General features: G+C 43.6%; 61 protein-coding genes. 21 read left to right on the top strand and 40 right to left on the bottom strand.

From position 1 onward, the window contains the following. Positions 1-70 precede the first annotated feature (70 nt). Positions 71-1315: a diphosphate--fructose-6-phosphate 1-phosphotransferase gene (gene pfp, locus OEV42_07660; protein MDH3974140.1), complete on the bottom strand. Its 1245-nt coding sequence runs from the start codon at positions 1313-1315 to the stop codon at positions 71-73. 158 nt (positions 1316-1473) lie between these two features. Here pfp and lipA point away from each other — a divergent pair, with 158 nt between their 5' ends. Beyond that, entirely contained in the window at positions 1474-2352 is an 879-nt protein-coding gene (gene lipA, locus OEV42_07655) for a lipoyl synthase (GenBank protein MDH3974139.1), read from the top strand. A 271-nt stretch (positions 2353-2623) separates the two neighbouring features. Next, a complete protein-coding gene (alaC, locus tag OEV42_07650) occupies positions 2624-3790 on the top strand; it encodes an alanine transaminase (GenBank protein MDH3974138.1) in 1167 nt (388 codons plus the stop codon). Between the two features lie 44 nt (positions 3791-3834). On the opposite strand, the gene OEV42_07645 is transcribed toward alaC, so the two are convergent. From OEV42_07645 to OEV42_07615, 7 genes are all read right to left on the bottom strand, one after another. Continuing rightward, positions 3835-4047, bottom strand: a complete 213-nt coding sequence (locus OEV42_07645) for a hypothetical protein (GenBank protein MDH3974137.1) — start codon at positions 4045-4047, stop codon at positions 3835-3837. Positions 4048-4288: 241 nt separating this feature from the next. Beyond that, positions 4289-4837 (bottom strand): DUF924 domain-containing protein, encoded by a 549-nt coding sequence (locus tag OEV42_07640; protein ID MDH3974136.1) that lies wholly within the window; start codon positions 4835-4837, stop codon positions 4289-4291. A gap of 12 nt (positions 4838-4849) precedes the next feature. Then, positions 4850-6127 carry a M48 family metalloprotease gene (locus tag OEV42_07635; GenBank protein ID MDH3974135.1) on the bottom strand — a complete coding sequence of 426 codons (1278 nt, stop codon included), beginning with the start codon at positions 6125-6127 and terminating at the stop codon, positions 4850-4852. 525 nt (positions 6128-6652) lie between these two features. Then, positions 6653-7021, bottom strand: a complete 369-nt coding sequence (locus OEV42_07630; protein ID MDH3974134.1) for a DUF423 domain-containing protein — start codon at positions 7019-7021, stop codon at positions 6653-6655. 45 nt (positions 7022-7066) lie between these two features. After that, the gene (locus OEV42_07625) at positions 7067-7561 is read right to left on the bottom strand and encodes a hypothetical protein (protein MDH3974133.1); all 495 of its coding nucleotides are present in this window, start codon (positions 7559-7561) and stop codon (positions 7067-7069) included. Between the two features lie 11 nt (positions 7562-7572). Then, positions 7573-8394 carry an alpha/beta hydrolase gene (locus tag OEV42_07620; protein ID MDH3974132.1) on the bottom strand — a complete coding sequence of 274 codons (822 nt, stop codon included), beginning with the start codon at positions 8392-8394 and terminating at the stop codon, positions 7573-7575. A 14-nt stretch (positions 8395-8408) separates the two neighbouring features. Beyond that, the gene (locus OEV42_07615) at positions 8409-9230 is read right to left on the bottom strand and encodes a hypothetical protein (protein ID MDH3974131.1); all 822 of its coding nucleotides are present in this window, start codon (positions 9228-9230) and stop codon (positions 8409-8411) included. 447 nt (positions 9231-9677) lie between these two features. On the opposite strand from OEV42_07615, the gene OEV42_07610 reads away from it, so the two are divergent. Beyond that, entirely contained in the window at positions 9678-12890 is a 3213-nt protein-coding gene (locus OEV42_07610) for a PAS domain S-box protein (protein ID MDH3974130.1), read from the top strand. A gap of 146 nt (positions 12891-13036) precedes the next feature. On the opposite strand, the gene OEV42_07605 is transcribed toward OEV42_07610, so the two are convergent. From OEV42_07605 to OEV42_07560, 10 genes are all read right to left on the bottom strand, one after another. Beyond that, positions 13037-13618: a DUF4178 domain-containing protein gene (locus OEV42_07605; GenBank protein MDH3974129.1), complete on the bottom strand. Its 582-nt coding sequence runs from the start codon at positions 13616-13618 to the stop codon at positions 13037-13039. Positions 13619-13647: 29 nt separating this feature from the next. Beyond that, complete coding sequence (locus tag OEV42_07600) at positions 13648-14355, bottom strand: PspA/IM30 family protein (protein ID MDH3974128.1); 708 nt, start codon at positions 14353-14355, stop codon at positions 13648-13650. A 1-nt stretch (position 14356) separates the two neighbouring features. Continuing rightward, complete coding sequence (locus tag OEV42_07595; protein ID MDH3974127.1) at positions 14357-14749, bottom strand: YbjN domain-containing protein; 393 nt, start codon at positions 14747-14749, stop codon at positions 14357-14359. A 57-nt stretch (positions 14750-14806) separates the two neighbouring features. Then, positions 14807-15919: an ion channel gene (locus OEV42_07590; GenBank protein MDH3974126.1), complete on the bottom strand. Its 1113-nt coding sequence runs from the start codon at positions 15917-15919 to the stop codon at positions 14807-14809. Next, positions 15920-16294 carry a hypothetical protein gene (locus OEV42_07585; GenBank protein MDH3974125.1) on the bottom strand — a complete coding sequence of 125 codons (375 nt, stop codon included), beginning with the start codon at positions 16292-16294 and terminating at the stop codon, positions 15920-15922. 20 nt (positions 16295-16314) lie between these two features. Beyond that, positions 16315-16902 (bottom strand): DUF2617 family protein, encoded by a 588-nt coding sequence (locus OEV42_07580; GenBank protein ID MDH3974124.1) that lies wholly within the window; start codon positions 16900-16902, stop codon positions 16315-16317. 147 nt (positions 16903-17049) lie between these two features. Further along, positions 17050-18594, bottom strand: coding sequence for a polyamine aminopropyltransferase (locus OEV42_07575; protein MDH3974123.1), 1545 nt, complete (start codon positions 18592-18594; stop codon positions 17050-17052). A gap of 223 nt (positions 18595-18817) precedes the next feature. Next, positions 18818-19072, bottom strand: coding sequence for a hypothetical protein (locus OEV42_07570; protein MDH3974122.1), 255 nt, complete (start codon positions 19070-19072; stop codon positions 18818-18820). 13 nt (positions 19073-19085) lie between these two features. Next, positions 19086-19550: a hypothetical protein gene (locus OEV42_07565; protein MDH3974121.1), complete on the bottom strand. Its 465-nt coding sequence runs from the start codon at positions 19548-19550 to the stop codon at positions 19086-19088. Positions 19551-19737: 187 nt separating this feature from the next. Beyond that, positions 19738-20628, bottom strand: a complete 891-nt coding sequence (locus tag OEV42_07560; protein MDH3974120.1) for a DUF350 domain-containing protein — start codon at positions 20626-20628, stop codon at positions 19738-19740. A gap of 218 nt (positions 20629-20846) precedes the next feature. Between OEV42_07560 and OEV42_07555 the strand changes: the two genes are divergently transcribed. Further along, positions 20847-22112 (top strand): penicillin-binding transpeptidase domain-containing protein, encoded by a 1266-nt coding sequence (locus OEV42_07555; GenBank protein ID MDH3974119.1) that lies wholly within the window; start codon positions 20847-20849, stop codon positions 22110-22112. 24 nt (positions 22113-22136) lie between these two features. Here the strand turns inward: OEV42_07555 and OEV42_07550 are convergent, their stop codons facing one another. The 3 genes from OEV42_07550 to OEV42_07540 are packed head-to-tail and all read right to left on the bottom strand — an operon-like array spanning position 22137 to position 23707. After that, positions 22137-22853: an extensin family protein gene (locus OEV42_07550; protein MDH3974118.1), complete on the bottom strand. Its 717-nt coding sequence runs from the start codon at positions 22851-22853 to the stop codon at positions 22137-22139. Positions 22854-22874: 21 nt separating this feature from the next. Beyond that, positions 22875-23267: an acyl-CoA thioesterase gene (locus OEV42_07545; protein ID MDH3974117.1), complete on the bottom strand. Its 393-nt coding sequence runs from the start codon at positions 23265-23267 to the stop codon at positions 22875-22877. 47 nt (positions 23268-23314) lie between these two features. Next, positions 23315-23707: a response regulator gene (locus OEV42_07540; GenBank protein ID MDH3974116.1), complete on the bottom strand. Its 393-nt coding sequence runs from the start codon at positions 23705-23707 to the stop codon at positions 23315-23317. 306 nt (positions 23708-24013) lie between these two features. On the opposite strand from OEV42_07540, the gene OEV42_07535 reads away from it, so the two are divergent. After that, on the top strand, positions 24014-24214 hold the full coding sequence (locus OEV42_07535; protein MDH3974115.1) for a cold-shock protein: 201 nt from the start codon (positions 24014-24016) through the stop codon (positions 24212-24214). Positions 24215-24434: 220 nt separating this feature from the next. Here OEV42_07535 and OEV42_07530 read toward each other — a convergent pair whose 3' ends face one another. The 8 genes from OEV42_07530 to OEV42_07495 form a co-directional block, all read right to left on the bottom strand. Then, positions 24435-24944 carry a hypothetical protein gene (locus OEV42_07530; GenBank protein MDH3974114.1) on the bottom strand — a complete coding sequence of 170 codons (510 nt, stop codon included), beginning with the start codon at positions 24942-24944 and terminating at the stop codon, positions 24435-24437. Positions 24945-25665: 721 nt separating this feature from the next. Then, on the bottom strand, positions 25666-26049 hold the full coding sequence (locus tag OEV42_07525) for a C-GCAxxG-C-C family protein (protein MDH3974113.1): 384 nt from the start codon (positions 26047-26049) through the stop codon (positions 25666-25668). 104 nt (positions 26050-26153) lie between these two features. Continuing rightward, positions 26154-26360: a DUF3185 family protein gene (locus tag OEV42_07520; GenBank protein ID MDH3974112.1), complete on the bottom strand. Its 207-nt coding sequence runs from the start codon at positions 26358-26360 to the stop codon at positions 26154-26156. Positions 26361-26427: 67 nt separating this feature from the next. Beyond that, positions 26428-26850: a hemerythrin domain-containing protein gene (locus tag OEV42_07515; protein MDH3974111.1), complete on the bottom strand. Its 423-nt coding sequence runs from the start codon at positions 26848-26850 to the stop codon at positions 26428-26430. Between the two features lie 15 nt (positions 26851-26865). Beyond that, on the bottom strand, positions 26866-27240 hold the full coding sequence (locus tag OEV42_07510) for a hypothetical protein (protein MDH3974110.1): 375 nt from the start codon (positions 27238-27240) through the stop codon (positions 26866-26868). 89 nt (positions 27241-27329) lie between these two features. Next, the gene (locus OEV42_07505; protein ID MDH3974109.1) at positions 27330-27584 is read right to left on the bottom strand and encodes a DUF1456 family protein; all 255 of its coding nucleotides are present in this window, start codon (positions 27582-27584) and stop codon (positions 27330-27332) included. Positions 27585-27592: 8 nt separating this feature from the next. Beyond that, positions 27593-27853: a YajD family HNH nuclease gene (locus tag OEV42_07500; GenBank protein ID MDH3974108.1), complete on the bottom strand. Its 261-nt coding sequence runs from the start codon at positions 27851-27853 to the stop codon at positions 27593-27595. Positions 27854-27917: 64 nt separating this feature from the next. Next, a complete protein-coding gene (locus OEV42_07495; protein MDH3974107.1) occupies positions 27918-28397 on the bottom strand; it encodes a hypothetical protein in 480 nt (159 codons plus the stop codon). 410 nt (positions 28398-28807) lie between these two features. Here OEV42_07495 and OEV42_07490 point away from each other — a divergent pair, with 410 nt between their 5' ends. From OEV42_07490 to OEV42_07480, 3 genes are read left to right on the top strand one after another with little or no spacing between them, the layout of a single operon-like run. Beyond that, entirely contained in the window at positions 28808-30202 is a 1395-nt protein-coding gene (locus tag OEV42_07490) for a glycosyltransferase 87 family protein (GenBank protein ID MDH3974106.1), read from the top strand. 38 nt (positions 30203-30240) lie between these two features. Continuing rightward, positions 30241-30765 carry a hypothetical protein gene (locus OEV42_07485; protein MDH3974105.1) on the top strand — a complete coding sequence of 175 codons (525 nt, stop codon included), beginning with the start codon at positions 30241-30243 and terminating at the stop codon, positions 30763-30765. Then, entirely contained in the window at positions 30765-32147 is a 1383-nt protein-coding gene (locus OEV42_07480) for a hypothetical protein (protein ID MDH3974104.1), read from the top strand. Before OEV42_07485 ends, OEV42_07480 begins: the two co-directional genes overlap by 1 nt. A gap of 9 nt (positions 32148-32156) precedes the next feature. On the opposite strand, the gene OEV42_07475 is transcribed toward OEV42_07480, so the two are convergent. After that, positions 32157-32444 (bottom strand): RNA-binding protein, encoded by a 288-nt coding sequence (locus OEV42_07475; GenBank protein MDH3974103.1) that lies wholly within the window; start codon positions 32442-32444, stop codon positions 32157-32159. Between the two features lie 97 nt (positions 32445-32541). Beyond that, complete coding sequence (locus OEV42_07470; GenBank protein MDH3974102.1) at positions 32542-33057, bottom strand: DUF4124 domain-containing protein; 516 nt, start codon at positions 33055-33057, stop codon at positions 32542-32544. 227 nt (positions 33058-33284) lie between these two features. Here OEV42_07470 and OEV42_07465 point away from each other — a divergent pair, with 227 nt between their 5' ends. Next, positions 33285-33899 (top strand): PHP domain-containing protein, encoded by a 615-nt coding sequence (locus OEV42_07465; protein MDH3974101.1) that lies wholly within the window; start codon positions 33285-33287, stop codon positions 33897-33899. Here the strand turns inward: OEV42_07465 and OEV42_07460 are convergent. After that, complete coding sequence (locus tag OEV42_07460; GenBank protein MDH3974100.1) at positions 33884-35038, bottom strand: deoxyguanosinetriphosphate triphosphohydrolase; 1155 nt, start codon at positions 35036-35038, stop codon at positions 33884-33886. The genes OEV42_07465 and OEV42_07460 overlap by 16 nt on opposite strands. A 112-nt stretch (positions 35039-35150) precedes the next feature. On the opposite strand from OEV42_07460, the gene OEV42_07455 reads away from it, so the two are divergent. The 8 genes from OEV42_07455 to OEV42_07420 all read left to right on the top strand — a co-directional run bounded on the left by OEV42_07455 (position 35151) and on the right by OEV42_07420 (position 46585). Beyond that, the gene (locus OEV42_07455) at positions 35151-36083 is read left to right on the top strand and encodes a bifunctional riboflavin kinase/FAD synthetase (protein ID MDH3974099.1); all 933 of its coding nucleotides are present in this window, start codon (positions 35151-35153) and stop codon (positions 36081-36083) included. After that, the gene (locus tag OEV42_07450; GenBank protein MDH3974098.1) at positions 36080-37093 is read left to right on the top strand and encodes a flippase-like domain-containing protein; all 1014 of its coding nucleotides are present in this window, start codon (positions 36080-36082) and stop codon (positions 37091-37093) included. Before OEV42_07455 ends, OEV42_07450 begins: the two co-directional genes overlap by 4 nt. After that, positions 37090-38937 (top strand): DUF2723 domain-containing protein, encoded by a 1848-nt coding sequence (locus OEV42_07445; GenBank protein ID MDH3974097.1) that lies wholly within the window; start codon positions 37090-37092, stop codon positions 38935-38937. Before OEV42_07450 ends, OEV42_07445 begins: the two co-directional genes overlap by 4 nt. A gap of 162 nt (positions 38938-39099) precedes the next feature. Further along, a complete protein-coding gene (gene pilB / locus OEV42_07440; GenBank protein ID MDH3974096.1) occupies positions 39100-40902 on the top strand; it encodes a type IV-A pilus assembly ATPase PilB in 1803 nt (600 codons plus the stop codon). 14 nt (positions 40903-40916) lie between these two features. Beyond that, positions 40917-42017: a type IV pilus twitching motility protein PilT gene (locus OEV42_07435; protein ID MDH3974095.1), complete on the top strand. Its 1101-nt coding sequence runs from the start codon at positions 40917-40919 to the stop codon at positions 42015-42017. Between the two features lie 15 nt (positions 42018-42032). Further along, a complete protein-coding gene (locus OEV42_07430) occupies positions 42033-43235 on the top strand; it encodes a type II secretion system F family protein (GenBank protein MDH3974094.1) in 1203 nt (400 codons plus the stop codon). Positions 43236-43328: 93 nt separating this feature from the next. Then, positions 43329-45011, top strand: a complete 1683-nt coding sequence (locus OEV42_07425) for an ATP-binding protein (protein ID MDH3974093.1) — start codon at positions 43329-43331, stop codon at positions 45009-45011. 182 nt (positions 45012-45193) lie between these two features. Further along, positions 45194-46585: a sigma-54 dependent transcriptional regulator gene (locus OEV42_07420; protein ID MDH3974092.1), complete on the top strand. Its 1392-nt coding sequence runs from the start codon at positions 45194-45196 to the stop codon at positions 46583-46585. 8 nt (positions 46586-46593) lie between these two features. Here OEV42_07420 and dnaB read toward each other — a convergent pair whose 3' ends face one another. From dnaB to OEV42_07395, 5 genes are all read right to left on the bottom strand, one after another. Next, the gene (dnaB, locus tag OEV42_07415; GenBank protein MDH3974091.1) at positions 46594-47946 is read right to left on the bottom strand and encodes a replicative DNA helicase; all 1353 of its coding nucleotides are present in this window, start codon (positions 47944-47946) and stop codon (positions 46594-46596) included. Positions 47947-48172: 226 nt separating this feature from the next. After that, complete coding sequence (locus tag OEV42_07410) at positions 48173-49849, bottom strand: hypothetical protein (protein MDH3974090.1); 1677 nt, start codon at positions 49847-49849, stop codon at positions 48173-48175. A 2-nt stretch (positions 49850-49851) separates the two neighbouring features. Then, positions 49852-50619 (bottom strand): ABC transporter ATP-binding protein, encoded by a 768-nt coding sequence (locus tag OEV42_07405; GenBank protein MDH3974089.1) that lies wholly within the window; start codon positions 50617-50619, stop codon positions 49852-49854. Next, a complete protein-coding gene (locus OEV42_07400) occupies positions 50619-50930 on the bottom strand; it encodes a DUF1232 domain-containing protein (protein ID MDH3974088.1) in 312 nt (103 codons plus the stop codon). Before OEV42_07400 ends, OEV42_07405 begins: the two co-directional genes overlap by 1 nt. A 125-nt stretch (positions 50931-51055) precedes the next feature. Then, positions 51056-52831, bottom strand: a complete 1776-nt coding sequence (locus OEV42_07395) for an ATP-binding protein (protein MDH3974087.1) — start codon at positions 52829-52831, stop codon at positions 51056-51058. Between the two features lie 299 nt (positions 52832-53130). On the opposite strand from OEV42_07395, the gene OEV42_07390 reads away from it, so the two are divergent. From OEV42_07390 to OEV42_07375, 4 genes are all read left to right on the top strand, one after another. Then, a complete protein-coding gene (locus OEV42_07390) occupies positions 53131-54093 on the top strand; it encodes an alcohol dehydrogenase catalytic domain-containing protein (GenBank protein MDH3974086.1) in 963 nt (320 codons plus the stop codon). Positions 54094-54204: 111 nt separating this feature from the next. Beyond that, on the top strand, positions 54205-54558 hold the full coding sequence (locus OEV42_07385) for a hypothetical protein (GenBank protein MDH3974085.1): 354 nt from the start codon (positions 54205-54207) through the stop codon (positions 54556-54558). A gap of 99 nt (positions 54559-54657) precedes the next feature. Further along, positions 54658-55026, top strand: coding sequence for an arsenate reductase family protein (locus OEV42_07380; GenBank protein ID MDH3974084.1), 369 nt, complete (start codon positions 54658-54660; stop codon positions 55024-55026). A gap of 1 nt (position 55027) precedes the next feature. Beyond that, positions 55028-55174, top strand: a complete 147-nt coding sequence (locus tag OEV42_07375; protein ID MDH3974083.1) for a hypothetical protein — start codon at positions 55028-55030, stop codon at positions 55172-55174. A gap of 14 nt (positions 55175-55188) precedes the next feature. Here the strand turns inward: OEV42_07375 and OEV42_07370 are convergent, their stop codons facing one another. The 3 genes from OEV42_07370 to OEV42_07360 form a co-directional block, all read right to left on the bottom strand. Continuing rightward, complete coding sequence (locus OEV42_07370) at positions 55189-55551, bottom strand: PAS domain-containing protein (GenBank protein ID MDH3974082.1); 363 nt, start codon at positions 55549-55551, stop codon at positions 55189-55191. Positions 55552-55799: 248 nt separating this feature from the next. Then, entirely contained in the window at positions 55800-56312 is a 513-nt protein-coding gene (locus tag OEV42_07365; GenBank protein ID MDH3974081.1) for a zinc ribbon-containing protein, read from the bottom strand. Between the two features lie 144 nt (positions 56313-56456). After that, positions 56457-57476 carry a cytochrome-c peroxidase gene (locus OEV42_07360; protein MDH3974080.1) on the bottom strand — a complete coding sequence of 340 codons (1020 nt, stop codon included), beginning with the start codon at positions 57474-57476 and terminating at the stop codon, positions 56457-56459. Positions 57477-57671 lie beyond the last annotated feature (195 nt).

Here is a 57671-nt window from a genome sequence, read left to right as displayed (position 1 = left end):
AAAAAGCCCTGAAAAAAGGGCTGCAACATTTCATATGCCGCAGCCCTTATAAAATTATCCTTTTTTTCCTTTACTTCAAATAGCCGAAACGCTCCTTAAATTCATCAATACTCATATGCGTCGCAGCAGCAAGTTTCTCCGTCCACTCGCCCCCTCTAAAATCTTCCGTTTCGAGACGAATCATGTATTTTCTTGCCACGGCGTAGGATTCCGTATTAACATCAACCATCCGGACTGCCGTTTTCCCTGTCATGGGATCGATCATTTCATCAAAGGGGATGGGAATCAATTTCTGCTCGTGCATGGTAATGAGCGCGTCGGTGCCCCCCTTTAGCAGGAAGGTAATGGCCCCAAAACCGAGATCCCGTGTATATTCGGCATCAAAAGGTATGGGTGGCGCGCATCTTAGTTCATAACCGATGTCCTTTGTAACAATGGTAATTTTCTCCCCCATTTCAAGGAAGCGGCGCTGCAACTCCTCTTTGACCACTTTGCCAAGACTTACTTCCGCAAGGCGTATATGACCATGCTCGTCTCGTTCTACATTTTTAAGGTCTGCCAGGTCATCGGGATTGAACCTTTCCGCAAGGCCTTCGGCCAGGACAACAACGCCGTTAACCTTGCCGCCGGCCTTTCTCTTTATCATGCTCCCTTCAATAATATCACAGACATCATTAAGGGTAATCACGCCTTCCTTAAACTCTTCGGGAATAATTGTGCAGGTCGCCCCTGAAGCCTTCCCTATGCCCAGCGCCAGGTGCCCTGCCTTTCTTCCCATGGCGACGATGACATACCACCTGCTCGTCGTTCTTGAATCTTCCATAAGGTTCTTCATAATATTGACGCCCACATGCCTCGCCGTCTGGAAACCAAAGGTTGAAGCCATACCGGGAAGAGGGAGATCATTATCTATGGTTTTGGGTACATGGGCCACTTTTATCTCGCCATTGGCAGCGGCCGCAACCCTGCTGGAAGAGAATGCCGTATCATCACCGCCGATGGTAACAAGATACTTGATATCGAGTTTTTTAAGGTTATCGAGAACCTTTGCCATTTTGTTATGCTCTTTTGTCGGATTCTCTCTCGAAGTCCTGAGAGCCGAACCTCCGCTCAAGTGGATCCTCGACACATCATCTATGCTCAACTCAACCGTATCAAGAGGGTCTTTAAGGAGGCCCTTAAAGCCGTCGTAAATACCGACTACCTTTTTCCCTTTATTTATCGCCTCAAGGGCAACGGCGCTGATAACACCATTAATGCCGGGCGCCGGTCCGCCTCCGACAAGAATTCCAACAACCTCTTTTTGCCTGGTCATTCCTTTACCTCTTTCAATATAAAAATTTAGTTTTACCCTACAAAGATATCAGTCCCCTTGAAGGAGGTCAAGGATTTGGATAACTCTATTTTATATGCTATAAAAAGAGTATAAAACCTTTGACGGACAATGCGAATATAAAGTAATATAGCGCATTTATGATCGCCGCTGAATCAAAAGATAAACGCCTTCCGCCATGGCTAAAAAGACAAGTTGGAAAAAGCGAAAAGGTGGCAGACCTCAAACGGATTTTAAGGGAAAACAACCTGCACACCGTCTGTGAAGAAGCGAGATGCCCTAACCTGGGTGAATGTTTTGAGCAGAAAAGAGCGACCTTTCTTATCCTTGGAGATTACTGCACCAGGGGGTGCGGCTTCTGCTCGGTAAAAGAGGGACGTCCCCTTCCGCCGGAACCTGATGAACCGCAAAAAGTCGCAGCGGCAGCGGCAAGGATGGGAGCCAAATATGTAGTTATAACATCGGTAACACGTGATGATCTTCCCGATGGCGGATCGAAACAATTCGCCCATACCATAGACGCTATCAGGAAATTGCTGAGTGATTCTTCCATCGAAGCGCTGACCCCCGATTTCGGGGGGGATATTGAGGCCATAGACAGGGTATGCCATGCAGGACCGGATGTCTACAACCATAATGTCGAAACCGTTCCGTCCCTTTACCCTGAAGTAAGGCCCCGGGCGGAATATGAAAGGTCCCTTGACCTTATTAGACATGTAAAGAAAAGCTACCCGTCCATAATGACAAAATCAGGGCTTATGCTGGGTTTTGGCGAAAAAAGGGATGAGGTAATCACCCTGCTGGAAGATCTTAAAAATGCCGGCTGCGACCTCGTAACGATAGGACAGTACATGAGACCAACGAAGAACAACCTTCAGGTTGTTGAATATGTTAAACCGGAAGTTTTTAAGGAGCTTGAATGCATCGGAAAGGAGATGGGCTTTGCAGGCATTTTTTCCGGCCCCCTTGTTAGAAGTTCCTTCAATGCTGAAGAGTTCAGGATGTCCATTGATTCTTAATTGTCAATTTTTGTTTCTTCACGAAAAAGGGCAAAGATAAACAATCATCAATAGACAATATTAAATAGTGTCCATCCAGAAACTATAATGAATCAAACTATGTTTTCAATTCGGAAAGGAGGGATTTTTTGCAAGGTCAAGGAAATCAAGGGTTTCGCCGAGTTGTACTACTGTACATGGCACAAGCAAAACCGAAGATTGACGTAGAGATTGCGAAAAAGCACCCTTGACCGATGAAAACTAAATAATCAATCTAAAAAAGAGGAAGACTTTGGAAGAGTTTTACAGGATAAAGAGACTGCCGCCTTATGTTTTTGACATTGTCAATAAATACAAGATGGAGAAAAGACGCCAGGGTGAGGACATTATTGATTTCGGGATAGGAAATCCCGACAACCCGACACCCCGGCATATCGTTGACAAATTGGTAGAGGCAGCGCAAGACCCGAGAAACCACCGCTACTCCCTCTCAAAGGGCATCCCCGGGATTAGAAAGGCCATCAGCAACTGGTACAAAAACAGGTATGATGTCGATATCGACCCTGAAACGGAAGCCATCGCAACCATCGGTTCGAAGGAAGGACTCTCTCACCTGACGCTGGCTATTATTGCGCCGGGCGATCTTGTGCTCGTCCCTAATCCGACTTACCCAATCCATACCTACGGCGTCGTCATTGCCGGCGGGGACGTACGAAGTATACCGACAGCTCCGGGAAGAGATTTTTTTGCAGACCTTCTCGATGCTTTCAAGCAAAGCTGGCCGAGACCGAAGATACTCCTTTTAAACTTTCCCCACAATCCAACGACGGCTGTTGTAGAACTCGATTTTTTTGAAAAGGTCGTCGACTTTGCCAGGGAACATGATCTTATTGTTATTCACGATCTTGCCTATGCCGATATCGTATTTGACGGGTACAAGGCGCCGAGCTTTATGCAGGCCAAAGGGGCAAAGGATGTGGGCGTCGAGTTTTTTACCCTTTCCAAAAGCTATAATATGCCCGGCTGGAGAGTCGGTTTTTGTGTGGGAAACAAGAGGATCATCAACGCCCTTGGAAGAATCAAAAGCTACCTCGATTACGGCATGTTCCAGCCTATCCAGATAGCAGCCACAGTGGCCCTCAACGGCCCGCAGGACTGTGTACAGGAAATATGCGAAACTTACAGAAAAAGGAGAAATGTCCTCGTCGAAGGGATGAACAGGATCGGCTGGCAGGTTGAAAAACCGAAGGCCAGCATGTTTGTCTGGGCTGAGATTCCGGACCAGTTCAAGGAGATGGGATCACTCGAATTCAGCAAGCTCCTCATTAAGGAGGCAAAAGTCGCTGCCTCACCGGGTATCGGCTTTGGTGAGTATGGTGATGAATTTGTGCGATTCGGTCTTGTTGAAAATGAGCACAGAATCCGTCAGGCCGTGCGTGGTATAAAGAAAATATTCTAGAACTCTCTTTAAAAAGAGGCTAATTATACGGGCAAAAGAAAAATTTACTCTTCACCAAACCTGAACATTAGGGCAAAGCTGACAAAACCTTGCCCGCTGCTGATTTCATATTCATCTTTATAGCCGCCGGAGCTGTATTTGCCGTCACCTTCAAAATGGGTATAAAGAAAGCCACCTTTGAAGGCAAGCAGCAGTGTTGAACCAGGTTCCAGATTAACGCCTGCTGCGGGACCCGGCCCTACACCGGATATTTCCATATCAAGACCAGGGGCGCTGTCGGAAGAGCCCTCCAGGCAGGCAAGCCTCAGTTCAGGCCCTATCCAAAAGTTGGCCTTGGCACATCAGGTTCAGTTGATTTTCTTATAACAATTAACACGTCAGCCGCTCAAAGGTTACCTTACAAAATCTGGTTGATTGACAGCGCCAACAACGAATCGAACAAGCTGGACGGTTCAATTTGGCTATCCTGGTAAAGCGAATCATAACACTAAAACAAACTCAAAAAGATGATCCCCGCTGAGCAAGAAAAGCCAGTTCTTCCGTCGTCGACTTTCTTCCTAAAATTTCATTTCTATGCGGATAACGGCCGAACCGGTCAATAACGGCTTTATGCTTAATCTCCCAGTCCAGGTTTGATTCAAGTCCGGGCTGACTAAAAAGTTTCAGGGCTATTTCATGAATTAGAGCTGATTCACTGTGCATAAAGGGCATATAGATAAATGCCTTTTTATCAGGTGGCAGGGCCGAGTCAATACCTGCGGCAAGCGCCTCCTGGGCGAGAATGAGAGACATGGAATCATAAAGGAAGGAAGCGGGCTTCCCCCTGAATATATTTCTCGAAAACTGGTCAAGGATTATTATTTCGGCAAGCCTTCCTTCAGGCTCTTCTCTCCAGTGAAAGAGTTCACCACCTGCGGCGGCAGTATGAAATGATAAGAACCTTTTCCTGATAAGCGCATCAAAAGAAGGGTCCTTTTTCCATCGGCTGGCAGGCGCTATCTCGTGAAACCAGAAATCAATGACAAGCTGAAAATCAAAGCCCTCCAAGCTGTTCTCCTCCTACATGCCTTCTCTTCTTAACCTGTCTATTTTTTTTCTGACCATCGCTCCGAATTCATCACCATGAGGCTCTTCCAGCGCCATCATTAACTGCCTGACAGCATTCTCGGGATCAATATTAAGCCGATAATATTCAGCCAGGTTGTAGCGGCTCAGGTCAGGCCGGCCAAGGTCATGATAAACGCCCGCCAGATGATAATAAACAAAGGAATTATTGGGACTTAACTTTAATGCTTCCGTCAGGTATTCTTCGGCGGAAAGATGCTGTGAACTCTCCTTTGCGTCGATGCCAAGCACGATGAAGGGTGCAGAGTAAGATCGCGAAAGACTTATACATTTTAAGGCTACTTCCCTGGCTTTCTCTTTTTTCTGTGCCTGCATATAGACACTCGAAAGGTGGGCGTAATATTGAGCGTCATAGGGATTTATTTCTATCGCTTTTTCAAGGTTTTCAATAGCGCGTTTATAATCATTGGCGCTGAAGGCATAGATACCCTTTAAAAAATACTTCCTGTCATCAGGCCGTTGATCATAAGTTCCCTGCATATCAAAGCCATCGTTATAAACACCTTTGATCATGGTTCTTATTTTTTCCCAGTCCCACTTACCCCTCTTTACCGCCTTTTCCGGAGCAGGGAGGTCTTTTATAAGCGCTTCAACGATTACCTGACGTTCGATAACACCGGGATGGGTGGAAAGGTAAGTAGGTATTACATCAGTAGAATAGAGCCTCTCCTGATGAGATAATTTTTTAAAAAAATCGGACAATCCCGAGGGATGATACCGGCTTTTACGAAGATAGCGCAATGCAAAGAGGTCGGCATCTTCTTCATGCTCTCTGCTGAGCTTGAGCTTATAGGATATATTCGACGCCTCTGCAATGGCAATTGAAGCCTCCGGCTGGCTTCCCCCGGCAAGACCGCCTAAAATAATCCCGGCAATGGTCGCAATATCCGCCAGCGCAACTTTCCTTGCATCCTTGAAGTGATGGTTTCTCTCTACATGAGCAATTTCATGAGCAAGCACACCGGCCAGACCTTCTATGCTGTTGAGGTTTTTTATGAGCCCGTCATAAACAAAAATATAGCCTCCCGGAACGGCAAAGGCATTAATCCTGTTTTCTCTTATAACAAAAAAATTATAATAGTCGGGGTCACTTCCCGCAGCGGCAACAAGCTCTTTCCCAACACTGTTAACCATTGAAACGATTTCCAGGTCCGTCACAAATTCCAACTCTTTTTTCGCTTCCAGGAGAAACTCCCTGCCAAGCTCCTTCATGGGGTCCCTTCTGATAATCTCCTCGGGAGGAGGGGGCTCCCTATAAGTTCTGCTATAGGAATCTTCATGAGGAATGCTTCGAGTCGCACACCCTGAAATGAATAGAAGAATAATAAATAATTTAGACGCTATTTTCACGTAACTTTGCTGATTTCCCGGAGCTTCTCTCTATTTATAGAAAAAGGTTGTAACTGTCTCAGTATAGCAGATATTGAAAAAAATATTGAGGGGAAAAGCCTTGATTGGCTATAGGAAAAAACCCAAAGCCCCTCTTTAAGGGCTCTTTTTCTTCACATAACGGGGTTGTGCATCCAGATGTGGCGTGCCGCCGCTCGAATTAATTTTCACATCAACAAAAAACATTTCACTGCCGTCAGACCTGAGAGAAGGGGCATTAATGAAATCAATGCCGGAACAAATGCAGTCTAACAGGGGCAAACACATTTAGTGCATGTAAGCGTAAAGGCAACAGGTTCAGCTTGAGCTGCTTTTCCTGTGAAACAGGATTTATACTATTTTTTTGTCTCAGATCTTTGACAGCAGATAAATGAGCCATGCCCAGCCGATTATAAACGCTGTCCCACCGATGGGTGTGATGGCGCCAAGCCATCTGATTTGAGTGACGGCAAGAAGATAGAGACTGCCTGAAAAAAGGATAACCCCTGCCAAAAAGGCCCACCCTGCGGGAGAAAAATTGATCTCTTCAAAATTTTTCTGCAAAAGGCCTACACCCATAAGGGCCAGGGCATGAAACATCTGGTAATGAACCGCCTTTTCATAGATCGATTTCCCGTAAGCCTCAAGAACATCCTTAAGGGCATGGGCGCCAAAGGCGCCGAGAGCAACAGTCAAAAGTCCAAAGAGAGCTGACGACAGCAGCCATAATTTATACATAGTGTTTACCCTGCAAATTGAGTCTTACTATTATGGGAAAAAATTCTAACGGCAAAAAACTTCACAGGAATCCCTTCCGTCCGGCCTTGAAAATTCTGCATTGTCACACATTCCGTCGGCCCTGCCTTCCGTAAAGATAACTTCATCCCCTGTTGCATAGCCGGGGCAGACACTGGTAGAGGTATAGGGATTCTTATTAATCCTGAAATGATGATCCGATTCTACCTTCTCAATCTTGTAAATCTTATATTTAGCTCCGCTAAAGAGCGATCCCCAAAAGCTCTTTTTATTCTTTTTTGGCTCTTCTCCGGCCTCTTCTCGGGCCTCTTCTTCCCCTTCATCACCTTTTGCCGATGTCCCGGAGACAAAGGCGCCAAGCCACTTATTGAGCGCCTCAATCTCTCCGGGGCTCAGTTTATCAAGGCCTGCCCCGGTAAACTCTCTCATCGTCATTTCATCCCTGATATCGATGGCATCTTTACTTTCAGCCCAAACAGCAACCGGGAAGATCAGTATAATAAGCGCTAATATTTTTCTCATTACAAAACTCCTCATATTATTTTAGGGGTTCCCCGTATGCCTTCAATCCTGTTGAGAAACTGAAGCAGAGCATCATTAAAAGCCTCGGGCGCTTCCATATTAGCCATATGACCCACACCTGAAATAATCTCCAGGTCTACCTCCGGGAGGCCCTTTGCCGTCTCTCTTGCATGATCGGGAGATATGCAGCTATCGAGTTCCCCACCGATAACCAGCGATGGAACATTAAAAGTCCTCAATTGTGAAAGGTAATCTTTTCTCTCTCTCATCCCGATAAGGGCGCCGGCCATTGAAAGTGGTGACGTGTTCTCCATCCATTTTCTGACCATACGGACCCGTTGAGGGTTTTCTTCTAATGTACGGGCACAAAAAAGCGCAGGTTCAAAATAGTCGGCTACGGCTTTAACATCACCATTGACAGCGCTCCTGGCAAAGGATGTTCGCACTTTCTTTCCTTCCGGGGAATCACCCACACTTCGCGTCACAATGAATATGGCAGCGGCAACCTTTTCCGGGAAATGGTCGAGAAGAGAGTGAAGAACATAGCCTCCCATAGACATGCCGCCGACAACGGCGCTGTCAATTTCGAGAAAATCGAGAAGGGCCGCCACATCGGAAGCCAGTTGAAACATGCCATAACCACCGGCAGGGGCTTCACTTTCTCCAAAACCTCTTAGATCAGGAGTAACTACCCTGTATCCATGATCAACGAGAAAGTCAGCCTGTGCCTTCCACATCTTCCGGCAAAGCGGGAAACCGTGGATAAGAACGATGGCCCTCCCCTCTCCCTCGTCTTCATAGGCCATATTGAAGTTATTAATAGCGGCAATCATAAGGCTAAAAAAAACTAACGATCCTCATACTCTTCTGCGGCAAGTTCATAATTGGCCGGAAAGGTTTCTTCCGGGCGGAATATCTCTCTTATCCTCTTTCCTGCCTTATTTATTATATCTGCAAAGAAGACAGCAACTGGCCTTGAAGCCAGCATGGCCCTAAGCATAAGGAAATCAAGCACACAATAGAAAGCGCCCGACGCTACCGGCGGGTTTGTGTTGCTGAGTCCCCAGAGAGGAACGGCAGGTTTCCAGACCCAGTTTCCAAGCAGCGTTCCATAGATTTCAAGGGCCAGGCAGACAAGGAACATGGTTGCATAAAGCCGTTTATCGTCTTCAGCAATCATGCAGGCCATAAACATAAGGAAAAGTATGATTCCAAATTCATCGAATCCCATTACATAGCCTGCAATGACGTAAGGCGCCGTCAGAAGAGGAACAATCCATACGACTTTAGGCGAAATTCGGGAAGCAAGAGCACTTCCCAGGAGAAAAACAAGCACATGGCCCGGGGGAACATAGTGAGGAATATTGTAAAGCCTGTAATCGTAGAGCTGCCAGACAAGAGAGCAGAATATCTCTCCCAATGTAGCGATAATGAGGCAGCTCATTAACAAGCCCCTGCTTTCTGCGGGCATACGGTGATAAATAGAGATAAATAATCCCCAGAAGAGAAAACCGGCCGCAACCTGCCCCCAAAGCGGTGAAAAGCGGTCAAGCCAGAGACCGAAGGCAACCATTGCAAGGAGGGCCATAGCCCTTTTACCGTCAGGGATAACCCCGGCTTCAAGGTATGTCCTTTCCGGTTTACTCTCTTTTGTCAATAATTTATTCATCTGCGCTTTAACTCCATAGCTAATATATGAGGAAACCGCTAATAACTTGTGACCGGCATCTAAAAGACAGCCAAAAAACCGTTACTTTACCATCTTAATTTAACCGGGTCCAGTCTCTTCGGTTAAATACCGCTTTTTGATTTTCAATGTTTCAAAGTGGCGCGGCTGCAAAAGAGCTAACCCGGAAAATTAAACCTTTTTAAAAGTATTGTTTTACAAATTAATGATTATTTTGTAATCTCACACTTTTAAGGGCAGACCATTGTCCTGGAGAATGCAACATTTCTCCTTACAAAAAATTTTAGTTATTTAAAAAGGTGGGGGCTTTTATATGTAATTTCATTGATTTAACTGGAACCCTTTTTGTCAGCAGTGCATCGTATTAAAATGGTCAAAGATTGAAATGAGTCATAGCGTTAAGGGTTACCGGGAAAAGAAGGGCAGTTTATGGCTGGCATAATGATCGTTGAAGACGAGGGACTCACCGCATTATATATCCGAAAGTGTTTGGAAAATAAAGGATACTCTGTTACCGCAGTCCTGTCATCAGGTAAAGATGCAATAATCAGAGCAGAAGAAGTCGAGCCTCAACTCATCCTCATGGACATCAACCTGGAAGGGATGATTGACGGTATTGACACCGCTCGCCGAATAAGATTAAAATCCGATATTCCCATCATATTTTTAACAGCCTACGCAGACGATGAAACGCTCAACAGGGCAAAAGCTGTCGGCGCCTACGGATACCTGCTAAAACCTTTTGAAGATATTCAGCTTTATACCGCTCTTGAAATTGCCCTTTCCAAGTACGAAATGGAAACCATGCTTCGCAGCAGCGAGGAAAAATTCCGCAGCTTGATCGAAAACTCCTCTGACTGCATATACCAGCTGGACCTTTCCGGTAATGTTGAGTATATGAACCCTACCGGGCTCAAGCTAAACAGTATTAACAATAAATCCCGCCTTACCCTTATGGACCTTATCGATCTTGCATCACCTGACTGCAAAGATGCGCTCCAATCTGCATTCAGTGAGGCAAAAAAAGGAGAAACGAGCGCCTTTGAATATGACTCCAGGGATGAGAATGGCCATAAAAAATGGTGGGCAGCCAAATTGGGCCCCATAAGAGATAACAAGGAAAAGGTTTCCAGTCTCATCATGATATCCAGCGATATTACGAAGAGAAAAAAGGCGGAAGAAGAGCTTCAAAAAAGCAGGGCCTGGAATGAATCCATTATCAACACGGCCGTCAGCGGTATCGTCACCATTGATGACAAGGGAACGATCCTTTCATTCAACCCTGCCGCAGAAAAGATGTTCGGTTACGAGGAGGGAGAAGTGATAGGATCCAATGTTTCCATTCTCATGCCTGAACCTTTCAAAAGTGAACACAACACCTATCTTGAAAACTACCTTAATAGTGGAGAAAAAAAGATTATCGGTATCGGACGGGAAGCCCCGGCAGTGAGAAAAGACGGGAGTACTCTATCTGCCTTTATTACGGTCAGTGAAATGTACATCGGTAAAACAAGAATGTTTACGGGCATCATAAACGATATTACAGCCCTTAAAGAAGCGGAGAAAGCCTTGCGCCAGAGCAAGGAAAGGCATTCCAAGGCCCAGAAGATAGCCCATCTCGGCCACTGGGAGTGGGACATTACAACCAATAAACTCCTATGGTCGGAAGAAACGTACCGCATCTTCGGAATGGATAAAAACGAATTCGGCGCCAGCTACGAGGCCTTCCTGGAGCGCGTGCACCCTGATGACAGAAAGAGTGTCCTGGATGCCGTTGACGAAGCCCTGGCCGGCAAGCGACCTTACTGTATAGACCACAGAATTTTATTAAAGGATGGCGCGGTAAAAATCGTCCAGGAGCAGGCTGAATTAAGCCGGGATAATAAGGGAAAACCGCTTTGCATGATGGGTACCGTTCAGGATCTGACGGAATTCAAAATATACCAGGACAGGTCTATACTCGCCGCAGAAGTTTTTGATAACGCCATCGAAGGGCTTCTCGTTACCGATGAAAAAGGGAATATAGAACTTGTTAACAAGGCCTTTACCTCCATTACCGGTTATAGGGCGGAAGAGGCCATCGGGAAAAACCCCAACATGCTTCGTTCCGACAGGCATGACAAGGAATTTTTTAAAAATATGTGGCACACCCTTCTTAAAGATGGCTATTGGCATGGAGAAATATGGAACAGGCGGAAAAGTGGCGAAGCCTATCCCGAGCAGTTAACTATTTCGGCCATAAAAGATGGTGACGGCAAAATAAAGAAATTTGTTTCCATATTCCATGATTTGACGGATTTAAAGAGAAGTGAAGAACAGATAAAGTACAAAAACAACTATGACGGACTGACGGGGCTGCCCAATATGGTCCTCTTCAAGGACCGCTTGAACCAGGCCCTGAATCGCGCCTCCGATGAAGGAAACATGGTCTGCCTTTTGTTCGTGGGCCTCGACCGTTTCAAGAATATCAATGAAAGCCTCGGCTATCCGGCAGGCGATAAACTGCTTCAGGGTGTTGCCGCAAGACTTGAGAGCATCTTATGGGAAACGGATACGGTCACCCGTTTTGCCGGTGACGAATTTGCCATCATCCTCGAAGCCTTCAGCAATCAGAATGATGCTGTCAGGGTAGCCAACCGGGTTCTTAACTCCTTTTCCGAACCTTTCAAAATTGACGAACTTGATCTCCATGCATCTGCCAGTATCGGCATTACCCTCTATCCCGATGATGGCAATGAACTTGACACACTTATGATAAACGCCAATGCGGCCATGCGAAGGGCCAAAGAAGCCGGGGGAGCCTCTTCAAGGCTCTATGCCGAAGAAATGAACCTGAGCGCCCTTAAATTTCTTTCTGTAGAAAATGAAATAAGAAGAGGCCTTGACAGAGATGAGTTCATTGTCTACTACCAGCCCAAAATAAGTATGTTTGATGGAACCATTGTCGGACTGGAGGCCCTTGCCCGGTGGCAACAAACTTCAGGCGGTTTTATCGAACCGGGCGACTTTATTCCCATTGCCGAAGAAACAGGCCTCATCGTTCCCCTCGGTGAGACCATTTTGCGTAAAAGTTGCGAGCAGGCAAAAAAATGGCGGGACGCCGGTTTTAACACACTGAATATAGCCGTTAATCTGTCAGGACGCCAATTCCTCTTCAATGATATTGTTGAAACAGTCATCTCCATACTGGAAGAAACAGGGCTGCCCCCATCCATGCTGGGCCTTGAAATCACGGAAAGCATCCTCATGAATGATGTCGATGAAATGATGAAAAAAATAAAAAAATTAAGCAGTCTCGGCATACAGCTTTACATCGATGACTTCGGCACCGGTTATTCATCACTGAGCTATCTAAAAAAATTCAAAATTGACGCATTGAAAATTGATCAATCATTCGTTCGTGATATAACAACCAATGAAAATGACGCCTCTATTACAAAAGCCGTCATTTCCCTTTCTCATAGCCTGGGCCTTAAGGTCGTTGCCGAAGGAGTGGAAACGGGGAAGCACCTTGATTTCCTTCTCAAACACAACTGTGACGAGATGCAAGGCTATTACTTCAGCCGGCCACTTCCGGGGAAAAAAATTACTGAGATGTTGAAATCAGGGAAAAAACTGGACCTGGGAGTCTGTCGGACTTAGGAAATTGCAGCGAGAAAGCAAGGCCTTTTTTGCTTTCATCTCTCATCCAGTTCCCTGCTGTTTATTTATACAAATTCACCTGCGCTTTAACCCCCTTTTTCCATTCTGCTTTTCCAATTTCAAAGTAACAAAATGGCCTTTTTTATTTATGCCGGGACTATCTCTTTAACAGACCTTTCCGGAATTTCAAAACCGACATAAAACTCAAGTTCCGCGTCACCGGGATCACCATAATCCTGAACACCTATAAAAAGTTTATTCCCATCATTAATGGGATCGGAATAGTAATCCCAGTAATCACACTCCTCCCCATCATCTTCCTCTTCTCCACTATCAACGAGATAGTATTTGACTCCTTTAAATTCAAATTCATCACAGTCCCTTTTCCATGCCTTTCTCATAGCCGGCAAAAGTGAGGGATAACTCTCAAGACCTGTCTGAATTAACAAAATATTCCTTCCCCCTTTTTTTTCAACTTCCAAAATTGCATCCCCTTTGCCCCCTCTTAATGTATATTCCGTTGTGTACGTTGTTTTATTGGCGCCCACAACCTCATAGGGACCTTCTTCCAGGATATTAAAATTTTCCAGTGGAAATCCTTTGAGAATAAAAGAATCATAAAAATCGATGGTCCACCCTTTTTTGATATCCAGCACTGTAGGGTCAGAGGAGACTAAAGAGCTATCCTCTTCTTCTTTTTTATTTTTTTTAAAAAAACCAAAAACCATTAAGTACCTCCTTTTTCATATTGGAGTTTTTACATCCCCATTTTTGCTTTTAGCGATTCCAGCCTTGTAGCAGCACTGCTGTCAACCTGAGAAGGCGCATCAAGGGCTTTGTCTATTTCACTGTCAATGGACGTGCCGATGCTTGCCATATCTCCGTAAGCTTCAGCCAGAGATTCATCTTCCTCAACCTTTGCCTTCATTTTTTCAAGCATTGCTATCGTTCCCGACGAATCTACTTTTGCCAATTGTTCATTGATTTTTTTTGTAGCAGAAGCCGTCTTTGCCCTCGCTTTGAGGGTTATGAGATCATTTTCGTATTTACTGATAGTGGTTTTTAGCTTTTCCACATTTGATTGCAATTGCGCCGCTTTTGCTTCGTATTCCCTGGCGTTTTGCTCCTGGCTTACTGCCCGGCTGGAAACTTCTTCTTTTTTCGTCAGCGCCTCCGTTGCCAGTCTTTCAGCTTCAGACATTTCAAGAGCACCTTCTTTACCACGCGTTAAAAGAAGCATTGCCTTTCGCTCGTAATCTTCAAGAACTTTTTTAGAATCCGTTACCTCACGCCGGGTTCGAATGGCAAGAGATTTAACCTGGGCCAGGGATTGCAATGCATCTTTCAAATCATTTTTTAAATCCCTGATCCCCTGTTCCGTCATCTTGATAGGATCTTCAAACTTGTCCATAACGGCATGAGCTTCTGACTGTCCTATTTTAAAGAGCCTGTTGAATATACTCATTTTACTTCCCTCCTTTTGACATACGAATAATTTCATTGGCATTTTCACTAAGCGCCAGAGATAGAGCGCTGATAGAACCCTGCAACTCATTGAGGTCCAGATTCTCAATTTGCAAAGTATCCCTCCATATAACCTTTTGTGCCGAATCATCGAGAACAAATGCGCCATGTACCATTTCCCTGTTCATCTGAAGCAACCTGACGGGGTTAACAGAGTCCGTGCAGGACATAACGACCATTTCCAGAACCAGTACAGGATCTTCACAATCGACCACCAGGCAATTGATTCCATTTTCACTGTCACTTACAGTAAAAAGCTCTTCCTCAATATTTTCATTCTCCGGTACGAAACCGAGTTCCTGCGCCATATCTTTAACTTTTTCGAAGTATGACATTACTCCCCTCCTCAAATTTTTATTTTTTGTCCTTATTATAAACCTTAGACTGCGTCATCAAATTTCTTTACATAGCCTGGTTATTTCTGCCGACTCATTGAGCCAGGGAAATTGTTTTTCCGCCATATAAATGATCTTATCATTTTCATCAACCTTATAATCATTGGAAAGATTCAGTTCTACACTTTTACCGCCATTTTTGTATATCCCCATAATAGTAACGGGAAATTCCAGTTTGATGATGGCCTTTTTAAGCAATCCCATGGTCATATCCTGAAAAGAACCGTCCCAGCTTGAATAAGTTTCTTTGGTAATGTATATTTGCTGTCCCCATCCATTCGATGAAAGCTGACTATATACGTTAAATGTGCCGGGACCTTTTAACTCCTGTATGAGCAATCCCATCTGGAGACTCATCGAGTTAACACCACCGTCTATACCGAAATGGTCCAGGTTTTCAATCGTGTCTTTTCTTACGCAATCAAGCACGGTAATGATGTGAGGCCAGTTCTTTTCTATGATGCCGGCAGTCATCGTATTTACATCATCCAATGAAGGTTCGGACATATTACTGACAAGAATACAAGCCTTTGCTTTTTGCAGATTAGCTCTTTTCAGCGTATCCATAGACGACGGCATTCCCTTAATGAAGGAATCGATATTCTTCATTATCATGCCGGGAAGTTCAGCATCATTTCCAGGCAAACTTGACGCAATGAGAACACGTGGGAACCCCATATATTCTTTACAGGAATCAAGTTCTTTCAGGAGTTCAATAATTTCATCATAAGAGGGCACATTGATAATGACGATATGACTCTCCCCCTTGAATTCAATTTCACCACGCATTTTTCTCAATCTCCTTTCCATAATATTTTCAACTACACCACCTGCGAACATGGCCAGACAGCCGATGCCGAAGAATGTAACCATTACAGTTGCAGTTCTTCCCTGCCATGTTTTGGCGGAGAAATCCCCGTAACCAACAGTGGTCAGTGAAATATAGGCTGTCCAGAGAGAATCCCATAAGGTAACGCCCTCTTCATATTTATAAAAAACCACCGTGAAGATAACAACCATCACGAGCAAAGCAATTACCAGCTTAAAGCGGTCAAAGAAATCTGCCCATGTCAGTTTTCTAAGAATCTTAAAATAGAAAAACTGCCACATCTATTTTTCTCCGTAATATTTTTCCAGCCTTTCGTAGGCAGCATTGTAAATAAGCATTATTTCATGTGCAATCTTCTTTTTTTCCGGATCATTGATGTGAAAATCAGAGTGATACTTTTTTGATTCACGCCTGTAAGCTTTTTTGATGCTTTTCCAGGCGGCCCCTTCCTTAAGGCCAAATACCTGCAGGTCTTCCTCAAGTTGAGTCGGCTTTTTGTTAAATTTACTGCTATTATGGAATTTCTCTTCTTTATTTCTATTCAGTTTCTTTTCCCATTCATCTAATTCGCTTTCCAATCTGGACCGGCCATCACCGAGAAGAGATTCCGCTTTCTCTTTCCAGTGCCCCCCTATTGATGATGCAATATTTGCCATTCGCCGAAGGACCCCCACAGTTATTTTTTTCCTTTTTCTTTGGAAATGGAACTTTCAGAAATGATTGCCACTTCGTCATTGGGATAAATATGCAAAGACGCCCAATTCACACTTTTCCCGGTAATGTCGGCCTTCACCAGCGTTACAGGTCCATATATATCGTGGAGGGAATCTTTCCGGCCATTAGCAAAATCATAACTGATACATTTGTCCCCTCCTGCTGCCAGTGATGCAAGAGCATCCCTGTATTTCTTTTCACCAAAACCAATTTGTTCAAATCTGAATCGATAATTAAGAGCGCCCACTCTCCGCTCCAGTTTCCCTGTCTTAATATGAGACAATCTCTCCATATAACAAGAGGGGGAAAGGTTTTTATCTAATGCCATACATGCAAGCACTTCGTTTATAGAAGAGGATTCCTTTCCATTTGCTATCTTGATCTTATGGCTCTCACCAATAATATCTATTTGGATATACCAGTTTTTTTCAACCAATTCAATATTGTGAAAGGTTTTAAAAGGAATATTCTCAATTGTTCCGTTGTGGAGCAACAACTTCAATTCTGATGCGCTGTGAATTCCACTATTTTTCTGTGGCGCTTTTTTCATTATTATCTCTGGAAAAATCGCTTTTATTCATTATAAGGTTGCCCTTTAGTTTATTTATGTCCGAAGAATAGAGGTTCATATTTTCTGTCAGAGATTCCCCTTTGGCTATTGCAATGGTCAAATTTATGTGGATCAATAAAAAAACTGTCAGTTCCAGTATTTCCAGCCATCCAGATAATATGAAAGCACTTCCGGTCTATCGAGTGTACTGAATTTAATCTCCTCAGTGGGAATCATGTCTTTCTCAAAGTGGAACATTTTTTCAAGATGTTTTTCTTCAAGAAAGCGGGTAGAAACTCCCCTTTTAAAACTATATTTATTAAGCTTCACTTTAGAGGCCATTATGAATCCCCAGTCTCCAAAAGAAGGAATATAGGTATGGTAGGGATAGGTATGTGCAAAGCCTGCTTCCTCAATAGTGCTTTTGACGCACCAGAAAGCCTTGGCCGCGAAAAAGGGGCTTGTTGCCTGGGTAACAAACAAACCACTTGCTGCAAGTCGTTTTCCTGCCAGCTTATAAAATTCCCTGCTGTAAAGCCTGGCAAGCGAGGTATCGTTGGGATCAGGTAAATCGGCAATAATAATATCGAATAAACTTGAAGTTTCTGACAGAAAACTGAATGCATCCCTGTTTACAATTTGAACCTTGTTGTGAGACAAACTTCCATTGTTAATTTCTTTTATCAGTTTATTTTTTATGCCAAGTTCTGTAATCGCGGGATCGATATCAACAATGGTCACCTTATCGACCTCCTTATGTTTTAATATTTCTCTCACGGCAAGACCCTCTCCTCCACCGAGAATGAGGATATTTTTTGCCACTGGTGCAGCAAACATTGCAGGGTGAATAAGCGCCTCATGATATCGATGTTCATCAATTGAAGAGAATTGGAGCCCGCCATTTAAGTAGAGCCTCACATCTTTCTGATTTTTTGTTAAAACAATTTTCTGGTACTTTGTCTGTTTCGATAAAAGAACTCTGTCTTCATAAATAATGTTTTCCCAAAAACTGATTGTATTGACGGATGAATACAACATGCCCGTCAGGAGTAATATCGTTACAAATACACCGGTAGCAAGAGAGTTTTTTTTTCTTTTTTCAAGTTCGTCTGAAAAAATCCACAAGTTTATTCCTCCAATAAGGATATTCAAAATCCCGGTGAGAATAGAAGTTTTGTATGCACCAACAAGAGGGAGCATGATGAAAGGGAATAAAAGTGTTGCCGAAAATGCACCAAGGTAATCAAGAGAAAGCACATTGGAGATATTTTGCTTTAAAGAGTAATAGCGCTCCATGATTCTCGTGAGTATGGGGATTTCAAGACCGATCATTACCCCAATCAAGATAATAGAACAGGTCATAAAGAGATAATAATATTCGGAAAAAGCAAAAATGAAATAGAGGAGGGGAACGCTTAAACCACCGACGATACCCAATAATATTTCAATAAATATAAATAATTCAAGCAACCTTTCAGTAATTAAACGTGAAAGGTAACTGCCAATCCCCATTGATGTCAGAAAAAGGCCTATGGTAATGGAAAACTGCTTAACGCTGTCTCCCATAAAGTAAGATGAAATGGTACCGATAAGGAGTTCATAGATAATGGCACACATTCCTATGACGAATATTGAAACGAGAAGAAGTAAGGCCTTACCTGAATTTGCCTGTTTTGTGCTATTAAATATCATAAGGAGGAAAGATGTTTTAGGAAAAACCAGCAGGGCAACTAACTAGTTTTCATCCGGAAAGGGTGCTTTTTCGCAATCTCTGCGTCAATCTTCGGCTTTGCTTGTGCCATGTACAGTAGTACAACTCGGCGAAACCCTTGATTTCCTTGACCTTGCAAAAAAATCCCTCCTTTCCGAATTGAAAACAAAGTTTCATGTATTATAGTTTCTGGATGGACACTAACTATTTTCCACCACGCATTCCTTTTGTTGAATGGCGAGGACTATTAACACTGCCTGTTTTCATGGATGGACTGCGCGGATAGATATGACCACTATGCCAGTAATACCAGGAAGGACCTCTGTGATAGCCATAATAACCATAATATCCCCATCCCCTATAGGCATAAGACATAGATACAAAATAGACGAATAGAAGAAAAACAGCGATGACTATCACAATTGAAGCTATACCTGATTCACTTTTTAATATCTTCATCTTTTTAGAACTCTCAACTATCAGCCATGTTATTAAGAATATTTTCTTTATTTTTATAAATAACCAGGGCGATTCCAAAAATAATAGTTATTATTCCAAGAATAAAGTGAGGCAAAGAGCTTGCCATCTTCTGCTCCACCTTAACTCGCATAGTCGACTTTTTTTTATCCGGAGAAATTCGAAAATAGTGATTTCCCTTATCTTTAAGCGTTATTTTCATTTCAGTCTCTTTAGTACCTTCGGTCCAACGACCGTCAGAATCATATCCTTCCTCCCACCATAATTCTTTCCCGTATCCAAAAATATATTCTTTTTTATCGTTTAAAATATCAACGCCAATATAGTTTGATTGCCTGTTAGCAAGATTTTGATAAACTTTTATAAAATAGACGCTGTTTGATTTTTTATTATTAACAGGGCCCACAAGAGCTTCATTTTCCACATTCTTATCAATGAGTACCTCTGTAGACATATTCATAAAAAAAGAGGTTAGAAAACAGAGAAGGGAAAATCCGATAAGAAGGGCGCCAGCCTGCGTTAAAAGGGATTCATTTTTATTTGTTGTTATCTTTTTATCAGTCATTCCTCTACTCAAATTGTCTTACCACACAAGTCCGGCAAGTCCCATATATTACAAAAACAGCTCTCTATAAAAAATAGAGAGCTCATATCAAAAAGAAAAGCAGCGCTGCAAATGATACTGTAACAGCCATTTCCAGCAGACCGGCACCTAAATTTCTGTCTGCAACAATCTCATGGTTCAGGTCCGAGCCCGTCAATACAAGTTTATCCAGAAAGTATCTCACCAAAGGCAATATTATAAAAGCTGCTGCTGCATTTAAAGCAAACTTTGAAAGATTGTGCTGCCAGCTGATAAAGTTGCCGCACAAGCCATTCATTAAAATAATTCCCAGCGCAATCAGCGTTCCCCCAAAAGCTACTCCTGAAGCCACGTTATCCTTTTCAATTTCATCGTGCAAATCAAAAGAGGTCAAAAAGTTATAAAGGTTTGCAAAAAGAACGAGAACAATCTGGCCAAGAATAAAAAAAATAAAAGCTGTAGTCAGACCACCGCCTTCTCCATGAATTGCCCCGGCGACAATCAGGCCGGAAGCAATGTAGGCACCGCATTCAATGGCGCCGGTACCGGCATTTCTGTCTTCAATTATTTCCTTAATGTTACTGAACTTGTGCAGCATCACCCTGTCATTGATGACCCGTGAAATGTTAAGAAATACTATCCCCAGTAAAGCATATCCCCCAACAATGAGAACATCTTTTCCCAGGCCGGCGGAAGGCCCCAGTAATGCAGCTATTATGATAATTGCTGTTGAAGCAAAATACCCTGCCAGGCTTAAGGACAAAGCCACATTATCTTTTTCTACCAACTGGACCGTAATACCATAGGGAGTAAACAAATCATTTGCCCATTTGGCAACAACAAATATGCCCATGGAAACAAAAAGCATTGCTATAGTGTACGTTATTTGAGGCAGCATACTTTCCATAATCACAATAATATTAATGCAGGGTTCATCACACATTAAACCTATCAAAAGAAGATATATCATGCAAGCAATATTCGGGGTTTCAGTAACAAAAAAACATCCTTATCACATTGATTTAAATTCTTTATGAACAGAATCAACCACCCTGCCGCAAACGGTGGAACATAAACATTTATCATCTCATTTGACATCTGACGGCATCTCTGATACAAAGGCTGTAAATATAAAAAAGGTGATGAAGACCAATCACCAGACAGGTTAGAAAATTGACCGACTTCAAGCAAAAGGATTTTGCCGACCCCATTAAGGGCAGGAAACTCCGTCGTCGTTTCCCTGTAATAAGAATTCTGCTTCTCATCCTGCTTATTCTGGGCTTTTATCGCTATGAGCCGGAAAAACCTCAAACAGAACAAACCCTTACCGAAGCAGGAGCACCCCCAAAAAAAGAAAATGCCCCGCAAGAAGTATCCCTGAAGAAGGAAAATGAACCAAAAACTGAAAAAAAGGAAGACACCTTTCAGGCAAATTTCCTGTCACGTCAAAAAGACAAACAGCTTGCCCTTAACGTCCTCAACGTACTCGGCTCTCAGAAACCCTTTGGAGCGGTCTACCTCATGGTTGACGGCGCCAATGGAGAAATTCTGGCATGGGGCCAGCAGCAGAACTTTGCGCCGCAGGAACTGCCGTCCTATTTACCGGACAGTTCATTTCCCGCCGCCAGTCTTGTAAAAATTGTCACTGCTGCTGCAGCGCTCGAATCGAGGCGATATTCCAATCACACAGAAATACCGGCCATTGGCCGAAGTGTGACTCTTTATAAAAATCAGTTGGAAGTTCCAAAAAACTACAATGGCAAGCGGGTAACACTGGAGAAGGCATTCTCTCTTTCAATGAATTCACCCATAGGTATAGTCGGCCTCGACCTGGGAAGCAAAAGGTTAATGTCGGCGGCAGAAAGGCTCGGTTTCAACCGCCTCCTTGCCAAAGGTGTTCCTTTAGAAAGCAGATACCCCTTGCCTTCCGATGATTTCGCCATAGCAGAAGCCGCCAGTGGTTTCACAGATGATATCACTATTTCTCCCCTCCTTGCTGCTGCCATAGTCCGATCTATTCTATTGGGAAAAGATCCCGAAATGCCCTGGTCGCCTTTGCTGGCGCCCGCTTATGCCCCCGTCAAAGCCATTGGCCTTAATCAATCACCCTTTAAAGAAAATACCTACTATGGGCTTAAAAGAATGCTGGAGACTACATTAAAAAAAGGCTCGGCCAGAACTTCCTACAACAATCCGAAAGTTTTTTACCCATACAACAAGGAAAGGCTGAGAACAGGGGGAAAAACAGGCACAAAAAATGTAGGCAATATTCGATATGAATGGTATGCAGGATACGCCCGCGACAGAAAAAACGCTAAAAAAGCGCTCATCCTTGTCTGTCTTCACATGAATGAGATTAACGGGACAAGAGCAAGCCATCCTGCACAGGCGAGCGCCTTGCTGACTAATTACTGGGCCAAAAGTTACCTTCAATGGTAAATATATAAATAGAGACCACACTTTTTATCTGATAATCCCGCTCTCCTTCCAGTCAAGCTCAAGATGAAGATGATCATGATGCGCCCTGTTGTAATGAGGGGTCAATATGACCTGGAAGAGATTGAGGTCAGCCGTTTTACAGGTTATGTCCCGAAGTCTTTTCAGTCTTCCCGTCCTGTCCCTCCTGCCGGGTTTACAGGGTTTAACTTTCCTGCGCCTGTCAGACCAGTCCTCTTCTATTTTCCATAGTTCGCCATTTCTAAAGATAAATGCCGCGGCATCAATGGCCATGGCCCTGCTGTGACCACTTTTTTTTCGCCCTCCCCTCACTTTTGCTCCGGGAGAATAGGTCCGCATGTGTCCCACCTCCCGGACACCATAGTCGGCAAGCAAAGCGCCCCACTCAATAAGGGCAACGGCAAGTCTGCAATCCATAATAGAGTAAGTATCCGAATCATAAAGATAGTTAAATTTAACACCGCCCAGGGGAGAATTTGTACGAATAGGGAACTGAACACCTTTTGCCTTATCCACCTTTTCAAAGGTTACACCATTCTCTTCAAGAATGGTGTAACAGGTGCTGCCGTCGAGCGTTATAATTTCCCTTCCATCAATGGAGAGGACTCTTTCATGGGGCAAAAGATCCTCTATGGTAAGCGCATTATCATAGCCAGGCCCTGTTGAAGCACAGGCCGTTAAGAGAAAGAGGATCCATATTAAGGCAAGTAATCTCAATAACATAGACTTAAATTCAGTTCTTTTTCAAAAGAGATGCACTATTTCATCGGGGACAAAGGGCCGTCCTTTTTCATTTACCGAAGTGCCGGTGATCCTCGCATTCATTATAAGCCTGTTATCACAGTACCTGTAAACATCCTGAAGGAATTCAAACCTTACCCTTGACGGTTTGTTTGTATTTATTCCAACCCAGAATTCATCTCCGCTCCTTAAAGGGAGCTTGTAATCCAGTTCAGCCTTTACAACAACAAGGTTTACATTATTCTTTGCAAGCGCTGCAAAGTTCACTCCTGCTTGCAGCAGAAATTCATGCCTCGCATGCTCCAGGTAATTCTGGTATACACCGTTATTTACGACACCCTGAATATCGCATTCATAATCTCTAACCTTAAAATCCAACCTGAAACTGTAGTCCATTTTTTCCTCATCATTTTTTAGTATATTTTTATTTAGACCTTCTCCCGTTAACTGCCGCATTTTGTCTGCAAAGCGCTGAAAACCATGTCGAGGACAGCTTTTTGACGGACTTCATGCTTATTGAGTACGGCAAGGCAACTCCCCATAGGGAATATTTCGTGAAGATAATCTGCATCACGGCCGGAAAGAATAATTATTCGGCTTTTATTAATACCTAAACTCTTTGCGTAAGAAAGAATCTTGCCACCATCAAGGCCGGGCATTTCAAGATCAAGAAGGAGGAGGTCGAGATCAGCGCTGATTGCAGCCAGACCTTTTACAGGATCTTCACAACCATTCACATGAAGGCAGGGGTAATTATCCCTCACATATTTCTTTATAATTTTGAGGAAAGAGGCATCATCATCAATTATAAGTACCTTTCCTTGTCCTTCTTCCATGCTATCAGCCATAACGCTATAATATTTTCAATTTGCAAAGCTTGAGTCAACAAAAAAATGAATACGTCGTCACAAAGAAAATAACTTTGCTTTTGTAAAATTATATGATAGAATTCATAAATCTGTGCAGTGTTTGATTGTAGTCAAGAAGTACATAAAAGTAAACCGCACAATCTGAGCAAAAAGAATGTGCGGTTTTTTTGTATGCAGGACTTGTTTAAATGTTGCACCCCGGTATTATTTCTATCTATCGGGTAAATTATTAAATGGTTCCCCAGGGGAACCAAAAGTAAAGGAGTAGTAAAGATGCAAGAAGGAAGAGTAAAGTGGTTTAATGATTCAAAGGGGTTCGGTTTTATTGAGCAGGACAATGGCGGCGATCTTTTCGTTCATTTCTCTGCCATTAAAGGCGATGGGTTCAAATCACTGCAAGAAGGCGCAAGGGTTCAGTTTGAAGTTGTTGATGGCCCCAAAGGCCCTGCTGCCGATAACGTTGTAATGATCTAGGTATCACGGAAACAACAATTAACAGGCCCTGCAATTTGCAGGGCCTTTTTTTTGCCATAAAGACACTAAAGATAGAACTGAGCAGGAGAAAAGCGAGAAAACCGGTATTAAAAAGCGGTTTACTTGCAGGACCCAGGCTTCATTCAAAATATGCTAATGCCTTCTTTATGGCCTTTGCAGCTATATCGTTAACCATCTCATTTTTTAACTTTTCCCAAGTCTATTTAAGGCCGAAGGCATGGAGATAAAGCAGCGCCGCAACACCCAGGATCTGTCCCATATAAAGAGTCCGCCCCACAATATGCCACCGGCGAAACTGTTTCCTTTTTTTGTCTTCACCGGCAGGAGAGTCAAAGGATTCTATACTGTCACGCAGCTTCCATAACCTTTTAGACACTATTTTACCAAAAATATAGAAATGCAGAACGGCAACATATGACGCCCACTCTACATGCTGGTAGGAATAAAGAAGTTTACTTTTAAAGTAGAAGAGAAGAAGCATGCAAAGGGCAATAATACGAATGAGAAAGTCCTGCCGCTTTAATATGCGTGATGTAAGGTGAGAGGCCTCCGTATTGGACTCCATATGTTGAAATATATAGGGAATGGCAATGAGTCCGATGCCGATACAACTCCCCCCCCATATCATGAGAAGCGTTGTGTAAATAAAATCGATGTGAGGTTCATAAAGCGAATAATCCATATCCTTCACCTTTGCTTTTTTTATCAAACCAGTTCTACCAGATCATGACAGAATTGTAAATGAAGCTTTTTATTATTTTTCCTCTTTAAAGGCTGAAAAAAACAGCTGCAGACCATAACTTATATATATTTAACATATTTTATTCTAATTATTATCAGAATATTATTTAATTGATGAGTATTAATTTATTTTATATTTATATATAACTATTACAACTATTAATAGTTATAATTTACATATAATTTATAATATCTTAAATGAAATAACGATTAACTTTCAGCCATGTCCCTTTAGGAAATTACAGTGACCTGTCATTTCGAGTGCGCCCGAACAAAGTGACAAGCGCCCTTGGGGTGAAGGGAAAAAGCCTTAAGGTCTATCATTATATTCGAGACAAGGATTTTTCCTCCTGCCTTTCAGAGAGCTCCGGACAGAGTTCTCCGATCAGAGATCTCCGAGCCGAAGTAACAAGTCTTTTGCGTCATTTCAGGCAGAAATAGTTAATGCAAATTTCCAGGGGGACAAGAGGGACTAAATTCATGCCCAACGGCTGTTTCCAGGTTAAAAAAATGAGGAGTAATGACTAATTAATTGAAAAGTATTTCCCAAACATCCCTTTTTTCATAAAGAGAGGAGGCACGAATTGCAACCTTTTGCCTAGATCCAAAGGGATAATGCAAAAGAGTTTTTTTAAGATTAATAGCTATTTATTGAGGACAGGTTGCGACTGAAATAAAAGGCAAAACTTTCACCCTTTTTTTTCGATACTCTCCAGGATTTCAGCCGTTATTCTGGCGGCCTCTGAAGTAAATTCCCTGCACCGGTTGAAAAGCTCCTCTTCCCTGAACTTTTTCTGCCCTTCTTCAGTGCCGAGGTCACACTGGAGAAGTTCTGTACAGTTAGCGGACTGGAAACGGTTTTCAAATCTTTCAATCAGTTTCTGAACGGCGCTGTAATTCCCTTCTATGGAATCTGAAAGGTCCTCACGCCCCAGAAGGAGATTAATGGCGAGAATTCCTCCTGTTACAGCGCCACACATACCCGACGTTCTGGCCATGCCGCTGCAAAATCCGCCGGCAAGCTTTGTCAATAGAGCAGGATCAATGTCACCTTTCCCTGCAACTGCAAGGATGACACTTTCTGCTCAGTAATAACCTGAATTAAAGAGTTCTTCACTCTTTTCCACTATTTTATCCATTTTAATTCCTTTATTGATTAAAGCAGGTTTACCATTTTTTAACGTCTCGGCGCTCTGTATATCAGAAAAAGTCCTATCATGGTACAAACAATTCCGCCGGAAAGAAGGATCAGCACTTTCTCCGGTGGAGCGCCTTTCACCAACTTGGACACCTTTGCCGCAACAGAATAGTATTCTTTATAGGCAAGGGTGAGCATAACAACACCTGCCGTATGAAATAATATACCTGTTATTTTTTTAATCATCCAACATCCTCCCCGAGTAAAGTCAAACTATTAGAGGCGAAAAAACATGTAAATATTATAAATGTTCTCAGTGATGGCATGCCTCTTTGATTTTTCTGAAAACCTCCGGTGCTAAAATATCCTGAGCCCTTTCAAAAAGTATACGTTCTTCAAAGCGAACATGCTTTTCGAGCACTTCGCTAAATTCTTTAAGCAATTCATTACTGCGGCCGCTGCGCTTGGAAATGATACCTCTTAAAAGCTTATGCTCTTCATCGAGCCTGTCTATAAGCTCCGACTCACCGGCATCCCTCATTGCAGGGGAAAGATACATTTCTTCAACCTTGAAATGAGGTTCCAGCTCAGCCTCAAATTTTTTATCGATATCCGCCCATATTTCATCAGCAACATAACCCGCCTTTCCTTCCGAAGCAAGCTTGCCCCTTCGCGCAAGAACCAGTGCGAGATGATGATCCATGGAGAGTTTATGCAGTTCCGCTATGCGCTTCATTACTAATAATCTCCTTTATTGCAAAATATATCCATCTTTCACCATTTCCTCTCTTGCTGCTTCGGCATCCTGTTCCTCTAATGGAACAACCAGGTAGGAAGGCAGTGTAACCGCTTCATCACTTAGCCTGATCACTTCCGATTCAACAAGGCGATCGACAACAGACTCAATAGTCCGTTCAAGATCGGCAGGAGGGGAGCCCTTGTAGCTCCCGGCAAGATATTCAACAAGTTCACCAAGCCTGTGCTGTCCATCAGCAAGAGACACAACAACACCAAGCCAGGGTTCGAGGGCTACCTTCTTGTTTTCTTTAAACCTGTCCAGGACAAAAACATCCTCTCCCTCCCTGGTGAAAATTAAAACACGGTAAAAATATTTAGCTTTATCCATTTTTTTACTCCCAATCATTCTGTCAGGTATTGCATTTTACAAAATTGACCCGCCTCTGTCAGCAACCGATTTTGAGCCTGCTACAAAACTCAGGATTTTACTATTCTTCTTCGGGGCTTCTTTTCCTCTCTCTTGCCCCTGTTGCGAATAATAAGTCCATTAAGGAATCGCCTTAAAAGCTGATCACCGCACTCCTTATAGTTTTTGTGGTCCTCTTTTCTAAAAAGCGCCGAAAGCTCGGACTTTGAAAGCTCAAAGTCTGCAAGTTTCAGGATGTCGATAATATCGGTGTCTTTTAATTCCAGGGCTATTCTCAACTTCTTCAGTATGTCATTATTGGTCACAGTTTTTCTTACCCTTTCTTATTGTCACTGCTTAAATAGTCTCCAAGCAATCCTCTGCTATGCTCATCATCATGGCAATAGACGCAAAGGTTTTCCCAGTTGGAACCGTCGGGAGGATTATTCCTGCTGTTGCCATCTTTATGGTGCACGGTAAGAAGGTGTTTATTTTTATAGTTAAACTCTCTGGCGCACTTGGCACATATGAGCCCGTGAAGTTTGAGGGATGCCTCACGGTAACTGTTTTTCTTCATCTTCCTTCCATTTTTGATCCAGCTATTCCTTCAGGGCAAGGGCATTATTATATTTTTCATTCATAACCAGCCCGGAGAAAAGCTACTTCTCAATCTTAATATGGTGTTCTTCCATATAAGAACGAATTCTTTTCGCATGATCTCTATCATTCCTGTTGAGTTCCTTAAAAATCTCCTCAACTTTGGTTGCCGGACCTTTCTCCATAAACTGCTGAAAATGAGCTTCACCGGCCGCCTGCTCAAGGCTGAGGGCAGTATTAAAAGCCTCCTCTCTTGAAGGAGGCCTCTCTCTATACTTGTCTATAAGAAAAACAACTCCCCTGTTAGCCCACAGGAGGCTCGTAATTGATGAAGGGAAAACTTCTATGGGAAACTTGCCCATGGGATAAAATCGCTCTCTCCCATCCTGCAATAAGGCCGTATGATTTTTTTCCTCAACCGCCAGCTGTCCCCAAAACAGTGAATCGTCAGGTAAAATATCCCGGAACAATTCGTATAATCTGGCCGCATTTAACTCCATATTTATCGCTTCATCAAAGAGTTCATTCAAATCATTACTCATTTCAATTACCTCCTCACGGCAATAAAAAAAGAAATATTATTCAAAACATCTTACAGGCGAAGCAAATGTTACAGTATAACATATAACAGAAGATTAAGTCCTCTCAACCCTCTCCCCGGAATGAACCGGAAAAAGAGAAAAATTTATTCCCCCCCGGGCGTGGAATGATCTGTAATTCATTCCCATCCCTCCCTGTTAAGAGATAATTATCTTTATTTTGTCACTACTGCAAGATGAATAAAAGTGCTTTTTTTGATCAGATTTCTGCATTCATTATTTCTTGACATCCTAAAAACTTACCTGTAGTTTGATTACATCGCATACCTGAATAAAGCCAATGCTATCGCAGCTATCCGGCAAAAAGACAATCAACCCAAAGGAAAAGCCATCTGAACCTCAAAGGGAACAGCGTGAATAGCAATAAAAGAAACATCTCCATTGACACCGTGCTTTTATTGATCCTTGTTATTTCAACAAAAGATATGAACCCTGATAATTTTGCAGGATGGAGAGAAACCTACCCCTGGACTAATTACCTTCTTCCGGCCAAACCTCACCTGGTTCCCATGGGTGATCCATTAAAACCGCTTTATAATTTTATTAAGGTTTTTCTTCTATTTTCCTATCTTCTTGTGGATACCATTGATTTCTCACGGGAAAAGAGGCTTCTGTGGATATACAGAGGGAAGCTCCTCATCATATCTTTACTGGTTTTTATTACCGTCATTGCACCCACATTAAACCTGATTATGGCCAGACATCATATCGGCCCATCAGCCTATGCTCATGATGGCGCTGTCGTTCAAATAGAGGAAGCGGTAAAATTTTTATTGCAGGGGAAGAATCCCTATTCCGTCACTTATGAAAATACACCTGTCAGAGATGCAGTCAATCCCCTTATATGGCAAAAATATGGATTAAAAGAAAACCCCATAATCCATCATTTCCCCTATCCGCCCACTACCTTCCTTTCCACCCTGCCATTTTACGCAGTATCCCGGGGGGTATTCGGCTGGTATGACCAGCGTTTTCTCTACCTCATTGCATTTATCGTTCTCATGGTCCTCGCCTGTAAATTAACAGAGGACAAAACTTCCAGACTTTCCATGCTGGCCCTTTTATCCTTAAATCCTCTCACTGCGGCAGCAATGAAAGAGGGGATGAATGACCTTTTTCTCCTTCTCTGGATCGTTCTTATGGTTTATTTTCTAAAAAAGGGGAAAACCGTTGCTGCGGCCCTAATATTAGCCCTCGCCTGCGGTATTAAACAGATGGCCTGGGTACTGGTTCCCTTCTTCTTCTTATATCTTTTTAGCGAAAAAAAACTTTCCTCTCAAGCCATAAAAAAGTGGCTCCTGTCAAAAGAGATGACAGCCTTTACAATCGTCTTCATGGTCACTTTTCTCCCATTTTTAATGTGGAATTTCCAGGCATTTTGGGGAGATCTATTCTCCTACCATGCGGGAAAAACCTTACACCCCTACCCTATACGGGGAGATTCGGGCTACGGTTTTTCTAATCTTCTTATTCACTTTGGACGGGTAAATAAAGTGACGGACTACTTTCCTTTTACTCTTGTCCAGATTATATTAACCTTTCCCCTCCTTTGCCGGCTTCTATATCAGCAGTTCAAGAGGAACACCTTAGAACGAATGTTAACGGGCTATGCGGTTATGCTCTCCATTTTCCTCTTTTTCGGAAGATATTTTGCAGCAAACTATATCGGTTTTATTCTATCGCTGTTTACCATATCCTTTTTTATGAGCAGTAAAGAAAAAGGAGGTAAAGATCAAGGCCTCTCATAGAAGGTTTCTACTGAACAAATACCTGAACAGTCTCCATAATGATGATCCCATTGGAACCTGACAAATACAAAAAACTCGCTTTAGCCGTTTTATGGTTATGGTTCGGCCTGTCTCTTTATCCGGCCTACGGCAAATATGTCGACTCCTTATCAAAAATCAAGAACTTCAACCAGGAAAATATTAATGTTTTTTTTGTCTCTACGGTCCTTGAAAAATTAAAACCAAAGAAGGAAAAAGCTGTACTCATTATCCTTCCCCCCGGCCTCTTGGCTGATGAAAGGTGGTTTTACCATTTCAGGATACGTTACAGGCTCTATCCCCAAAAGATCGATTTTGCCGAAATCCTGGGGAGAGGAATGTTAAAAAAAGTTTCCTATGACTACAGGAATTACAAAAAACCTCTTCCCCTTTCCCTGGATGCATCCAATCTTCTGCCCTTAAAGACTAAAGACTATACCTACATTATTACCCTTGCCGGAGCAAGGGCACACCTGCCGGGATTCAGTATTATCACCGATGCCCGGGACGTGAGAGCCATCGTTTACAAAAGGAGGTCGCCTTAATGGTGGATCTTTTCATAACATTTTTTTCCCTCTTCTCACTTTGGCTGCTAGGTTTGAATTTCATGGTGGCAACCGGTTTGCGACAGAGCAACAATCAGCTTTTAAGCACTATGGCAGTGGAATTTTGCATAGGCACCGGCCTTCTATACCTCCTTCTCTTTACAAGCTCACTTTTTACAGGCCATCTGGCTCCCTTCATTGTCTACATCCTTCTTTTGTTATTGATAATTTTCAACCTTTTCCGTAAAGGTAAACTTCATTTTAAGAGAGACTTGTTACCGGACAAAAGAGAAGCAGCGGGGCTCCTGTTGACAGGATGTCTCTTTCTCCTCCTCTTCCTTCCCTCACTTCATAAGGGGCTTGAGTGGGATGCATGGGCAATATGGGCCTTTAAGGCAAAAGCATTCTACGTCGATGGGAAAATAAGCAACCCCTTTCTTGCAGATCTTGAACGTTATGCCTACTCTCACCCCGATTACCCCCTCCTTATTCCCCTGACAGAATACTGGATATACTTTCACCTGGGCCATATCAATGATCATGTCGTCAGGCTCGTCCCTCTGGCCTTCTGGATATGTATGCTGCTCTTCTTCTACTCGACGCTTTTAGAGCATATGAAAACATGGACTGCGCTATTAATGCTCATCCTCCTCTCCTTTATCTGGCCCATTACGGATAATGTTCTCATGAGTTCGGCAGACGCTATACAGGCTTTCTACAACCTGGCAGGTATTGTCTGCCTCTTTAACTGGATTGAAAAAGATGAAAAGGCTTATTTCCGGACTGGAGCAATTATTCTGGCATTGGGGATGAATGTTAAAAATGAGGGTCTTGCTTTCTGGGCCTCGACAGCCTCGGCATTACTGCTCCTGTCAGTGATAAAAGCCACTAAAAAAGGGGGAGTAAAACAATTTTACTCCTTTATCAGCTTTGCCCTGACGGGAACCCTGGTTTCCGTTATCTGGATAATGTACAAGAATATGGCCGGCATAGGGAGCGAACTCTTTTCAAAGGGAATTCCCTCGCCGGGAACAATGATTGAAAGATCAGGGGAGATAGTCCTCTTTTATTTGGAACAAATAATCAACACAGGCTATCCGGGGTGGGGTTTATTATGGATATTCATGGCCCTTGCTTTATTAAAAATGTTTACCTGCGGTGATCTGAAAAGAAAAGCTTATCAGTTCTATCTTGCCACCTGTTTTTTTCATATACTCTCCCTTTTCGCCATCTATTGCATTACACCCTATGACCTTGGCTACCATATTCAAACGTCAGGAGACAGAACACTTTTGCAACTCGTTCCCGCATTATTCTGGATAGGAGCAATCTCCCTTTTTTCAGAACAAAACAGGCTTAAGGGGAATCATTGCTCCCGCTAGGCGCCCCACCTAAAATCGCTTTCTCTTTTTTTTCTTACGCTCTATACGCCTGTTGTCACCTGCATCGGCAGCGTTTACCTTAATAATACTCCCCTTAAAATTACTCTTGTTGAGCGCCTTAATTGCCTGATCAGCTTCCGAATTATCAGGCATATCTACAAAACCAAACCCTTTGGACCTTTTCGTAAAATGATCTATAACAAGTTTTACACTTTCTACATGCCCAAACCGGGAAAATGCCTCTCTCAGATCACTTTCTGTAACATCGAAAGGAAGCTTACCCACATACAAATTCATCAATACTCCTTTTCTGCCGGCAGCGTATGATTACAATCCAGCATTTTATTCACAGACAGATTTTGCAGAAAAAACATACACAGCTCGATCAGCACTGCTACCTTTTTTTAAGAGCATTCTCATAAGCTCCTTCCGAAAAACCCAAGATCTTCTTACCGTTAATTACGGCCACCGGTACACCACCGCGCCTGTTCAGTTCCTTAAGGCGGCGGGCTGCATTTTTATCCTTTTCAACATTATACTCTACAAAGCTAATGCCACGGGCATTAAAAAAAGCCTCTGCCTTTTTGCACCACCCGCACCAGCTTGTCACATAGAGTTCCACTTTCTGGTTTTGCGAATACCTGACTTTTTTCTTTTTATCATCATCAGACTCTCCCGATTCGGAATTAGGGTAGTAAGACCTAACTTCACTTTCTTTACTTGAATCGACGTAATTGTTAAATTCAAGGTCTTCATCCGACAGGGTTTCAACCTCCCCTGGACTAACACCGTCAGGTTTATAATCCTGAAAATGAATAACCCCCTTTTCATCAACCCATTTGTAGGTTTCACCATAAGTGATTGCCGAGAGAATCAGCACGGCAAAAGAGGAAAGCATCGTAATTTTCAAAAAAGACTTCACTTTCTCATATCCTAAAAAATCACTCACCGTCAGGGGGTAAAGTAAAATAAAAGATAATCGCTGCAAACGCAAAGAATGCGCCCGACAGGGTTTCAATTTATCACTTTCATATGAAATTTTATACAAAAAATGAAACGATTTCATGAAAATTATTATCAAATAAGGAACAGTTCTCAAAATCAAAGGGTAAATGCCTGATAAAATAAAGGAGAAATATGTTACTTGAAATGCACTGCCATACATTGAGGCACTCTCCTTGCAGCGACGTTGACCCTGTTACTCTTGTCAGGCTGGCCATGAAAAGGGGCCTTGGCGGAATTGTCCTTACGGAGCACCACTATCTGTGGCAGGAGGATCAACTCCGGTGGTTAAAAAAGAAGTCTCGTGCCGGGAAGGACTTTTTAATTCTGTCGGGCCAGGAGGTGGGAACCGATAAAGGCCATGTCCTTGTTTATGGCGCAGACAAAACCATCGATGAAATCTTTACCATGGAAGAACTAAGAGAAGGCTTTCCCCGGGCAGCCCTCGTCTGGGCCCATCCCTTCAGGTGGCACGGATGCCCCACTGACGAAGAACTAACGAGCCCGCTATTTGACGGCATAGAGGTACTTAACAGCAATCAATCACCCGGTGAAAATTCACTAAGCCTTGATTCATGGAAAAGACTCTCCTTTAACGCCATCGGCGGAAGTGATACTCACAGTAAAGACCAGGCGGCAACATTCCCCACACGTTTTGAGAAGGCCATAGAAACGATGGAAGATCTGGTGCGGGAGATTAAGGCAAGGCGCTGCAAACCGGCAGAAAGAAACCTTTATACCCTTTCGTAAGGGTCGAAAAGTTTTTTATACTCATCAAGGGCATAACGGTCCGTCATACCTGCAATATAGTCGGCAATAATTCGCTCCTTGTTGTCCCCTTCTATCTGGCAATACACGTGGGGGGGAAGCTGTTCCGGCGCGCTGCGGTAAGTAAGAAAAAGTTCCGTCATAAACTTGTTGGCTTTTTCTGCCATCCTTATGACACGGTAGTGTTTGTAGAGATTTTTTCTTAGAAAAAGTTTAAGCTCCCGGTTCATCTCCAGCACCCTGGGGCTAAAAGAAACAATAGTCTCCCTGCAACTTCTTGCATCGCCGACAGTCTCAATACGGAAACGCTTAATATTAGAGGAGATATTTTCGATAAGATCGGTAACGAGTGTATTGATAATGTACCTTACCGTCTGATGTCTTTTCACTTTGGCAGGGTGGTCAGGCATCTCTTTCATGACACGCTCGTAATTATCTCTCCAGAGCGCAACATTACCGATCTGGTCAAGGGTTATCATCTCCGATGTAAGGCCGTCATCGATGTCATGGTTGTTGTAGGCCACTTCATCGGCCAGGTTTACTATTTCAGCTTCAAGGGTCGGTTTAAGTTCAGGCTCAAACTCTTCAAAGAGCTCGGGGTGATCATGCTCCGAAGAATGCTTGATAATTCCCTCTCTCACCTCCCAGGAAAGGTTGAGTCCTTTAAAATGGGGATATTTGTCCTCCAGGCAATCAACGACCCTCAAGCTTTGCAGGTTATGCTCAAAACCGCCGTGATCTTTAATGAGTTTATTGAGGATGCGTTCTCCCGAATGGCCGAAAGGCGTATGACCGAGATCATGGGCCAGGGCAATAGCCTCTGCAAGGTCTTCATTCAGCCTGAGCGACCTTGCCATTGTCCGTGTAATCTGGGCAACTTCAAGGGTATGGGTAAGGCGGGTCCGGTAATAGTCACCTTCGTGATTAACAAAAACCTGTGTCTTGTATTCGAGCCGCCTGAAAGCGCTTGAGTGGATAATCCTGTCACGGTCCCTCTGGTAACAGGTACGCATGGGATGCTCCGCCTCATCGTGCTTTCGCCCCCTCGAATCAGCCGACTTCATGGCATAGGAAGCAAGCTTATGCCCTTCAATTTTTTCCAGTTCTTCTCTCGTCTGCATGCCCGTAGTTTAGCCGACCAGTCATCACAGGTCAAGCCCGCAAAATGCTTTGACAAAGGTAAGCTCATTCAGTAAGATAAACCCCTTATTCTGACTGGAGGATTGCTTGATAATGAAGGTTTACCGGGGGGTGGAAGGACTTGAAGGAAAGTTTAATTCTCCCGCCCTTACCCTCGGCAACTTCGATGGTGTCCATAGGGGCCACAGGAAAATATTTAAGCAGTTGAGGTCAAAGGCGGATGAAATGGGAGGGGAAGCCGTCATTTTTACTTTTGACCCTCACCCTGTGAAAGTTTTAAGGCCCGATGAAGGCCCGAGCCTTATTTCTCCCCTTCCTGAAAAACTGAAACTGCTGGAAGAATCAGCTGTCGATGCCGTTATTTTAGCCGATTTTACCCGGGCTTTTGCCGAACAGCACCCTGCTCAATTTGTCAGGGAAATTATTCACGAAAGGATTAAGGCCGGACATGTTATCGTAGGCCATGACTTTACATTCGGAAAAGGGAAGGAAGGCACTATCGGTTCACTTAAACTACTGGGCGAGGAACTGGGCTTTCATGTTGAAGTCATTGCTGCCGTAAAATTAGACGGTCAGATCGTCAGCAGCACCCGCATCAGGGAATTGATCAGGAAAGGTGACGTCAAAGAAGCGGCCAAGCTGCTTGGTCGCTGTCATTACGTTACAGGTGAAGTTATCGAAGGCCATGGACGGGGAAAGCCCCTTGGATTTCCAACGGCAAATCTCGATTACCGTGCAGAACTTATACCTGAAGATGGGGTCTATGCCGCCAAAGCAGAAATTGAAGGAAAAATGTATGGCGGCGCAACCAACGTGGGCACAAACCCTACTTTCGGTGATGAGAAAAGATCTGTTGAAACGTATATCTTTGATTTCAATGAATCACTTTATGGAAAGACAATGAAGGTCTCTTTTGTTGAGAGAATCAGGGGAGAAATTGCTTTTAGCAGCCCCCATGAACTGGCCGGGCAAATAAAGAGGGATATTTCTAAAGTCAAGACCGCTTTAAACAGGGCTGACCATTGAAGATTAAAGTCTGGCTCGGAATCGGAATAAGCGCTTTTTTTATCTGGCTCACATTAAGGGAAGTCGACTTTTCGGTCCTCCGGGTGGCAATAAAAAAAGCGAACCACCTTTACCTTATTCCAACTGTGATCGTTATCCTGTTTCAATTTTACTTAAGAGCGGTAAGATGGGGATATCTTATGGAACCGGTTAAAAATATCAGACAGTTGAGCCTCTTTTCGGCCACATCTATAGGCTATATGGCTAATAATATTCTGCCGGCCAGGATAGGAGAACTTGCCAAAGCCTATGCTATCGCAAAAAAAGAGAAAGTGAGTTTCAGTTCATCTTTTGCCACCATCATTATCGAGAGACTTCTCGACCTTTTCTCCCTTTTTATAATCATGCTTGCCGTCATGTATATTATAACCTTTCCAGAGGGCAAATCAGAGACGGAGAGCTTGATAAAGAAGGGAACAATCGGCGTTTTTATAGTTTTCACAATGATGACTGCCGTCATTATTTTTTTTAAAAGAGAAAAGGCATTTTTTAAGAAAATGATTTTTACAATAATCAAACCGCTTTCATTAAAGCTTGCAGATAAGGCCAATCACTTTCTCGACTCTTTTTCAGATGCCCTTTCAGTACTGGGCAAGGAAAAACATCTTGGCATGATCCTAATATATTCAGCCGTTATCTGGCTTTTGTCGGCGCTTCCCATTTATCTGCTTCTCCTTTCTTTCGGTTATAATCTCCCTTTTTCCATTTCTTTCTTTATACTGGTTCTAATCGGGATCGCCGTATCTATTCCCTCTGCACCGGGATTTATAGGGACCTTTCACTTTGCCTGTGCCAAAGGTCTTGAATTATTTAACGTTCCCGGTGAAGAGGCAATATCCGTTGCGATTATATTGCATGCAATTAATTTTTTCCCCATTACATTGATCGGCTTTTTCTTTCTCTGGAAGGATAATCTCTCCCTGACGGAAGCCGTCAGCGTGGAAGAAAAAGCAGAGGAGGCCACCACTTGAAATCAGGAAAACGCTATCCCGCAATTGCTTTTTTAACATCTTTTGCCGTCTACCTGCTTACCCTTGCCAATACGGTATCTTTTTTTGACAGCGGCGAACTCATTTCTGCGGCAGCAACACTGGGAATAGCCCATCCCCCCGGCTATCCTCTCTATGCCCAATGGGGCCATTTATTCTCCTACCTTCCCCTGGGCAACCTGGCATTCCGGATAAATCTCGCTTCAGCCGTTTTCGGCTCTCTTGCCGTAATGATCATTTACCTGCTGACCCATCATCTGATTTTAAAGGCCTTTCCTCATATTACCGGCAATATAAAGGTAAAGCTTACCTCTCTTTCGGCAGCCCTGGCCTTTGCATTTTCCCTGAACCACTGGGGGCAGACCAACATGTCAGAGGTTTATGCCATGAACAGCTTCTTTATCGCCCTCATCATTATCACCCTTCTCATGTGGCGCAGGAAAGTTAAAGAAGACACAAGCCTGAAAAACAACAACAGCAAGTACCTCTATTTTTGTGCCTTTTTATTCGGACTGGCTTTTGGTGACCATCACACCATACTTGTTGTTGTGCCTGTCATTTTCTTCATTATCGTTTTAACAAGATGGCAGCTTTTTCTTAATGTAAGGCTTATTCCTTTTCTTCTTTTCTTTTTCATACTCGGTTTCTCCATCTACCTGTATATGCCGGTTAGAGCGGCAGCGGTACTCATTATGAACTGGGGTGACCCTGAAACACTGGACCAGTTCCGCTGGATGTTTTTAAGAGAAGGCTATCCCAAAGGGACACTCTCAAGGGAATGGGGACTCTTTGCGGAACAGCTGAAAACAATAAACCTGCTTTACGAGTTTACCATTGCAGGCTTTGTACTTTTCATTATAGGCCTTATTACATGTATAAAAAGAGGGTGGCCCTATGCTGTTATAACCTTTACCGTACTCATGGTTCTTAGTGTCGGGATCATCATCTACAGTAATGCACCAAAAGCAAATATCTTTCTTTATGAAGCATTTCATACCCCCACTTATATGCTTTTTGCGCCCTGGATTGGCGCGGGGCTCTTCTGGTTGCTATCGATGGTTGACAGGCTCCTTTCGAGACTCTCTGAAGACGAAGAAGAAAAGGGCTACCTTCTTGTCCTGTGGATAATCTTTCTGGCAGCCCTCCCTTCTTATCTCCTCTACAATCACTTCAGCAAAAATGACAGGAGCAGAAATTTTATTGCCTTTGATTATGCCGTTAATGAACTAAAGTCACTCTCTCATAACGGCATACTCTTTACCTGGGGCGACAGCGGCGCATTTCCTCTATGGTACCTGCAATTTATCGAAAAATATCAGGACAAGGCGCTTCTGCTGCACACACCTCATCTGGCATCGTCATGGTATGTTGAAGAAATTCCTTATCTGGCCAAAAGCAGAATAAACAGGATCCCCGAAAACCGCAGGACACCGGGCATGGTAGTTGAAGTCATTGCCAGAGAAAATATGGGCAAAAGAAAATCCTACATAGATTACTCTTCAAAATACTCTTATCCCGTTAACAACCTGGAGTTTGCGCCTTATGGTATCGTCTACAGACAAACCGACAGAAAAGAACCGATCGACATGACCATATGGGATAAATATGTCACGAGAAATCTTCTGTCCAGGAATATCCTCATCGATCTTGATATAGGGAAGGCCATAGCCATCTATGGTTTTTGCCATTATGACAACGGTTATGCGCTGCTGAGAGAAGGCAGACGACAGGAAGCAATTAATTCCCTGACAAAAGCCATTGAGATCGTTCCCAGCCTCCAGGGGAGGGCACAGCGGCTTTTATCCCCCCCCCGTCAGCAAAAATGAGTATAAATATACTTTTGCCATCTTTGCAAGATAATGAAACCGGCCGGCAGAAGCGTTCCCTTGCCAAGGGAGTTTTTCCTTGACTGGCAGGGACCTTTCTTGTATTAAGATGAGTAATATACTATAATTATCTAAATATTATTAAAGAGATAAGGCATATTTATGGCAGCAAGACTGGGTGAACTACTCATTAAAGAAAACCTGATTACGGCTGAACAATTGCAGCAAGCACTATCCCAACAAAAAGGGGGGGGTGGGCGGCTTGGCTACAATCTTACCAAGATGGGTTTTATCTCTGAAGATGATCTGACAAAATTCTTAAGCAAACAATATGGTGTCCCTTCCATCAACCTCTCCGAATTTGAAGTTGATACGGAAGTCATTAAGCTCGTTCCATTCGATGTAGCAAAAAAATATCTTATTCTCCCCGTAAACAGAGCAGGATCATCACTCATCCTTGCAATGGCAGACCCTTCCAACATCTTTGCCATTGATGATATCAAATTTATGACCGGCTACAACGTGGAAGCCGTCGTTGCAGCTGAAGCATCCATTATAGACGCCGTTAAAAAATACTACGGCAAGGGCGGCGCACCGAAAGAGCAAAAAAAGATGTCCCTCGACGCCAAGGACTACTCCTTCGACGAAGATGACGAAACAACGGGGATGTTCGAGGGTGAGGACGACGGCGGTGAAGTGGTTGACGTCGATGACTTTGACGATCTGGTTCATGGCGCCGTCGATGACGTCGAAATCATTGAAGATGAAGAAGAAGAAGCTGGAGAAACGGATGTTGACGCCCCCATTGTCAAACTGGTAAACGGAATACTGATCAAGGCGGCAAAGCTGGGCGTCAGTGATATCCATATCGAACCCTATGAAAAAGCTTTCAGGGTAAGGTACAGGCTCGATGGCGTCCTTAAAAAGGCAATGGGCTTGCCTCTCAAGATCAAAAACGCCATCACTTCCAGGATCAAGATCATGTCCCAGCTTGACATTTCCGAAAAAAGGCTCCCCCAGGACGGCAGGATAAAAATGAAAATGGGTAAAAAGAGGGAGATGGACTTCAGGGTATCCGTACTGCCCTGTCTTTTTGGCGAGAAAGTTGTCATGCGACTTCTCGACAAGTCAAACCTCCAGCTCGACATGACCAAGCTTGGTTTTGGCCAGGACCAGCTTGAGGATTTTCTTGGTGAAATTCATAAACCTTTCGGCATGTGTCTTGTTACGGGCCCTACAGGTAGTGGTAAGACAACAACGCTCTATTCGGCGCTCAGTGATCTCAACAAAGAGAGTGAAAATATTATGACCGCCGAAGACCCTGTGGAATTTAACCTTATGGGTATTAACCAGGTGCAGATGCATGACGATATTGGTCTCAACTTTGCCGCGGCGCTGCGGTCCTTCCTCAGGCAAGATCCCGACATCATCATGGTAGGAGAGATAAGAGACTTTGAAACAGCGGAAATCGCCATTAAAGCCGCTCTCACGGGACATATGGTTTTGAGCACACTCCATACAAACAACGCACCTGAAACAGTCAACAGGCTCCTCAATATGGGCGTTGAACCTTTCCTTGTCTCATCCTCCCTTAACCTCGTTGTCGCCCAGAGGCTTGCCAGAAGAACATGCACCGAGTGCAAGGAACCTCATGATGTGCCGCAGCAGGCCTTTATTGATATCGGATTTGCGCCTGAAGCCCTCGACTTTACCTATTATAAAGGCAAGGGCTGCGACAATTGTGGAGGCACCGGATACAAGGGACGTGTTGCCTTGTATGAGGTCATGGTAATGACTGAAGCATTAAAAGAAGCCGTATTAATGGGTGCCTCTGTTCCCGAAATAAAACAGACGGCCATTGATGGTGGCATGGATACGCTCAGGATGAGAGCTCTCCAAGGGATAAAGGACGGAATAACAACCATTGAAGAGACGGTTCGCTGTACCGTCCCCGATAAGAAATAGAGAGAGGAAATATTATGTCAGGCACTTCCATCACACTTCATCAACTCCTCAAAGTAATGTTTGACAAAGGCGCCTCGGACCTGCACATTACTACAGGCAGTCCGCCGCAACTGAGAATTAACGGTGAGTTGATCCCTTTAAAAACACCACCACTCACGCCCACTGATACAAAATCACTCTGTTACAGCATACTGACGGACGCCCAGAAACATAAGTTTGAAGAAGAAAACGAACTCGACGTCTCTTTCGGCGTTAAAAATCTCAGCCGTTTCAGGTCCAATATATTTATGCAAAGAGGCGCCGTTGCCGGCGCCTTCAGGGCCATCCCTTTTGAAATCAAGAGTTTCGACGAACTTGCCCTGCCTGCTGTCGTTAAAACCATTTCCGATAAACCGAGAGGACTCGTTCTCGTTACAGGGCCGACAGGAAGCGGCAAATCGACAACACTTGCCGCCATGGTAGACAGAATCAATGTTGAAAGGCATGATCACATAATAACCATCGAAGATCCCATAGAATTTGTGCACCCTCATAAAAACTGCCTTGTTAACCAGCGGGAAGTAGGAGCAGATACGGGGAGTTTTCAAAGAGCGCTCAAATCGATATTGAGGCAGGACCCTGATGTCGTTCTCGTTGGTGAATTGAGAGACATTGAAACCATAGAGGCAGCCCTTACCATATCGGAAACGGGACATCTATGCTTTGGAACATTGCACACAAATAGCTGTGCCCAGACCATAAACAGGATCATTGATGTTTTTCCCGCTTACCAGCAGCCGCAGGTAAGAGCACAGCTCTCCTTTGTCCTTGAAGGTGTTCTCTCTCAGACGCTTATTCCCAGGTCCGGAGGACAGGGACGGGTATTGGCGCTTGAAGTTATGGTGCCAAACCCTGCTATCCGAAACCTCATAAGGGAAGACAAAGTCCACCAGATATATTCACAAATGCAGGTAGGACAATCGAAATTTGGCATGCAGACCATGAACCAGGCCCTGGCTAACCTTTATCTTAAGAGACTAATCACCATGGACGACGCTCTTGCAAGGTCATCCGATGTGGATGAATTAAGACAGATAATTTCCGGCGGCCCCGTAACATCCAGAAAACCAACTTGAGCATAGGAGCTTAAAATGCCCGTTTATGTATGGGAAGGAAAAACAAAAAATGGTGAAATAAGAAAAGGGGAAGTTGAAGCCGACAGTGAAGCCGCAGTCAATGATGCCCTTAAAAGACAGCAGATAACACCTGTTAAGGTTAAAAAAAAGGGAAAGGAATTTAAACTTTTTGGTGAGGGTGGGAAAAAAATAACCGGGAAAGACATCGTTATCTTCCTGCGGCAGTTTGCAACCATGATTGATGCCGGTCTTCCTCTTGTCCAGTGCCTTGAAATTCTGGGCAGCCAGCAACCTAACCAAAGATTCAAAAAGATCCTTATTCAGGTTAAAGACGATGTAGAGTCGGGCTCCACTTTTGCCGATGCGCTAAAAAAGCACCCAAAAACCTTCGATACACTCTTCGTCAGTTTGATTGCCGCAGGAGAAATAGGTGGTATCCTCGATACGATCCTCAACAAACTGGGCGAATTCCTCGAAAAATCAGAAAAACTTAAGAGCAAGGTGAAATCAGCAATGGTCTATCCTGTTTCTATCGTAATTGTTGCCATCGTTATTACATCAGGTCTCCTCTTATTCGTTATTCCCATCTTTGAAGCGATGTTTTCCGATATGGGAGGAACACTCCCTCTTCCCACCCAGATTGTCATCAACTTGAGCCAGTTCCTTCAAAGTTACTGGTACTTTGTTTTTGGAGGTATGTGGCTGGCCTTGTTCCTATTCAAAAAGTACTATGCAACAGCGAAAGGAAGAGCTGTCTGTGACAAACTCTTCCTTAAAGCCCCTGTCGCAGGAGACCTCATCAGGAAGGTTGCCGTGGCAAAATTTTGCGGAACTATGGGGACAATGCTCTCGAGTGGTGTGCCAATCCTTGACTCTCTTGAAATTGTATCCAAAACGGCAGGTAATGTAGTGATTGAAAATGCCCTTATAGAGGTAAAAAATGCCATTTCCGAAGGTAAAACTATCGTCGAACCACTGGAAAAAACCCAGGTATTTCCTTCTATGGTCGTCCAGATGATTGCCGTTGGAGAAGCAACAGGCGCTCTGGATGCCATGCTCGGCAAAATTGCAGAATTTTATGAAGATGAGGTAGACACTGCCGTTGATGGCCTTACCGCATTGATGGAACCGGCCATTATGGTTGTTCTCGGGGGCCTTGTCGGTGGTCTTATTATAGCCATGTATCTACCTATCTTCAGCATGGCCGCAAACGTTTAGCAAAACAATTCTAACGATCTTTTAGGAATAGAAATATACTTATCCCACACGACACCTCTTATTTAACATTGCACCGGACAAGAGCCCTCACTGATGGCTGAAGACTGCCAACAGACAGCGATACTTAATCGCAACGAACTTCATGAAAAACTGAAGTGGTTAATGCTCTTCAGGGTAGCTGTTGCAACTATTCTGCTTATTACAGGCGTTATCGTTCAGTTCAGGGAGAGCGGCACCCTTCTAAATGCGGTAACAGCAACCTTCTACCCCGTTGCCGGGCTCGTTTTCTTTCTCTCAATCTTATACATCCCCATCTTAAAGTATGCCAGGAAAGCCGCTAATATTGCCAGGTCCCAGGCACTCATCGACATTATTATTATTACCTTCATTGTCTATATCAGCGGAGGAACCGACAGTCCTTTATCCTTTCTCTATATGCTGACCATTATCAGTTCAACCATTGTCTCCTATGGGAATGGAGGATTATGGACGGCATCGGTGAGCAGCATTTTTTATGGCATTTTGATCAATATCGAGTATCATAATGTCCTTCCCTCCATGGTGGAAGTCGTTACAGGCCTTCCCCAGCGCCTGCCTGACAACCTGCTCTATAATACACTGGCAAACATTACTGCCTTTTACCTTGTATCATTTCTAAGCAGTTATCTCTCCATACAGGCAAAAAAAGCGGAAGAAGAACTGCTTGAAAAAAAAATAGATTATCAGTCACTGGAAGCGCTCAACAATGATATTGTAAAAAATATATCCAGCGGTCTTATGACCATTGACAGCAACGGCATTATTACCTCCTTTAACCAGGCTGCGGAAAAAATGACGGGCTACTCTCTTGAACAGGTTTATGGAAAAAATGTACACGAAATACTTCCTGACCTCGATGACATGTTAAAGGAGTTAAACATCCATGGTCCGTCAAATAATATTAGAAGAGAATCATGGTTTAAAAGAGCAGACGGCAAAGATTATTATATCGGTTACTCCATGTCGCCCCTAAGAAACTCGGAAGGAGAACAGGTTGGAGAAATCGTTGTTTTCCAAGACCTTACAACTCTGAAAACAATGGAAAGAGAACTGCAGAAATCGGACAGGCTGGCAGCAGTGGGAAGGTTTGCAGCCAGTGTGGCCCATGAAATCCGAAACCCGCTGGCATCTATCAGCGGCTCTATAGAAATTCTTGAAAAGGATTTATCAGGAAATATGACGGGAGCAAATGAAAGACTGATGGGTATCGTCTTAAGGGAAATCGACCGTTTAAATATCCTTATTGGTGAGTTTTTGAACTATGCCAGACCGGCAGTACCGAGAAAGCAAAGAATCAACATAAATGAACTTATTAGTGAAACAATTGATCTCTTTATAAATTCCGAAAAGGAGATTAAAAGCATTGAAATTGTCAACAATTGCAGTACAATGGCTCCCATAGAGGCCGACGAGGGACAAATCAAGCAACTGGTCTGGAATTTGATCAAAAATGCCTCTGATGCAATGGATGAAGGTGGTGTGGTCACTATAGGGGATAAAGCGTATGAGAAAAATGATAAAAAAGGAATTGAAATAAGTATCAGCGATACGGGCTGTGGAATGACACGTGAAGAAGCGGAAAAGATATTTGACCCCTTTTATACATCAAAAGAAAAAGGAAGCGGTCTTGGTTTATCTGTCGCACACAGTATCATAGAAGCCCATGACGGATTTATTAATGTAGAAAGTGAAGCAGGCAAAGGTTCCACCTTCACCATCATGTTGCCCTGTAAATAAAAGGTTACAAAAGATAATCACTTCGGCAAGAGGGATAGCAATTTATATAACACAAGAGGGATAGCAATTTATATAACAGAGGGATTGTTTAAATAGTTGACATGAATAATCGTTCACCCTAAGCCGAACTGTATATTAACAAAAAGCTTATTTAAAAATATAACTGCTTACGAGGATAAAAATTGAATAAAAATATTCTTGTTGTCGATGATGAACTGAGCATGAGGGAATTTCTTGAAATTCTTCTTACCGCTGAAAAGTATAACGTCGACACGGCAAAAAACGGCGCCGATGCAATAAAAATGGTGCGGGACAATAATTACCATGTTCTTATGACCGACATCCATATGCCCGGCATGGACGGTATTGAACTGCTTAAAAAGGTAAAAGAGATCTCTCCCGGCACGGAAGTCCTGATGATGACGGCATACGCCTCAACGGAAACGGCAGTCGAGGCAATGAAGTGCGGCGCTTATGACTACATAACAAAACCTTTTAAGGTTGATGAAATCAAACTGATCATAAAAAATGCCCTTGAAAAGATAAACCTCAAAATTGAAAATATACTCCTCAAAAAAGAACTCAAGGAAGGTTATCACTTCGGCAACGTCATCGGTGTGAGTAATAATATGAGAGAGATCTATGATCTCATCTTGCGCGTCGCCCCGACTAAAAGCAATATTCTCATAGAAGGTGAAAGCGGAACGGGAAAAGAGCTCGTCGCAAAGTCCATTCACAACAACAGTCTGAGAAAAAACAAACCCGTTATAACGGTAAACTGCGGCGCCATGCCTGAAAACCTGCTGGAAAGCGAGCTTTTCGGTCATGTAAAAGGCGCATTTACAGGAGCAACATCGAGTAAACCGGGGCTTTTTGAACTGGCCGACGGGGGCTCTATATTTCTCGATGAAATAGGAGAAATGCCCCTCCAGCTCCAGGTAAAGATATTGAGGCTTATCCAGGAAAAAGAATACAGAAGAGTGGGGGCCGTAAAAGACAGCAAAACAGATGTTCGCATTATTGCAGCCACAAACAGGGACCTGGAAGAGGCAGTAAAAGAAGGTTTATTCAGGGAAGACCTCTATTACAGGCTAAACGTCATCAAGGTAACCCTTCCTCCTCTAAGAGAAAGGAAGGAAGATATTCCGGCGCTGGCCAATCATTTTCTGACAAAATATAACGAAGAACTGGGAAGGGATATCAAGAGAATCACCACTGAAACAATGGACATGATAACACACTATGATTTTCCAGGTAATGTGAGAGAGCTTGAAAATGTCATAGAAAGAGCAGTCGCCCTTGAACAAAGTGATGTCATCCTGCCGGAGTCGCTGCCCGGCAGCATTAAAGGTGAGAAAGTCCTGGCAAGCAGCGAAGAAATAGAGATTCCCGATGAGGGAATAGACCTGGAAAAAATGATGGATGATATGGAGAAAAAGCTTCTTGAAAAATCACTGAAAAAAACCAGGGGCGTCAAAACAAAAGCAGCGAGGCTGCTCAACCTTAGTTTCAGGTCTTTCAGATACAGGCTCGCCAAACATGGATTTGATGATAGTGATCATGAGGCTGAGTAAAGTACCCGTCAATCCTCATCAACCAGATTTTCAAACCTCGTAAATTCACTGAGCCAGGCAAGTTTCACCATTCCCACAGGCCCATTTCTCTGCTTACCGATAATGATTTCAGCCAGGCCCTTCAGTTCTTCATCGTCCCTTTTGTAAAACTCTTCCCTGAAAACAAAGAGCACCACATCGGCATCCTGCTCGATACTTCCACTTTCTCTAAGGTCTGAAAGCATGGGTCTTTTATCGCCTCCTCTTTGCTCTACGGCCCGGCTAAGCTGTGACAGGGCAATGACAGGGACATGGAGTTCCTTGGCCAGCGCCTTGAGGGACCTCGATATTTCGGATATCTCCTGTTCCCGGCTTTTCATAGCATCCCTGCCCCTCATGAGCTGCAAATAGTCGACAATAACCATACCAAGCCCCTTATCAGCCTTCAGCCTCCTTGCCTTGGCCCTCATCTCCAGAACAGAGATGGCCGGCGTATCATCAATAAATATGGGCGATTCAGAAAGCACGCCGGCAGCCCTTGTGAGCTTTGGCCAGTCCGACTCGGCAAGAAAACCGCCCCTCAAGCGGCCTGCATCTACCCTCGCCTCGGAACAGAGCATCCTCGTCACAAGCTGCTCTTTCGACATTTCCAGGGAAAATATAGCCACAGGTTTTCTTCCCTCATATTCTTCCTTGACGGAATTAAGGGCCACGTTAAGACAAAAGGCGGTCTTGCCCATGGAAGGCCTTCCGGCAATAATAATAAGATCGGAACGCTGAAAACCGGAAGTCATATTGTCAAGTTTTTTAAAACCGGTAGGAACGCCGGTAACCATGTCTTTACGGCCATAGAGTTCCTCAATGGTCTTAAAACTGTCTTTTACAATGCTCTTTATTTCGTAAAATGAGGGACGAACTTTATTTTCAGATATTTCAAATATGCGGGTCTCGGCATAATCGAGAAAGGTATCGACATCACTGCTCTCTTCATAGCCCTTGGTAACAATTTCCGTAGCCGTATTAATGAGACCTCTCAGGACGGCCTTTTCCTTTACTATCTTTGCATAGTAGACAATATTGGCTGCCGTCGGAACCCCGTCGGCAAGCGATGCGATATAGGCAGGCCCCCCTACCTCATCGAGAACACCTGTTACCTTGAGGGCATCATTAAGCGTAATAAGGTCGACAGGTTCCCCTTTTTCCGCAATAGTCACCATGCTATTAAAAATCTTCCTGTGCTGTTCCCTGTAAAAGTCGTCAGGACTCAGCAGTTCCAGAACAGCGTTGATTGCATCATTATCGAGAAGGATTCCACCGAGAATGGATAATTCTGCATCGACATTCTGTGGAGGGACTTTACCTATGAGTTCGACCGTCATCATTTATCCTGAATATTGATTAAATGTGAATTGAAAATGTAATAGCTATTCAGCGTAACGAAGATATTTGGAAAAAACCTTACTTCCCGGGTTTTCCCCTTTGGAAAAAGGGGATTAAGGGTGAACTGAATAGTTACAAATTATATACCCAAGACCGTTCCAAGTAAAGAACCTTTACTCCTCATTTTGGTAGAATTCTTGAGTACGGTAAAGAGGCAGGCGGAACATTTCATAGATCAAGATTTTCAAGCGCCTCGATTCCCTTTTTCATGGGAATAAAAACGGCGAGAACGGTAAGAACAACGATGGCGGCAAGGGAGACATAAAGACTTGCCATACTGTAATCACCGATAAATATCTGCCTTTTAAAATGGGTGTATACGGGCCGCGCTTCGAGGATAATAACTATCCCGATATAGGCGAGGGAAATCACCATATAAATGATCCCTCCGGCGCCGGCGGCAACCTGGGCTATATTTTCATATCGAAATCTGGGGTATAGTGCCCCCATCCCTACACCAAGCCCCGTAACAGCTAAAGTAATCAGAAAAATGGTTATAATGGAAAGGGTCATCATAAAGTTATCCACCTGGAGAAGCAGGTTCGACCCGATCATCAGGATTTCTCCCAAAATAAGGAGAGGCAATAAGAAGGCAAAATACTTTTCCCATAAAAAACTGCTCATCTTCATAGGTGACCTTTTAATAATCCACATGGATCCTCCTTCCAGACTAACGGAAGGAAAGACAAACCTGATAGCAACGGAGGCAAGCACAAAACCTGCAAGACCCAGGTTTAAAAATGCGATCAGGTTTTTCAGATAATAATTATTGAGAGGAAGGTTCTTGATATTAAATATGTAAACGACAACAAGGGCGCCAAGGATAAATAGCTGTGACCACTGACCGGCGTCCCTGAAAAAGACCTTGGCATCTTTTGACAAAAGCGCCCTTTGTTGAATTGAAACAGGCAGCATATCTACAACTCTCTCAATGACATCTCTCCTTGAAACGTTCCCCCTGATGGACGTTGTTCCCGCCTCCGATAAACCGCTAAAATAAACATACCGTGCCACAATAATTACGAGGCCAAAAAGAAAAAGAGAAAGAAGGAGCAGGTAAAGAAATGGCATCCACATGTCGTCATGATGCCCCTCTACCATGTTTATGAGCCCCCTTGTAAACCAGGCGCTTGGAAAATAAGGCGACTTGGGCACACTCAATCCTTCAAAAAAAGCCATAACCATATTGTCAGCCATTTCAATCTCACGGTAAAGTGCCTCCGGTCTCATGAAACGGAAGAAGATAACCAGTCCAGATAAAAAAAGAAGCAACATAAAGGTCATGACCTGCTGCAGACCCTTGGCAGGGAAATATCTTATGAGGGTAACCGTGAAAAGTATCCCCAGGCCTGCGGCAACGAAGATGAAGGGGACAAATAAGAGAACCATTCCAATATAGTAATTGATCCCTTTGTCAAAAACAGAACCGAGAGCCACCAGCATAGGCAGGCCAAACAAAAGGACCATCCAGGAGCTGTTTATAACTGTCTGAAAAAACTTGATAACAAAAATGGAAGTCGTTCCCAGGGGGGACGACAGGAGAAGATCAAGTTCACTGGAAAGATACATTGTCGAAATGGCTGCAACGACGGTGCTGAAAAAAAGCATAAAGAAAAAGGTGAGCGTCATCATCTCCAGCAGTTGGGTAATAAGGATAGAGCCTATCATCTCCTGCCGGTTCAGATAATCAATGATCCTGTAAAAAAAACTGTAATCACCGAGGACGAAGAAAAAAGCCAGGACAAAGAAAAAAAGAAATTTGTAAAAACCTGCTCTGTCAAGAGTTCGCACAGTGTTTACAAACATCCTGAAGCGTAAGTTGGCCAGCAGGAAAAAACCTCTCATTATCACCTCAATAAATCATCAGGCACGATATCCGTGCCTTCTTCACCGGTAAGCGTCAGGAAGATATCCTCAAGTCGGGCCCCCTCTTTAGCCGTTTTTTTTGAAAGCGCCCTCAGCTCATCCATAGAACCTTCAGCAATAACCTTTCCCTTCTGAATGATCCCTACCCTGTCACAGAGTTCTTCGGCAATAAAAAGGGAATGAGTGCACATAAAAACGGTTGCCCCTTTTTTGCAAAGCCCCTTCAGTATCTTTTTAACCAGCTTTGCCCCTTTGGGATCAAGACCGACCATCGGTTCATCGACGATAACGATCCCGGGGTCATGAAGCAGGGCTGCCGCCATGATTGTCTTCTGCCGCATGCCGTGGGAAAAACTCTCGATAAGCTCATCTTTCCACTCGTAGAGATCAAACATTTCCAGGAATTCATCTATCTTTCTTAAAGCAATATTTTCATCTATAGAAAAAAGTCTCGAATTAAAAAGCAGAAATTCCCGGGCCGTCAATTTTTCATAAATATAAGGCCTGTCAGGGATAAAACCGATGAGATGCTTTGCCTTGAGGGGCTCCCTCATAATATCATGGCCACCCAGAATTGCTCTCCCGGAAGTCGGCTTTAAAAGCCCCGCCATTATCTTGACAGTAGTCGTTTTCCCGGCACCATTGGGTCCCAGGAAACCGTAAAACTCACCATCCTTTACCTTGAGATCAAGGCCGGTAAGGGCCTCATAACTGCCGTAGCGCTTTGTCAACCCGTAAGTTTCTATCATTATTCCGTCTCTATTCTTCGTACATGTTCCGCCACGACATCCTGCGGCGATTTATGTATGAAATACTTAAAGACCAGCAAAAGAACGGCCACATCGTCTGACAAACCTAAAAGAGGATTAAACAGTTCGGGAATAAGATCAATGGGAGAAAGAAAGTAAATAAGGGCTGCAACGAGGAGAATTTTTAAATAGAAAGGCACTCGCCCGTCACAAAAAAGCCGCCAGTAAAGCTTTATAAATTGTGGCAGGTTCCAGATGAATTTTATAAGACTTACAGTACCGGAAACCCTGTTATTGGAAAATAATCCCATGAGTCAATTATAATTGTCTTCCGGCAGGATGGCAATAAATTGTCATCATAGGAGTACGCATTTAAAGTGATAAATCAGGATTCAGCACGTCAGGAATTGGTTAGCTGTCAGGCGCACGACGACGGTTATTCTCCTGCAAGAGAAATGCATTTATCTTCATGGAGGCCCTCATGCTTTACGGGAAGAGTGAAAATAAAGCGGCTTCCCTTGCCGAAAGTACTTTCAGCCCGGATCTCTCCTCCATGGCTATTGATAATATTTTTGCAAAGGGCAAGCCCAAGGCCTGACCCTTCATTTTTTCTTGCATATCCCCCTTCAACCTGACTGAAAGGCTGAAAGAGCATCAGTAAATCTTCCGCTTTGATGCCGATCCCCGTATCTTCTACAGATACCTGCATAACGGCGCCCTTCTCTTTAAGAGACGCGCAAACAACAATCTTCCCCTTTTCAGTAAATTTGACGGCATTGGTCAAAAGATTAAGAAGGACCTGTTTAATCCGCCTCTCATCACAATAAACAGGGCCAACACCCTCTCCAACCTGGCAGGAAAGGGTGAGCCCCTTGTTTTCAGAGCACTGCCTGATAAAGAGAAAGCTCTTCTTTATCAGGTCCTGCATGTTCACGGAGGAATAGTCGAGGTCAAGCTTTCCTGACTCTACCTTATTTAAATCGAGAATATCATTAATAAGCGAAAGAAGATGTTCACCACCTTCGTAAATGTCCTTAACAAATTCGATCTGCTTTTCATTTAAGTCTCCACCCACACCAAGAATCAGCATTTCAGAAAAACCGATAACTGCATTAAGGGGGGTCCTGAATTCATGTGACATATTGGCGAGAAAATCAGATTTTGCCAGATTGGCAGAAACAGCCTCCACCCTGGCTGCCTGCAAGGCCTCTTCGCCGCGCTTCTTTTCAATCACAGCGGCAAGTGTCGTTGCCGCGAGCCGGAGAAAAGTTATCTCTTTTTCATCACTTTCAGCCCCTTTGCCAACGTGAACCGACATAACGGCAAGGAGTCCCCTTACCGAGCGGACAGGAATACCATACCCCCCCTCGGGCAGGTAATCGGGCGCGCGCATTATCTCCATATTGACCGCACAATCAAATGGCACAAGCTCTTCACTCTCTGCAACTTTACCACAAATACAGCTGCCAAAAGGAACAGTCCCACATTTTTCAATTATATTTTCAGACAGTTCTACATGGGCCGCCAACCTTAATTCAGAGTTTTCATTATCAGCAAGCATGATAGCGGCTGATTTACCAAGGCCGTCAAAGGGACCTTCCATAATAACCTCCAGCGATCGCCTGAGCTGTTCATTCAAAGGGAGATCTTCAAGAGAAATATTGAGGATTTTATTGAGAATGACCTGGATTTTGCGATTACGATCAATCTCCAGGGCCATCTCCTTTCCGGCCGTAATATCTTCCATAATGGCAATATAGTTACTGACCGGGCCATCAATACTTCTGACAGGCGCAATGGACATGAAGGCCCAGCATTTTTTTCCCTTCTCCTCTTTACAAAATTCTCCCTTCCAGCTCTCTCCCGACCTAACGGTTGTCCACATTTCATCAAAAAGCGTTTCATCGCCACAACCCCTTGCCAAAAACTCAAGATGCTTTCCCGGCATTTCATGCGATCTATAACCCGTCATTTCGGAAAAGCGGGGATTAACATACTCAACGATTCCCTCGCTATCGGCAATAACGACGGATACAGGATACTGTTCGATAACGTGCAGTAATTTCCAGCCGTCTTCCTCCCCCTCCTTTGTTCTTCCAAACTTTGAATGAGGAAAAAAACGTAGAGAGCGATTCTTTCCCAGTTTCCACAAACAATAGAATAGCGCCACAAGAAGAATGACTATAAATATTTCAAGAAAGGTATGATACATGGAATTATATTCTCAATCTCCAGTTGAGATATTTTTATCACATCATGTGACAAAGGGGGTTTCTGCTTTATAATAAATTAATACGGATTAAGCTGAAATCACAAAAGAATGACATATAAAAAACAAGTCATTATAGCATAAAACAGCATGTATCAAACGATGTAAAAGCCCCAGCCCCCCTCACCTGGAACAGGGGAAGGCCCTCCGAAACAAAAATAGCATAAGTCTTTTACATTGCCTAATCAAGCTTGTCATGGTATTACTCTCTACGTTGTTATTTTAAATTTGAGGTTCAAAGAATGAAAGCGCTCCTTTTCACAGAGAACAAGCTGACTCTCTCTGAGAACGTCCCTCCTCCCCTGCCGGCAGCAGATGAAGCTTTGATTCGCGTCACCTGTGCCGGAATTTGTGCAACCGACCTGGAAATTATAAAAGGCTACATGGGCTTTGAAGGAATTTTGGGACATGAGTTCGTCGGCATCGTTGAGGAATGTTCTAAAAAAAACCTGGTCGCCAAAAGGGTGACCGGTGAGATTAACATTGCCTGTGGAAAGTGCCCCTGCTGTCAAAAAAACAGGGAGAAACACTGCCCTGAAAGATCCGTTCTGGGCATACTGGATAAAAACGGCGCTTTTGCCCAATATCTTACCCTTCCCGTTAAAAACCTTCATCTCATTCCCGATTCTGTCTCCGACGAGGAAGCTGTTTTCATTGAACCGCTTGCAGCTGCCTTTGAAATCCTTGAGCAGATAAATATCTCTCATGTTGACAAGGTATGTGTTATAGGTGATGGAAGACTGGGCAACCTTGCGGCACAGGTAGTGGCAATGACCGGTTGTAAACTCTTTGTCGAGGGCAAATATGAAGAAAAACTGGCAATTTTACAGGAAAGAGGGATAACAACAAGAACCATAGCTAACCTTCATCCCGAAAAGAGAGGAGATTTTGACATAGTCATCGATTGCACCGGATCGTCATCAGGCATGGAGCGAGCCATGAAGCTGGTCAGGCCCGAAGGAACGATAGTTCTCAAATCAACCCTTGCCGGGGAAAGAACTTTCGATTTTAATCAGCTGGTTATAGATGAAATTACTCTCATCGGTTCCCGCTGCGGCCCCTTCGAACCTGCCATAAAAGCGCTTGAAAACAAGAGTGCAGATGTCAAACCGCTCATGAGCAAGGTCTTTACACTGGAAAATGGCCTTGAGGCTTTTGACTATGCCGCGCAAAAAGGGACGCTAAAGGTGTTGCTTAAGGCATAAGTCAATTTTTGCCGCCAACAGCTAAAGTGATAATTTTCCCCTTCCCCATGGAGCCAAAGTCCTGTAAAATTCCGAAAAGTAAAAAAATTCATCCGAGGTTTGATAAGTAAAATGACGAGTACTCAAATCATTGCCGCCATCGCACTTGGCCTTCTGGCCCCCCCTGTTTTAATCATGATCGGGAGAAAGGCAGGCTGCGGTATAAAAACAAAGAATGTTGTTGTCACCTGTCCAAAGTGCCGGACCGACCTCTTACTGAAAAGAATGAGGAACTACAAATGCCCCAAATGCCATGAAGACGTGATTTTCTTTGACGTGAAGACAGGCCGTCCCCATGAAGAGGCTGTCTTTATTAAGTGCGGGGAGTGCGGCAGTTCCAATTTTGAAGGAATGAAGTTCTGTTATAAATGCAAGGATGAGTTGCCTGTCGCCAGAAAAAAAGCTGTGCCTGTCGAAGAAAAGTAAGAATTCTTATGGCAGGGCCTTTTAACTCTAATCCTGCCCAGAGAAGGGCGATTTCAAAGATTGATTAAATGATTGATTTATTTTATGGGAGAACAGCTGATGAACAAAATCAAAGTTTATGAATACAACAAATGCAGCACATGCAGGAAAGCCATTAAATTTCTTGACGCTCATAATATCCCTTATGAAACCCTCCCCATTGTTGAGCAGGCGCCGACAAAAAAAGAACTGCATAAAATGCTAACCTTTTACGGAGGGGATATTACTAAACTCTTTAATACTTCCGGTGTCGTTTACCGTGAAATGGGCCTTGGCAAAAAAATCAAGTCAATGGATACAAATGAGGCTATCCATCTCCTTTCTTCCAGGGGCAAGCTTGTCAAGAGACCATTTATGATAAGTGAACTTTTCGGACTTGTGGGGTTTAAGGAAGAAGAGTGGAGAGAAAACTTAGGGGCGGGCCATTGACATGAACCTGTCCTGTAAAAATGCCGCCGTCTACTCCATGATCCCGCCAGTCAGGTCATTACTGAAATGGATGAGGCAGGCCTTCTTGCTTAAAAGTTCGCCTTCCATCCTGGACAAACAGTACCTGCTTATTTTTGAAAAAGCCTGAACCTGTAAAACCACTCAGGCCGTAATCCCTCTTTTGGTAACATCCTGTAAAATCCCGGTGATTTTGACTGCTTCCCCGCTGCCGTCACCTTCAACATGCCAGGTGGAATGAATGAAAAGTTCAGATCCCCTGTCAGGGCGGATAAATCTGAAATTGAAAATATTTGAGATCTTGTTCTCAAGGGCAATAATAATGGCCCGCTTTGTAATTTCACGATCATCATCATGGACATGATTAAAAAAATCATCAAGGGAAAAGGGGGCGCCACCGGGGACAATACCCAGTATTTTATATGCTTCATCAGACCACACTATTTCACCGGAGCTGACATTCCACTCCATTATTCCCTTATGTTCAAAACCTTTGTCGCTATTCATGGGCATTCCTTTTTTTATTTAAAACGTTTATTTATACTCCCTGTTGTCTACCTGGAAATTTGTGCTGATTAATTTTAAGGTAAATAATCCACTATCTATTTCCTCCCAAATATTAAAGTTTAAATTCACTTTCCTGCTTTTAGACTGCCGGGAGAACCAAGGATCTGTCTATTGCTAAAAAACACTCAGAAAAAAAGGAGAAAAACAGCGAATTTTTCTCCTTCATAAAATGGTAAAAATGAGCCAGCTTAATAAGATTTATGAAACTCAACGCCACGACACTTTGGGCAGGGAGGGATATGGCCCGTATCATGGATTTTGATTATGTTACCGCACTTTTTGCAGGTAAGCGATCCCGGCGTAGAGAGTTCACCTGTCTTGTAATCGAGATTTGCTTCCAGTTTTGCGCCCCACTCTTCAAACACTTCTCCGACAACCTCCAGGATAGTAGCCAGTATTCCCTGGAACCCTGCTGCAAGCCTGTGCGGCTCAAGGGCTTCTTTTGCAGCATGTCCTGCTTTATTGATACCCTTTCGTGCCACTTCCAGATCACGTTTAAGGAAAGCCTTAAGCTTCTCTCCCTGCTCGTGACTAAAATCACCGGCTACAACCATCTCTTCCTTCGCTTTTTCAATGGCCTTATCTATCGTTCCCGATGTTTTTTCTTTTGCCTCGCCGATAAGTTCCTTTGACCTGCTTGCAAGTTTTTCATATAAACCGACCTCTTTTTTTTCTTTTTCCGACTGCCTTTGTTCCTCCATTTCACTCCTCCTCACTATTTATTTGCATGACTTTTATTTTAGCAGATAAATTCGTTATTTTCCGGTCATAGGACTAAATATCGGTTTTAATCAAAAAAAATCCCGGACTGTTCAGTCCGGGATTTAAAGGCAGGGCAGGAAAGATTACATGGCATCCGGCTTTGGTGTATCAGCTGTTGACGAGGGAAGAACAGGATAGGTTATTTTCGGTTTAACGCCTTCAAGCGCCTTCAGGAAGGCCACAATATTATTCACCTCATCCCTGGATAGTCTCATTCCCAATTGAAGCTCACCCATCAAAGTCACAGCTTCTTCCAGTGTCCATACAGCCCCGTTATGGTAATATGGCGCTGTGTTTGTAATATTTCTGAGGGTAGGCACCTTAACAAAGCCATTCTTGTTTCCCTTAAAATCACCGAGATTATCATATTTATATTTGCCTGCAACGGGGAAAGGCTGAAGGCTTCCACCACCGACACCAATGCCGCCGTGACAGGCAACGCAACCCTTATCAATAAAAAGCTTGAGTCCCTTTTTCTCGCCTTCTGAAAGAGCCTTACCCTTGCCGTTTAAAAAAGCATCAAACCTCGATGGAGTGATAAGCGTCCTTTCAAAGGCGGCAATGGCTTTTGCAACATTGTCAAAGGTAAGAGGCGCTTTCTCTCCGGCAAAGGCACTTTTAAACTCCCCTGCATAGGCAGGGATCGATTTTAACCTGCTCACGACCAACTCGGGGGCGGCGGCCATTTCCGGTGGCGCCTGGATGGGACCCTTGGCCTGCTCCTCCAGGTCTGCGAATCGGCCATCCCACATCTGGCTTGAATTAAAGACGGAATTGTAAACGGTAGGAGAGTTTAGGTGGTGAGGATTTGCCACCCATTTATGGCCGATTGCGGCAGAAACGCCATCAGTACCACCGGTAGCGAGATTATGGCAGGTATTACAGCTTATAAGTCCGCTTTTTGAGAGCCTGGGATCGAAAAAAAGTTTTTTCCCCAGTTCGACAAGCTTTTCATCAGGGCTGCCGATGACCTTGTTTAGCTCCGATACATTAGCAGGTATGGGTTGAAGTCCCTCATGGAGGGCCAGTTTCCTCAGATCCTCCGCCCATGCACCCGGAGCAGTAAAAAATAAAAACAATGTAAAAACAAAAGCTTTTTTCATTATTCCCTCCTTTTAAAAAAATCTTTAATTAGTTGTCCCGGCAAATTCTCCGGATTTAGATGTGTCATGAAAAAAAATGATTCAATAAATTACATGGAAAAACACAATTAAATCATTCCACATTCCACCCTATTTTCGTGAGACATGTTGCAATCAATGTTTTTTTATGCTATACAATTATAACAAACTTAAGAT

Source organism: Deltaproteobacteria bacterium, from assembly GCA_029860075.1.
Lineage (GTDB): Bacteria > Desulfobacterota > JADFVX01 > JADFVX01 > JADFVX01 > JAOUBX01.
This window is presented reverse-complemented; position numbering and strand designations above follow the sequence as displayed.

What these genes read in the sequence shown, in the direction of transcription:
- OEV42_07575 (MDH3974123.1), bottom strand. Translation starts at nt 18,594, where the DNA reads ATGATATTTAATAGCACAAAACAGGCAAATTCAGGTAAGGCCTTACTT.
- pfp (MDH3974140.1), bottom strand. Translation starts at nt 1,315, where the DNA reads ATGACCAGGCAAAAAGAGGTTGTTGGAATTCTTGTCGGAGGCGGACCG.
- OEV42_07645 (MDH3974137.1), bottom strand. Translation starts at nt 4,047, where the DNA reads ATGGAAATATCCGGTGTAGGGCCGGGTCCCGCAGCAGGCGTTAATCTG.
- OEV42_07455 (MDH3974099.1), top strand. Translation starts at nt 35,151, where the DNA reads ATGAAGGTTTACCGGGGGGTGGAAGGACTTGAAGGAAAGTTTAATTCT.
- OEV42_07495 (MDH3974107.1), bottom strand. Translation starts at nt 28,397, where the DNA reads ATGAGTAATGATTTGAATGAACTCTTTGATGAAGCGATAAATATGGAG.
- OEV42_07510 (MDH3974110.1), bottom strand. Translation starts at nt 27,240, where the DNA reads ATGGATAAAGCTAAATATTTTTACCGTGTTTTAATTTTCACCAGGGAG.
- OEV42_07520 (MDH3974112.1), bottom strand. Translation starts at nt 26,360, where the DNA reads ATGATTAAAAAAATAACAGGTATATTATTTCATACGGCAGGTGTTGTT.
- OEV42_07390 (MDH3974086.1), top strand. Translation starts at nt 53,131, where the DNA reads ATGAAAGCGCTCCTTTTCACAGAGAACAAGCTGACTCTCTCTGAGAAC.
- OEV42_07485 (MDH3974105.1), top strand. Translation starts at nt 30,241, where the DNA reads ATGATGATCCCATTGGAACCTGACAAATACAAAAAACTCGCTTTAGCC.
- OEV42_07430 (MDH3974094.1), top strand. Translation starts at nt 42,033, where the DNA reads ATGCCCGTTTATGTATGGGAAGGAAAAACAAAAAATGGTGAAATAAGA.
- OEV42_07610 (MDH3974130.1), top strand. Translation starts at nt 9,678, where the DNA reads ATGGCTGGCATAATGATCGTTGAAGACGAGGGACTCACCGCATTATAT.
- OEV42_07480 (MDH3974104.1), top strand. Translation starts at nt 30,765, where the DNA reads ATGGTGGATCTTTTCATAACATTTTTTTCCCTCTTCTCACTTTGGCTG.
- pilB (MDH3974096.1), top strand. Translation starts at nt 39,100, where the DNA reads ATGGCAGCAAGACTGGGTGAACTACTCATTAAAGAAAACCTGATTACG.
- OEV42_07550 (MDH3974118.1), bottom strand. Translation starts at nt 22,853, where the DNA reads ATGTTATTGAGATTACTTGCCTTAATATGGATCCTCTTTCTCTTAACG.
- OEV42_07580 (MDH3974124.1), bottom strand. Translation starts at nt 16,902, where the DNA reads ATGAAAAAAGCGCCACAGAAAAATAGTGGAATTCACAGCGCATCAGAA.
- OEV42_07585 (MDH3974125.1), bottom strand. Translation starts at nt 16,294, where the DNA reads ATGGCAAATATTGCATCATCAATAGGGGGGCACTGGAAAGAGAAAGCG.
- OEV42_07540 (MDH3974116.1), bottom strand. Translation starts at nt 23,707, where the DNA reads ATGGAAGAAGGACAAGGAAAGGTACTTATAATTGATGATGATGCCTCT.
- OEV42_07590 (MDH3974126.1), bottom strand. Translation starts at nt 15,919, where the DNA reads ATGTGGCAGTTTTTCTATTTTAAGATTCTTAGAAAACTGACATGGGCA.
- OEV42_07465 (MDH3974101.1), top strand. Translation starts at nt 33,285, where the DNA reads ATGTTACTTGAAATGCACTGCCATACATTGAGGCACTCTCCTTGCAGC.
- OEV42_07460 (MDH3974100.1), bottom strand. Translation starts at nt 35,038, where the DNA reads ATGCAGACGAGAGAAGAACTGGAAAAAATTGAAGGGCATAAGCTTGCT.
- OEV42_07370 (MDH3974082.1), bottom strand. Translation starts at nt 55,551, where the DNA reads ATGAATAGCGACAAAGGTTTTGAACATAAGGGAATAATGGAGTGGAAT.
- OEV42_07400 (MDH3974088.1), bottom strand. Translation starts at nt 50,930, where the DNA reads ATGGGATTATTTTCCAATAACAGGGTTTCCGGTACTGTAAGTCTTATA.
- OEV42_07380 (MDH3974084.1), top strand. Translation starts at nt 54,658, where the DNA reads ATGAACAAAATCAAAGTTTATGAATACAACAAATGCAGCACATGCAGG.
- lipA (MDH3974139.1), top strand. Translation starts at nt 1,474, where the DNA reads ATGATCGCCGCTGAATCAAAAGATAAACGCCTTCCGCCATGGCTAAAA.
- OEV42_07410 (MDH3974090.1), bottom strand. Translation starts at nt 49,849, where the DNA reads ATGAGAGGTTTTTTCCTGCTGGCCAACTTACGCTTCAGGATGTTTGTA.
- OEV42_07515 (MDH3974111.1), bottom strand. Translation starts at nt 26,850, where the DNA reads ATGAAGCGCATAGCGGAACTGCATAAACTCTCCATGGATCATCATCTC.
- OEV42_07385 (MDH3974085.1), top strand. Translation starts at nt 54,205, where the DNA reads ATGACGAGTACTCAAATCATTGCCGCCATCGCACTTGGCCTTCTGGCC.
- OEV42_07570 (MDH3974122.1), bottom strand. Translation starts at nt 19,072, where the DNA reads ATGAAGATATTAAAAAGTGAATCAGGTATAGCTTCAATTGTGATAGTC.
- OEV42_07435 (MDH3974095.1), top strand. Translation starts at nt 40,917, where the DNA reads ATGTCAGGCACTTCCATCACACTTCATCAACTCCTCAAAGTAATGTTT.
- OEV42_07635 (MDH3974135.1), bottom strand. Translation starts at nt 6,127, where the DNA reads ATGAAGGAGCTTGGCAGGGAGTTTCTCCTGGAAGCGAAAAAAGAGTTG.
- OEV42_07375 (MDH3974083.1), top strand. Translation starts at nt 55,028, where the DNA reads ATGAACCTGTCCTGTAAAAATGCCGCCGTCTACTCCATGATCCCGCCA.
- OEV42_07425 (MDH3974093.1), top strand. Translation starts at nt 43,329, where the DNA reads ATGGCTGAAGACTGCCAACAGACAGCGATACTTAATCGCAACGAACTT.
- OEV42_07620 (MDH3974132.1), bottom strand. Translation starts at nt 8,394, where the DNA reads ATGATTGCCGCTATTAATAACTTCAATATGGCCTATGAAGACGAGGGA.
- OEV42_07605 (MDH3974129.1), bottom strand. Translation starts at nt 13,618, where the DNA reads ATGGTTTTTGGTTTTTTTAAAAAAAATAAAAAAGAAGAAGAGGATAGC.
- OEV42_07365 (MDH3974081.1), bottom strand. Translation starts at nt 56,312, where the DNA reads ATGGAGGAACAAAGGCAGTCGGAAAAAGAAAAAAAAGAGGTCGGTTTA.
- dnaB (MDH3974091.1), bottom strand. Translation starts at nt 47,946, where the DNA reads ATGATGACGGTCGAACTCATAGGTAAAGTCCCTCCACAGAATGTCGAT.
- OEV42_07615 (MDH3974131.1), bottom strand. Translation starts at nt 9,230, where the DNA reads ATGAATAAATTATTGACAAAAGAGAGTAAACCGGAAAGGACATACCTT.
- OEV42_07630 (MDH3974134.1), bottom strand. Translation starts at nt 7,021, where the DNA reads ATGTATAAATTATGGCTGCTGTCGTCAGCTCTCTTTGGACTTTTGACT.
- OEV42_07600 (MDH3974128.1), bottom strand. Translation starts at nt 14,355, where the DNA reads ATGAGTATATTCAACAGGCTCTTTAAAATAGGACAGTCAGAAGCTCAT.
- OEV42_07565 (MDH3974121.1), bottom strand. Translation starts at nt 19,550, where the DNA reads ATGAATATGTCTACAGAGGTACTCATTGATAAGAATGTGGAAAATGAA.
- OEV42_07395 (MDH3974087.1), bottom strand. Translation starts at nt 52,831, where the DNA reads ATGTATCATACCTTTCTTGAAATATTTATAGTCATTCTTCTTGTGGCG.
- OEV42_07625 (MDH3974133.1), bottom strand. Translation starts at nt 7,561, where the DNA reads ATGAGAAAAATATTAGCGCTTATTATACTGATCTTCCCGGTTGCTGTT.
- OEV42_07595 (MDH3974127.1), bottom strand. Translation starts at nt 14,749, where the DNA reads ATGTCATACTTCGAAAAAGTTAAAGATATGGCGCAGGAACTCGGTTTC.
- OEV42_07405 (MDH3974089.1), bottom strand. Translation starts at nt 50,619, where the DNA reads ATGATAGAAACTTACGGGTTGACAAAGCGCTACGGCAGTTATGAGGCC.
- OEV42_07360 (MDH3974080.1), bottom strand. Translation starts at nt 57,476, where the DNA reads ATGAAAAAAGCTTTTGTTTTTACATTGTTTTTATTTTTTACTGCTCCG.
- OEV42_07475 (MDH3974103.1), bottom strand. Translation starts at nt 32,444, where the DNA reads ATGAATTTGTATGTGGGTAAGCTTCCTTTCGATGTTACAGAAAGTGAT.
- OEV42_07545 (MDH3974117.1), bottom strand. Translation starts at nt 23,267, where the DNA reads ATGGACTACAGTTTCAGGTTGGATTTTAAGGTTAGAGATTATGAATGC.
- OEV42_07535 (MDH3974115.1), top strand. Translation starts at nt 24,014, where the DNA reads ATGCAAGAAGGAAGAGTAAAGTGGTTTAATGATTCAAAGGGGTTCGGT.